The sequence below is a fragment of the Yinghuangia soli genome (assembly GCF_021502675.1).
Classification (GTDB): Bacteria; Actinomycetota; Actinomycetes; order Streptomycetales; family Streptomycetaceae; genus Yinghuangia; species Yinghuangia soli.
Map to the genome: position 1 here is coordinate 1 of NZ_JAKFHA010000009.1, position 56840 is coordinate 56840.

The window sequence follows — 56840 nt, forward strand, 5'->3', positions numbered from 1 at the left end:
CCCCCCCCCGCTCGCCGGCACCGATGGTGGTGATGCCGTGCTCGCGTGCTCACTGGTGCTCGGGTCGTACAGGTTGTACCGGTGCTCGAGTGGACCCGGCCGCGCGGCGGGTGGGTGCCCACGTGCCGGATCCACCATCCACGACACCCCCTCGCGTGGGTGGTGATCCACGTGGCGGACCCTGGCGAACCCTGGCGAATCAGGAGCGCCCCGGGCCTGCCGCACTAGCCTCGAAGCACCGAGCAGCCTGGGGGCTCGACGTGGACAGCTACTCGAAGGGACGGGCCGAGATGCGGCGCGAGCGCAACACCAAACTGGTGGACCTCTTTGCGCTGACCGGTTGGTCCAAAGGCGAGTTGGCCCGCCTGGTCAACCGGCGGGCGGCCGGCATGGGGCATCCGCAACTGGCCACCGACACCTCGCGGGTGCGGCGCTGGCTGGAGGACGGGGAATGCCCGCGCGACCCCGTTCCCCGGGTGCTCGCGGCGCTGTTCACCGAGCGACTCGGACGTGTCGTCACCTCCGAGGATCTTGGCCTCACCGGGCGCCCGAGGCACCACGTACCAGCCGTTCCCGAGGAACTGCCGTGGAGCACCAAGCGCACCGTGGACGCCTTGACCGAGTTCACGGGAATGGACCTCATGCTCAATCGGCGCGGCTTCGTCGGCACCGGATTCGCCTTGGTGGCGGGTCCGGTGCTCGTCACCAACTTCGACCGCTGGCTCGGCGCGGGCAAGTCCGCGCCGACCGGCCCCGCAGCAGCTCCGCCGCCGCGCGCCGGCACGTTCGGCACACGCGCGGTGTACGCCCCGATCGACTCCGGCCCGGTCGGCGCCGAGGAAGTGGCCGCGCTGGAGCACGCCGTCACGGTGTTCCGGGCCTGGGACGCGAACCGCGGCGGCGGCCTGCAGCGCAAGGCCGTGGTCGGCCAGCTCAACGAGGTCGGCAACCTGCTGACCGCGGAGAACCCCGCCCAGGTCCGCAGGCGGCTGTGGGCGGTGGCCGCGAACCTCTCCGTGCTGGCCGGCTGGATGTCGCACGACGTCGGCCTCGACCCGACCGCGCAGAACTACTTCGTGATCGGCGCGCACGCCGCCCGGGAGGCCGGCGATCTGCCGCGCGCCGCCGAGGCGCTGTCGCGGGCCGCACGCCAGATGGTGCACCTGGGCCGGCCGCGCGACGCGCTCGCGCTCATCGACCTCGCGCAGCGCACCGCGGGGGACCGGGCCACGCCGACCACGCGCGCGATGTTCCACACCGTGGAGGCCTGGGCGCAGGCCGCCCTCGGGCAGGCCGCGGAATGCCGGCGCACCCTCGGGCTGGCCGAGCGCGCGTTCACCGGCTCGCAGCCGCAGGACGACCCGGACTGGATCGGCTTCTTCGACAGCGCGGACCTGCACGGGATGCAGGCGCTGGTCTACCGCACGCTTGCCGACTCCGACCCGTCGGCGGTCCGGCCCGCGCAGGAACACGCCCAGAAGGCCATGGAGTTGCGGGCGCTCGGACATCAGCGCTCGCAGACGTTCGATCTCATCTCGCTGGCTTCGGCGTACCTGCTGGACGGGCAGCCGGACGCGGGTGCGCAGTACGCCCGCATGGCCATCCGGTCCACCCGCGAGGTCTCCTCGCACCGCACCTGGGACCGCCTCGGCGAGATGCAGAAGCTCACCGGCCGGTACAAGGACGTCCCCGAAGTGCGAAGCCTGCACGAGGAGATCGCGGACGGCGGCGGACTGCAGGGGCCGGCGGCACCGGCCTGAGGCCTGCGCCGGGGCCGAGTGGGTCCAGTGGGTCCAGTGGGCCCGGGACCGAGAGATCTCTGCGCCGGGCCGCGCCCGGTGCCCGGCCCGCGGGTCAGGACACCCGGACCGCCATCACGCAGGCGTCGTCCTCGTAGTCGGTGCTGCCCAGCCGGCTGACCACCAGGTCCACGCAGGACCGCGCATCCCCGGTCGCCAGCATCGGCCCGAGGCCCAGCAGGACGGCGATCGCGTCGTCGATGTCGCGCCCGCGGCGCTCCACCAGGCCGTCGGTGAACAGCAGCAGCAGGTCGCCCGGCCGGAGTTCGAGTTCGGCGTCCTCGTACGACGGCTCGTCGTGCACGCCGAGCACCACCCCGGACGGCGGCTCCAGGACGCTGCCGCGCCCGCCGCGGAACAGCAGCGGCGCCGGGTGCCCGGCCCGCGACCAGGTCAGGACGCGGCGCTCCGGCTCGTACCGGCCGCACAGCGCGGTCGCGATGGCCTCCGCCGGCATCGTGTGCAGCAGCAGCCGGTTGAGCCAGTACAGCATCTCGCCCGGCGTGGCGCCGGTCACCGCGAAGCCCTGCAGCGCGCTGCGCAGCGTCGTCATGCCGGCCGCGGCGGCCAGACCGTGCCCGGCCATGTCGCCCAGGGTCAGCAGGACCGTGCCGTCCGCCATCGCCATGCCGTCGTACCAGTCGCCGCCCACCCGCGCCGGTGCGTCGGCGGGGAAGTAGCAGGTGGCGAGGTCCAGTCCGGGGAGCTTCACGGCGCGGGTCCAGCGCGGCATGACCGCACGCTGCAGCTCCGCGGCCATCCGGTGCTCGTCGCGGGCAAGTTGGCGCTGCACCAGCAGCTGCGCCCGAGCCTCGGACAGCGCCGCCTGGGTCCAGCGCAGCTCGGTCACGTCCCGCATGATCACCCAGACGCTGCGCGGATGGCCGTCCCCGTCGAGCACCGGCTCGCCGACCAGGTGGACCGATCGCACCGTGGCATCCGGCCGCAGGATGCGGAACTCGCCCTCGGTAGGCAGGAGTTCATTGAGCAGCGCGTCGATCATCGCGGCCACCGCGGCGAGGTCGCCGGGCAGCACGTGGTACGGCAGGTCGTCGAGCCGCAGCGGGCCGTGCACGGGATCGCGGTCGAAGATCTGGTACATCTCGTCGGACCAGCGGATCTCGTCGGTGTCCAGATGCCACTCGGCGCTGGCCAGCAGCCCGGCCCGGGCGCGGGGCGGCGGAACCGCGAGTTCCTGGTGGCCGCGGCCGCGCACCGGCTCGTCCGGTGGCAGCGAGAGGTCGCGCGGTGCGTGCGGGCGGCCCGGGAGCAGCGTGTCGCCGACGACGGTGTCGACCAGCCGGGGCCGCAGATAGCGCGCCGAGCGGAACAGGTCCGCGACGCTGCCCGCCGATACCGCGGCAGTGCCCGCGCGGCCGTGCGAACCACGGGTTCCGGACGAGCCGTTCACCGCTTCATGGGCGGCCGGCTCCTCGCGTATGGGGGAGCAGAGCCGGGCCAGGTGGTCGAGCGACTGCTCCAGGCTCGCCGACAGCAGTTCGCATAAGTGCGCCTGCCGGGAGGACTCTTGCGACAGGTACGCCGCCAAGAGGTCGTCGACCTGCGAGCGGAGCCGGGCCACCCTGGTCATCATCGCTGTCAGATCCGCCGCGTCGAACTCCGGCCGCTCGTGCATTTACCCGCCTACGCCCGTCCCCTGCCGCCAGATCCCGACTCTGGCACACATCCGGGGCAGGTGGGGATGATTTCACCACATTGGTGGGGCTGGCGGATGTAGCGAGCAGGGTGACCGGATTCGACCGCAGTGCCCGGCAGTGCCTGGCTGTGCCCGGGAGTGCCCGAACCCGCCGATTCCGCACCTGCTGTGGGCCGTATGGCCGCCCGCCTACGGTGTGTCGTCACCCGACCGGCCCAGTAGACGCGCGTACCGGTCCCGGATCGGCACACGATGGAGCCTGATCCGCAGTCCCCTGCAAGGTTCAGGCAGATTCCCGCTGAGCATTGCCTCGGACGAATCGGAGGATGCTGTGGGAGTCGATCCTGCCGCCTTGCGGCGTTGCCATGTGGCCGTGGACCTTGGGGCGTCCCGGACCCGTATCTACCTCAAGAACCAAGGCCTCGTCGTCGACGAGCCGAGTCTGGCCGCGGTCGACACCCGCACCGGCGGCCTCGTCGCCGTGGGCTCGGTCGCGGCGCGCATGGTCGGGAGGTCGCCGGACCATATCCGGGTGGCCCGGCCGATATCGAGCGGCACGGTGGTGGACACCGAACTGGCCCAGTCGATGCTGCGGCAACTGGCCGACGGCCGGGTGGCACCGCTGTGGCGCCGCGCGGGCGGCGTGCGCGCCGTCGTCGGAGTACCGCACGACAGCGGCCCGCTGACCCGCAAGGCTGCGGTGCTGGCGCTGTCCGGACTGGGCGTGCGGCGCGTCGAGCTGGTCGACATCCCGGTCGCCGCGGCGATCGGCTGCCAGCTCCCGGTGGACCTGCCGGAGGCGGCCATGGTGGTGGTCTGCGGTACGGCCACCACGCAGATCGCGGTGCTGTCGCTGGGCGCGGTGGTGGCCGCGACCGCGGTGCCGGTCGGCGGCGACGCCATAGAGCACGCCATCGCCGAGCACCTGCGCAGCAAGCACGGTGTGGTGGTCCCGGCCGGCGCGATTCGGGAGATCTACCAGCGGCTCGACGCCGACGAGTACATCCCGGTCCTCGGCAAGGACGTGGGCAGCGGCCTGGCCCGGCAGCTGAGCATCGAGTCGGCCGGGATCCGCGACCTCATCGGCACACCGCTGACCGCCCTGCTCGACGGCATCGCCGGCGTCCTGCGCCGGTCGCCGCCGGACCTGGTGGTGGACCTCGCCGACCGCGGCATCACGCTGGCCGGCGGCGGTGCGCACATCCCCGGACTGGACACGATGGTGCGCAACGCGACCGGCATGCCGGTGCACGTGGCGCCGGATCCGCAGACCCGGGTGATCGACGGCCTGGCCCGGCTGATGGACGGCCGCCCCGTCCAGCCCGCCGCGCACGAGCCGATGCCCGCGGAGACGCCTGCGGAAGAAGAGGCGGCCACGGACCCGGAGGCCTTCGCGCCGGTGGCGTGACCCCCGGGCGGAGCCGAGGTACCGAGATCCCCCGGCACGCCCTTGGACCCGGTGCCGTGACCGGAGAGTGCAGCCCTCGGCTGCGCCTCCCGGTCACGGCGCCGGGTTCAGCCGTTTTCCCAGCGCTCGTCCGCGGCGTCTTCCTCGCGGGTGTGCTCGGCCGCGGTCTCGAGGGCGTGCTCGGCCGCCGCCTTGGTCGGGTACGGGCCGAGCCGGTCGAGCGCCCGGCAGCCGGCGCCCTGCTCGGCGGTGCCGTGCTTGAGGCAGTAGTACCACTCGATGTCGTCGTCGCTCATGGCTCGATGCTCGCATGGAATATGACCGATTTACGGAGATTGCCCGGTGTGTCAGGTCGGCCGGGTTACAGTCGGCAGATGGACATGACGCCGGAGGGCGAACCGCCCGGCTGCCCGTTGGCGGGGGTGGTGTCCGCGTACCTGCCCCGGCTCGCCGAACTCGCCCGCGAGCCGGGCCTGGTCGCGGCCGTCGACCAGCATGCGGCAGCGGTCTGCGATGCACTCGCGGCCGCCTCCGGCGCCGCCGCCGCGAATCCCGCCGCCGCCGATGCGGACCTGCCCGGCACGCGCGTACCCGACCGCCGGCTCCTGGCCGACTACGTCCTCGGCTTCACCGATGCGCTGGCGGAGTCCGGATGGCGCGAGCCGGCCGCGCCGGACTTTGCCGTGCTGCGCCTTGCCGCGGTGTGCCGGCTGACCCGCGAGCATCGGCTGCTGGCCCGCTGACCTGCATATTCGTCGCTGCGCCGGGTGCTGCTCACCGTGCAAGAGGAAACCGGACGGTTTTCCCGGTGTTGGAACCTGTTCTATTGTTCTCCAGGGGCGTCGGCCCGCTACGGGGGTGCGGGCAGGCGCGGAACATCGGAGTGCCCCCGGGCCGGTCGTGAACCGGCCCGGGGGCACTCCGATGTCGTCTGCGGTCTGCGGTCTGCGTCTGCGGTCTGCGGTCTGCGGTCTGCGTGTGCGGTGCGTGGTCCGAAGTCCGCGGTCAGCGCGGCGCCGTGGCGCGCTCCTGCTGCAGCCACGCGTCGTGCGTCTGCCAGGCGACCAGCTTCCTGCCGTCCACGTACCCGCTGTACGTCCCGCACTTGACCTTCGCCTTGCGGGTCACGCCCTTGGGGAACCAGTCCGCGGTCATCTTCGGGCGGTGGTGCCCGACCGCCGGGGCGCACTCCGCAGGAAGCCTGCCGTCCGGCAGCTGCGCCACCAGCAGGCGGTCCCCGCCGGTGGTCTTCATCTTGTAGCGGACCTGCGTCGTGCCGTCCGGCAGCCAGCCGGGCATCGAGGCCCGGTCCGCCTTCGCGTCCCGGCCGGTGTCGTAGCGCGACTCCTGCTGGTGCCGGCCGTCCAGCCACTCCTGCGCCATCGGGATTCCGACCACGGCGCCGATGCCCACCACGGCGACCGCGGAACCGGCGATGATCAGACCTGCCTTCAGCATGGAGAAGCCTCTCTCGGGATATGCGGTACCCCCTCATGATCACCGCGAAGGGCGCGGAATCGCGTCAGCTCGAAGGCTGGCGTTCGGGTGCGCCGTGAGGACTAGGGGATGTCCAGGAGGGGGTCGGAGGGGGGTCGGGAGCGGGTCCGCCAAAAGGTCTAGACGAATTTGGTCTGTACCATTCCCGAAGCCGGGCGCGGCTGGATAAGGTGCCCCGCATGGCGATTCCGGTTCATGGAAGTCCGCACGCCGCACCGCCCCCGCACCCCGACCGCCCGCGCGGCCGACGTGCTTCGCCGCGCCCTCGGGGCGGTGTCCTCAAGCCCATGTTGTGGACACTCGCCGTCCTCGCCGTCGCGGCATACCCGGTCTACCGGTTCGCGATCCCGCACGACGAGGCGGACGCCGGCTCGGAGGGCAAGGCCACGTGCCTCGCCGCCTTCGAAGGGTCCCTGGTCGGTGCGACGCGCCCGGCCGACCTGGACTGCGCGTCGCCCGAGGCCCGGTGGCGCGTCACCGCGGTCGTCAAGCCCGGCTCGGACCCGACACCGTGCCGGTCGCTGCCGGCCGACAAGGGCTACGAGACCGGCATGGAATGGCGCGGCCCGGACGGCACGGTGCTGTGCCTGACGGTCACCGCGTCCACCACGTTCGACGACTACGAGGCCGTCGGCACCATGCCGTACGCCTTCAACCAGGCGGACTTCGCCGAGATGAAGAAGCGCCTCCTGGCCGCCACCGGCCAGGGCTGAGGACCCGGCGGGGGACGCACGGGGGCAACGGGGGTCCGCCGCGGCCATGGGAGCCGGCCGCGGCGGATGTCTCAGGCCAGCCGGGTGAGTTCCACGACCACCCTCGGGGGCTCACCCGGCGGGCCCTGGTACACCCCCTTGAACGGCGGCACGTCCGCGTAGTCGCGGCCGCGTCCCACCACCACGTGCCGTACGCCCACCTCGACCATGTTCGTCGGGTCCAGGGCCACCCACGCACCTGCCCGGTACTCCACCCACGCATGGCTCTGCCCGGCGACCGTCTCGCCCGGCTCCGCCTCCGGGACCGGATGGAAATAGCCGGACACGTACCGCGCCGGCAGCCCCGCCGACCGCAGCATCGCCACGGTCAGCTGCGCGATGTCCTGGCACACGCCCTCGCGCTGGTCGTACGCCTGCTGCGCGCCGGTGCCCACCCCGGTCGAGCCGGGGACGTACGCGACCTGGCCGTGCACCCACGCCGCGATCGCCGCGGCCGCCTCGTGCGGCCCGAGCCCGCCGGCGAGCCGCCGCGCCTCGGCCGCGACGGCCTCGTCGACGCGGGTGAGCTCGGTGGCCGCGGAGTACTCCGACTCCGGACCCCGCGCCGCGGTGTCGCGCAGCACCTCCCAGGACGGCGCGGCCGGCAGCGGCGGTGCGGGCGAAGTCTCCACCGTGGCCCGGGCGGTGAGCCGCAAGCGCTCGTGCGGCTCAGGGATGTCCACGGCGACAACCTGCGTCCCCCAGTAGTCCCAATACGTCCAGGCGTGTGCGGGCGGGCTGATCTCGACACGCGACTCGAGCGCGGTCTGCGTCGGCAGGGTCAGGGGCGCCATGCGCACCTCGTTGAAGGAGGAGCGCGCCGATCCGGTGTACGCGACCTCGGTCACGTGCCGGATCCCCAGGCGCCAGCCGGTGGCGGTCGAGGTCAACGTCCCTCCCAGCGGGCCAGCGGGGCGTCCGGGAAGAAGCGCCGCGCGACGGCGTCCGTGGCCTGCGCGCATGCCGCGCCCAAATCCCCCAGGAGTGTGGGTAGTTCGCGGGCGAAGGCGGAGACGTCGGCGTACTCCAGGCGGGTCCGGAGCCGGCCCACCGGCCGCCGCGCCTCGTCCGCCACACCGGTGCGCTCCGCGGCCGCGGGGCCGAGCGCGAGGAGGCACTCTTCCGCGGTGCTCAGCGCATGCAGCACGGACCGCGGGAACAGCCGGTCCAGGAGCAGGAATTCCACCGCCCGGTCGGTGCCCGCCGCGCCGCCGTACGTGCGCAGGAACGACTCCTCGGCGCCGGCCGCGCGCAGCAGCGTGGTCCGGTCCGGCATCGGACCGTCGCCGGTGAGGAAGACCGAGAGCAGGCGCGCGGTCATGTCGGCGCGTTCGAGGGAGCGGCCCAGGACGAGGAAGCGCCAGCCTTCGTCCCGGGACAGCGTCGCGTCGGCGAGCCCGGAGAAGAGCGCGGCGCGTTCGCGCACGTGGGTCAGGAACGCCGCGGGCCCGAGCTGCTCGGCGGAGCGGCGGCTCGCGGCGAGGCCGTGCCGGGTGACGTTGAGGCACTCCCAGATCTCGCTGGAGACCACTTCGCGGACCCCGCGGGCGTTCTCGCGGGCGAGGAGGAGCGCTCCCGTGATCGAGCTGGGGGAGTCCTCGTCGAAGGCGATGCGGCGGATGGTGGCCTGGGTGTCGAGGGGCGGGCCGAACGGCGCCGTCGGGCCGGGCGGCGCATCGGACAGGCCGAGGACGCCGAGGAGCGAGCGGCAGGCGGCCGGTTCGTCGGTCCACGGGTCCTCGACCATGCGGTGCACGAACGCGTCGAGGAGCCGCGCGGTGTCGTCCGCGCGTTCGACGTAGCGGCCCATCCAGAACAGCGATTCGGCGACCCGGCTCAGCAGGCTCGGCGGGGCGTCGGGACGCCGTGCTCCGGGTGGCTCGCTGCCGGCCCCCGGCTCGGGGCGCGCCGGGAGCGGGATGTCGGACGGGCGGCCGCCGTGGCCGTACCCGTACCCGTCCCACGCATCGTCGCGCATGGCCGCGGCTCCCGCGGCGGCTCCTCGTGGTGGCACCGGCCGTCCCCCTCCTGTCGCGGCGTCCCGTGGGGCGCCCGGTCGCCGCGGCCCGGCCGTCCCGGCTGCGGGTGTGCACAAGCGGCTGGTCACTGCTGCATCTGCTGCGCGGCGCCGGCCGCCGACTCGTCGCCGAACGGCGAGGGCTGCTGGTCGCGGCTCTGCGGCATGGCCGCGACGGCGACCAGCTTGCGCGCGCCGGTCCCGTCCCGGCTGCCGTCGGCCAGCACCCAGGTGTCCTTGGAACCGCCGCCCTGGCTGGAGTTGACCACCAACTGCCCTTCGGGAAGCGCGACGCGGGTGAGGCCGCCGGGCAGCAGCCAGATGTCGGTCCCGTCGTTGATCGCGAACGGCCGCAGGTCCACGTGCCGGGGTTCGAGCCGGTCGCCGATCAGCGTGGGCGCCGTGGACAGGGCGACGGGGCGCTGCGCGATCCAGCCGCGCGGATCCGCCGCCACCGCGGCGCGCAGCACGGCCAGTTCCGCTTCCTCGGCATGCGGACCGATCACGATGCCCTTGCCGCCCGACCCGTCGACCGGCTTGAGCACCAGCTCGTGCGCGTGCTCGAGCACCCACGCCACGCGGTCCGGGCTGTCGAGCCGGTACGTCTCGACGTTGTCCAGCGCCGGCTCTTCGGCGAGGTAGTAGCGGATCAGGTCGGGCACGTACGTGTACAGGAGCTTGTCGTCCGCGACGCCGTTGCCGACCGCATTGGCCAGCGTGACGTTGCCGGCGCGCGCGGCGTTCAGCAGACCCGGCGTCCCGAGCAGCGAGTCGCCGCGGAAGTGCAGCGGGTCCAGGAAGTCGTCGTCGACCCGCCGGTAGATCACATGGACCGGGCGGCGGCCGCGCGTGGTGCGCATGTAGACGTGGTTGCGGTGGCATTCGAGATCCCGCCCCTCGACCAGCGGGATGCCCATCAGCCGGGCCAGCAGGGTGTGTTCGAAGTACGCGGCGTTGTACCGGCCGGGCGTGAGGACCACGGCGGTCGGGTCCGCCACCCCCTCCGGGGCGGTGGCGCGGAGCGAGGCCAGCAGCCTGGCCGGGTACGCGTCCACGGCGCGGACCCGGTGCTCGGCGAAGATCCCCGGGAACAGCCGCGTCCCGGCTCGCCGGTTCTCGATGACGTAGCTGACCCCGCTGGGGATGCGGACGTTGTCCTCCAGGACCCGGAAGCGCCCTTCCTCGTCGCGGACCAGGTCGATACCGCCCACGTGCACCCGCACTCCGCCCGGCGGTTCGATCCCGGCCGCGGCGCGGTGGAAGTGCGGCGAGGACAGGACGAGGGCGCGCGGCACCACCCCGTCCTCGAGCACGCGCCCGCGGCCGTACACGTCGGCGAGGAAAGCCTCCAGCGCCCGGATGCGCTGGGCGACGCCGCGGGTGACCTCGTCCCATTCCTGCGCCGCGAGGACGCGGGGGATCTGGTCGAGCGGGAACGGCTGCTCGTCGCCGGCGAACGCGAACGTCACGCCCCGGTCGGTGAACAGCCGGGCCACCTGGTCCGCCCGGTACCGCAGGTCGTTCGCGCCCAGCCGCTGCAGCGCGGCGAATACCGCGAGGTACGGCGTGCGGGGTACGCCGGGCGCGGCGAACATCTCGTCCCACGCCCGAGCCGGCCGATATGCGTCGAAGATGTCCGCCATGACCGGAGCGTAGGAAGCGCCTGTTTCCGCGGCGTTTCACGGGAGTTCTCCCCCTGTCACAGGCCGTCTCGGCGCTGCTCGGCCCCGCTTGGCGCCGCGCCGCGCCGGTCGGTGGTGTGCGGCCGACCCGGGTGTGTCGGGGGGCCGTGATAGGTGTGCGGCCTGTGTCCGCGTCAGCGTCGACGCGGCCGTTCGGGAGGATGAGTTGGCGATCTTCAGGGAGTCCGACGACCTTCGGGGCTCGACGTTCACCGGGACGGATCTGAGCGGATCCCGGTTCACCGAGGCGGACCTGGGCGGGTGCCGGTTCAGCGAGGCGAATCTGTCGGGTGTCGTCATGCGCGGCGTCGAGGTCCGCGACGCCGACATCGACGCGCCCTGGCTTGCCGACGGCGGCGCCACGTTCCACATCAACGGCATCGACGTGGCGGGTTATGTGGAGGCGGAGCTGGACCGCCGGTTCCCCGGCCGGGCGCAGCGGCGCGCCGCGGATCCGGAGGGCCTGCGCGCGGCCTGGAGCCTGCTGCAGCAGACCTGGGCCGCCACGATGGCGCGCGCCGAGGCGATGTCGGACGGCCCGGCGGACATCTCGGCGGAAATCTCGGGAGGAAACTCGGGGGACGCCTTGGTGGACGTCTCGGTGCACGGGGAATGGTCGTTCGCCCAGACGCTGCGGCACCTGGTCTTCGCCACCGACCTCTGGCTGGGCCGGTCGGTGCTCGGACGCGAGCTGCCTTTCCATCCGCTGGGCCTGGTCGGCGGCGGGCCGGAGCAACTGGGCCTGGACCCGTCCTTGTTCGCGGACCGGACGCCTGCGTACGCCGAGGTCGTCGAAGCCCGCGCGGACCGCGTCGCGATGGTCGGCGACTTCCTCGCCGCGGCCACCGCGGAGGAACTGGCCGCAGTACGGCGGAACCCCTGGCACGGCCGTGCCGAGACGACGCTGTCCTGCCTGCACGTGATCCTGAGAGAGGAGTGGGACCACCACCGCTTCGCGGCCCGGGACCTCGACGTGCTCCAAGCGAAGGCCGGCTGAGCGGCGGCCCGTGCGCGTCAGGGCAGGTCGCTGTTGCCGCCCACGTTGTCGACCATGCGGCGCAGGACGTCGAGCGCGGCGAGGTACTCGTCGCGCGAGATCCCCTCGTGGAGCTGCCGGTTCGCCTTGGCGACGCGTTCGCGCGCGCGAAGCAGGCCGGCCTCCCCGTCGGGGGTGAGCGCGAGCGTGCCGCCGGTTTCGGCCAGCCAGCCGCGCGAGCTCAGGCCTGCGAAGGCCGGGGTGAAGTCCAGGCCCGGGTCGCCGAATACCGACAGCCGCTCGGCGAGGGACTGCCGCGTCCAGGTGCCGGGCGCGTCGCCGACGTGGTTGAGCGTCCACCACTGCGGCTGGGTCAGCTGCTCCTTGGCGAGCGTGCCGCGGATGAAGCCGACCACGTCGCGGTGCACGACGCCGCTCCAGTAGCCGATGGGCTGACGGGCGAGCTGGGCCTCGGGGTAGGTCTGCACGGCCATGGGGTACGCCCCTTCTGCCTTCTTCGGCTGTCTTCGGCTTGCTTCTGCTTCTTCTGTTTCCTCTGCTTACGCGTGTTTCCTCTGCTTACGCGCTCCGGCGTCGTTTGCATGATCAACATAGGAGTTGAAGTGGAGTTGAGGTCAAGGGGCCGCGGAAGCGCACGAATGGCCGGGCGGTGTCACGCTTTCGGGGTGGCGCGGGCCGGAAGTGGCGGAGGCGCGTCGCGCGGGGCCTAGCGTGGTCCCATGCCCGTCCGACTGCTGTGGTTCCGCCGCGACCTGCGGCTCGCCGACAATCCTGCGCTGCACGCCGCGGCCGGCACGGGAGTGCCGGGGACGGGGGACGGTTCCGGCCCTGCGTCGGTGCTGCCGGTCTTCGTGGTCGATCCGGTGCTGTGGGAGCCCGCGGGGCCTTCGCGGCGGGCGTACCTGGTCCGTTCGCTGCATGCCCTGGACGCGGCCCTGCGCGAGCGCGGCTCCGGCGGGCTGGTCGTACGAAGGGGCGAACCCGTCGCCGAGCTCGGCCGGTTGGTTGCCGAAACGGGCGCAGACGAAGTGCACGCGGCCGCCGACTTCGGACCGTACGGCCGTGCCCGGGACGAGGAAGTCGAGCAGGCCCTCGGCGAGCAAGGCGTCGCGCTCGTGCGTACCGGGTCGCCGTACGCGGTCGCCCCGGGGCGGGTCCGCAAGCAGGACGACACGCCCTACCGCGTCTTCACGCCGTTCCTGCGGGCCTGGGCCGACCACGGCTGGCGGGCGCCGCTGCCCGAGCCGAAGGACGTGGTGTGGGCCGACGGCGTCAAGTCGTCCGGCATCCCGGCGGAGCCGCGCAGCGGGGTTCCCGCCCTGCCGACCGCGGGCGAGGCGGCCGCGCGGGCCGTGTGGTCGGCGTACCGCAAGAAGGGCCTGCAGCGTTACGCGGAAACGCGCGACCGCGCCGACCTGCCCGGCACCTCGCATCTGTCCGTCCACCTGCGCTTCGGGGAGGTCCACCCGCGCACCCTGCTGGCCGAGGTGGGACCGGACGCGAGCACGTTCCGCGCCGAGCTGGCCTGGCGCGAGTTCTACGCCGACGTCCTTCATCACCACCCGGAGAGCGCCCGGGAGTACCTGAACCCGCAGCTCGCCGGGATGCAGTACGACACCGGCCAGGACGCGGACGCACTGTTCGCGGCCTGGCAGGCGGGCCGGACCGGCTATCCGTTCGTCGACGCCGGCATGCGCCAGCTCGCGGCCGAAGGCTGGATGCACAACCGGGTCCGCATGGTGGTGGCGTCCTTCCTGGTCAAGGACCTGCACCAGGAATGGACGCGCGGCGCCCGGCACTTCATGAACCTGCTGGCCGACGGCGACCTGGCCTCCAACAGCCACGGCTGGCAGTGGGTCGCCGGATGCGGCACGGACGCGGCGCCGTACTTCCGCATCTTCAACCCGGTCGCCCAGGGCCGGAAGTTCGACCCGGACGGCGACTACGTGCGCCGCTACATCCCCGAGTTGCAGGGCGTCGCCGGCGCGGCCGTGCACGAACCGTGGAAGCTCCCGGGCGGCCCGCCGAAGGGCTACCCCAAGCCGATCGTCGACCACGCCGAGGAGCGAGCGGTGTCCTTGGCCCGCTACAAGGCGGTACGGGAGGGCTGAGGGAAGGGGAAGCGTACGCCGGTCAGTTCCTCGGAGAGGGTCCAGAGGCGGCGGCCTGTGGCGGGGTCGGCTGCGGCCGGGGCGAGTGGCACGAATGCGGGGGCGCCGCGCACTTCGCCGCGGCCGCCCGGGCCGACGAACCGGCCGCCGGCGACGTCCGGGGCGGTCGCGGCGTGCAGTTGCGGCAGCGCACCTTGCTCCGGTGACTGGGCCAGCGGGATCAGGAGGCGGCCGAAGAGCAGTTTGACCAGGCCGGACGGGGCGCTGGTCTGGAGGTTGGTGGCGGCGTACCCGGGGTGGGCGAGGATGCTGCGGACGGGGCTGCCGGCGGCGTCGAGCCTGCGGTGGAGTTCGGTGCCGAAGACGGCGTTGGCGAACTTCGCCTGGTTGTAGAAGCCCATGGGGGAGTAGGAGCGCTCGCCCGACAGGTCGTCGAAGTCCAGTCGGCCCTTGCGGTGGTTGGTCGAACTCACCGTGACCACCCGCGGGTCGGTCCCGGCCGCCAGCAGGTCGAGGAGCAGGCCGGTCAGCGCGAAGTGCCCGAGGTGGTTGGCGGCGAACTGGAGCTCGTGCCCCTGCGCGCTGAGGGTGCGGGGCGGTGCCATGACTCCCGCGTTGTTGACGAGCACGTCGAGGCGGGTGCGGTCGGCGCGCAGGCCGGCGGCGAAGGCGCGGACCGAGTCGAGGTCGGCCAGGTCCAGGCGGCGCACTTCCAGGCGCGCGTGCAGGTCTTCGTCCGCGCGTGCATCAGGGCGTTCGTGGCGTCGTCCGCGACCGGCGCGCGAAGCGTCGGTGCGGATCGCGGCGGTGATGCGCGCCGCAGCCTGGTGCCCGCGTTCCTCGTTGCGGACCGCGAGGACCACATGGGCGCCGCGGCGGGCGAGCGCGGCGGTCGTCGCCAGGCCGAGGCCGCTGTTGGCACCGGTGACCACGAAGGTCCGGCCGGTCTGGTCGGGGATCTGCTCGGCGTTCCACGGCTTCGGGTTCTTGATCATGTGTCGCATGCTGCCAAGTGTGTCACTCGGTGTCAATGTGTGCGTTTGATGTCATGAATGGCATGCGGATACGATGGCCGGGTGAGCTCCCCTTCCGACATCCCCATGGCCCAGCGCAAGCGGCAGCTGGTCGCGAACGAACTGACCGAGGCCGCCCTGCAGCTCCTGGCGCAGCGCGGGTTCGACGCGGTGACCGTCGACGAGATCGCGGCCGTCGCCGGGGTGTCGAAGCGGACTTTCTTCCGCTACTTCGCGTCCAAGGAGGACGTCGTCGTCCGGTTCCTGGCCGACATGGGCAACGGCATGCGTGCCGAACTGGCGGCGCGGCCGGCTGCCGAGCCGCCGTCCGTGGCGCTGCGGCACACGGTCGCGGTCCCGCTCGCCGCGTGCGGCGACCATGCGGAGCGGGCACTGCCCGTGGTCCGGCTGATCATGCGTACTCCGGCCCTGCGTGCCCGGTTCCTCGAACGCCAGGCGCAGTGGCGGGACGACCTGAGCGTCGAACTGGCGGCACGGCTCGGCCTTGAGGCGCGCGACGGTGCCGAGGCAGCCGCGCCGGCCGGGCTCTATCCGGGACTGGCCGCCGGGATGGCTCTGGTCGCGTTCGATGCGGTGCTGCAGCAGTGGTCCGACGGGGACGGCACCGCGGACCCGGCCGGTCTCACCGACAGCGCGTTCGCCGTGCTTGCCGCCAGCCTGGATGCGGTTCCGGAGCGAGTGGTCGTCCCGGGGGCGGCGGATCAGGGACGGGCGGCGAACCGGACGGCCTAGCAGGCGGGTTCGCCTACGGCGGTCGGGGCGCTCGGTGCTGCGGACGTGGTGGTTGCTGCGGTGGACGCGGTCGCGCCCGGGTCAGTCCCGGGTGCCGCGGGCAGCCTGGATGAAGGCGGTGATCAGGGCCGGGTCCTTGACGCCGCGGCTTTGCTCGACGCCGCTGGAGACGTCCACGCCCCACGGGCGGGCCGCTTCCACGGCCGCGCGTACGTTCGCCGGGGTCAGGCCCCCGGCCAGCAGCCACTTCTCGCCTTCGAGGGCCGGGACCGCGGACCAGTCCCAGGCCACACCCGCGCCCGGCACCGGGGCGTCCAGCAGCAGCATGTCCTCGCCCATGTCCCCGAAGCGCAGCCCGGGGTCGTCGTACGCGGCGGCCCGCAGCAGGGTCCAGCTGCCGCCGGCGAGCGCGTCGAAGTAGGCGCGGTCTTCGCTTCCGTGCAGCTGGATGGCCTGCACGCCGGAGTCCTGGGCCCACGCCCGGGTGTCCTCCAGGGCCTCGTTGCGGAACACGCCGACCGTCAGGACACCCTCAGGCACGCGCGCGCACAGCTTCGCGGCCGTCTCGACGTCGATCCGACGCGGGCTCTTCGAGAAGACGAAGCCGACGGCGTCGGCACCCGAGGCCACGGCCACGTCGACGTCGTGGCCGGTCTTGAGGCCGCAGATCTTCACGAAGAGCGAGTGGTCCATGCCTTCGACCCTATCCGCTCGGCTCGGAAAGGCTCCCGCCCCCGTTCTCGCTCGCGCCCCCGCCTCAGCCCACGCTCCCCTCGCGCTGGACCATGCTCGCGGCCTCTCCCGTGCTGCGCTGCCTTCCTCGCCACCACCCGACGGGGCTTGAGCGAGAGCAGGCTGGGGCGGGCGTGAGCGAGAGCGCGGGGCGGTGGGGTGGGGGAGGGCGTGGGCGAGAGCAGGGTGGGAGAGGGGTGGGGGAGGGCGGGGTGGGGGGAAGACGTGAGCGGAATGGGAGCGGAGCCGGGGAGGGCGTGAGCGGAGCGGGGGAGGGCGCGAGCGGAGACGAGACGTGAGCGGAGGCGAGACGTGAGCGGGGCGGGGCCGCGTCCTGCTGCTCGGCCCCGCCGTGGTGCGGCCGGGTGCCGGTCGGGTCAGACCTCGCGGTCGTCGTGGGTCACGATCTCCGTGGCCGGCTTGCCGCCCGCTTCGAGCCAGGCGCCGATGGCGGCGGGCGCGTCGCGGGCCGGGTTGTAGCAGTCCTCCTCGGAGGAGAAGAGGCCATCGCCCGCGTACACGAGGCGGGTCCAGTTCGCGAAGCCGAACTCCACGCCCGGCTCGGTCGGATGCGGCAGTACGTTGCGGACGCCGAGCACGATGGCGCCGTTCTCCTCGTCGTACGCGATCCAGTCCTGCGGGAAGCGCATCATCGGGAAGGGCGCCATGACCTGCCCGATCCATGCCCGGACCGCCTCGCGGCCGGTGAACACGCCGTACGCGTGCTCGGTGTAGACGACGTCTTCGGTGAACAGGTCGGCGAACGCGTTCCAGTCGCCCGACTCGACACACGTCGCGACGACGGAGTCGTAGTGCGCGAGCGCCTCTTGCAGTTCCTCGCGGGTGAAGCGGCCCATGCGTGATACCTCCGGGAGGGGAGGGTCCGGGTGCGACCCAAGGACGGATGCCCCCGGTGCTATCAGAGCGGCCTTGCGATATCCATGGCCGCCGGCCGGGGCGCGACGCCGCGGCGCGGTGCCGCGGCGGAGGGGGCGGCGAAGGGGTTGCGTGGATCGGACGTTGCCGCGGCACGGGAGTGCGCGATGGTCTTGGATATTCGGCAGGCCCGGCCGATCTCCGGCCGGACCGTTCGAGTCGCAAATCGGGGGCGTCATGGAGCCGTTGGGTCCGGGGGATCCGCAACACGTGGGAAAGTTCCGCCTGGTCGGGCTGCTGGGTGCCGGCGGGATGGGCCGGGTGTTCCTCGGCCGGGCACCGGACGGCGTCGCGGCAGCCGTCAAAGTGGTCCACCCGTATCTCCTCAACGGCGACGAGACCGAGTTCCGGCGCAGGTTCGTCCGCGAGGTGGGGGCGGCGCGGAGAGTCGGCAGCGGGTTCACCGCAGCAGTGCTGGATGCCGATCCGGATGCGGCGGTCCCTTGGCTGGCGACCGAGTTCGTTCCGGGGATCACCCTCGGCGATGCGGTGGCGCGCTTCGGGCCGCTGCCCGAGGAGTCGCTGACCGCCCTGGCGTCCGGTCTGTTCACCGCGTTGTCCGGAGTGCACGGCGCCGGCTTGGTGCATCGGGACATCAAGCCGTCCAACGTCATGCTCGACGTCGACGGCCCGAAGGTCATCGACTTCGGGATCGCGCGGGTCGCCGAGGCGACCGGGCTGACGCGGACCGGGCAGACCGTCGGGACGCTCGGCTTCATGTCGCCCGAGCAGTTCGAACGCTCCGACGTCGGGCCGGAGAGCGATGTCTTCTCGGTGGGCGCGGTTCTGGCCTATGCGGCCACCGGGCGGCCGCCGTTCCCCGGCGACACACTGCCGGTGCTGTTCGCCAACTTGACCACCCGCCCGCCCGACCTCGACGGCCTGCCGGCTGCTCTCGCACCCCTGGTCGAGGCGGCGCTCGCGAAGTCCCCGGCGGCGCGTCCGACCGCCGAGGCGGCCCGGGCGATGATCCCGGCGCCGCCGACGCACGTCCGGGCCGACCATGGCTGGCTGCCGCCCGCGGCCACCACCGCCATCCTGCGCGCGGCGTCCGCGGCACTGCGTACCCCGGGGCCGGCGACCTTCGCAGACGCGAAGACCACAGCGGACGTGAGGGCCCCTGCGGCCGAGAGCCGGAGGCCCGGCGGCGATGCCTCGCCTCGGGTGCATCCGGTGGCTCCACGTGCGTCGGTGATCTCGGAGGCGAGTCCGGCACCGGCTGCAGCGTCCCGGCGCGAGGCTTGGGAGCGCTTCGGCCTGCCTGCGCTGGTGTTCGCGCTCATTATGGTGTCGTCCGACTTCTGGGTGGCCGACACGGAGATGTGGGAGCACTGGGCCGCTGCCATCCTGATCGTCCGCTTCTGCATGGTGGGGCTTCTCGTCTGCACCATGACGGTGAATCCGGGCTCGTCAGGATTTCTGCGCGGCGTGGGCTACGTGTTCGCGGCGACCAATGCCGTCGGTTTCTACCTGGGGGTGATGTTCGGTGCCGGCCCGACGCTGGCCCACTCGATGCCGGTGTTCAATACCGCGATTGCGCTGAGCGTCGTCGCGTATGCCTACCGCGAGGTCCGAACCCGCCGCATGCGGTTGGCGGCAGCCTGAGGCCCGCCGCCGCGGGGCCGTCGCGGTGCCGCTTCCGGGAGTGTCCGTCGTGCCGCATAGGCTGATCGGGTCTTGCGCCGGGGGAGGCGTGCCACTGGTGTCTTTGCGGGGAGCGGCGTTCCAAGGTGAGCAGATTCGACAATTCGGTGGCGCTGCGCGCTGCTGTATATGCCGCGTACCGGCTGGCTCCTGCGCCGACGGCCGCCAAGCTCGCCGAGCGGCTCAAGCCCGAGACGCTCAAGGCGCTTCAGGCGCACTACGTGGCACCGCCGCGGCAGGTCGCCGAGGCCGTTCTGGCGTCGGGGGACCGTGACCTGCTGGTCGCGTACGCCCGCAACGAGCACATGGGCGAGGACACAGCGTTGGCGCTTGCCAGGCAAGGCGACCCGGTCGTAGGCCATGCGCTGGCGACGTCCGGAAACCGGAGTGAGCGCGTACGCGACGCCGTGTGGGAGGCCGCGGACGCGGCGGATCCGCGGTGGCGCACGGCGCTCATCGAGCCGTTGCTGAGCGACCGGACGCCGTGGCGGCTGCGCGGTGCGTTGGACTCGCGGTTCCCGGAGCTGGTGCGGCATGCGGTGGCCGAGCTCGGCCGTTCGCTGCCGCCCGGCGTCGTCATGGACTGCGTGCTGCGGAACCTCGCGGATACCGAACCCGGCGGGGTACGTACCGAACTGCTCCTGTTCGCCGAGGTCTTCGAGGGCGAGGAGGACGGCCTCGGCCACCCCGGCATGGGCGCGGCGTTCCGTGCGGCGGCCGACTCCGCCGATCCGCCGACCGCACTGCGGGCCGCCCGGGTGCGGTTCAGCGGCGATCCCGAGCCGCGTCCCGAGCACGATGCCTGGCTGACCGCGCTGCGGTACGGAGGGCCGGACGACACGCCGCCGGGCGGCGTCGACTGGGCGGCGGTGCACCGTGAGGAGGTCCGCCAGCCGTTCAGCCAGCGGACCCGGATCCGGCTGACGCGGCATCAGGGCTGCCCGCCGGAGCTGCTGTTCGACGCGGTGCGGGCGGGATTGGGCTCGTACCACGCGGACGGCTTCGGGCCGCTGCCGCTTGCCGCGGCTCTGCCGCCCGAGGCGCCGGACGGGATGCAGCTGGTCGAACTGCTGACCCGCGGGCTGCGCGCCGGCTGGTTCGGGATCGACGACGTGCTGGCCCGGGTCGGTCCGGCAAGTGCGGTGCTGGAGGCGCTGCACCGCATGTCGCCCCGGCGTGCGGACGGCGCCGGCGTGGCAGACGGTGGCGTCGGAGTGGATGACACCCCCGACGTCGTCGACGATGAGGACGCGGACGACCCCGCGTACAACGGCTCCGCCCGCTACCGCGGCCACCTGCCCGCGGCGCTCGCCCAGGCCGTCGTGCAGCTCATTGCGCCGCTGGGCGACGACCCCGAGACGTGGATCGCGCTGTACAAGACGCTTGCCCGATTCCCGGGTAGCTGCCAGGAGTTGGTTGCCGCGGCAGTCGAGCAGGTGGCCGTCGCACGCGAACGGGGCACCCCGGTGGTGTGGACGCGCGGGCTGGAGCCGCGCTTCCCGGCCGAGGCCCCCGAAGGCTCTCGCAAGCAGCTGTATGCGCTCCTCGCCGCGGCGCCGGACCACGTGCAGCGTGCGGTGATCCCGGCCTTGGACGCACGTGCCGTCCAGCACCTCACGATCTACTACCCGCTGTCCGCGGCGGTCCGCACGCACATCTACGCGGTGTGCGGCATGCCGGCCGCGGTGGCGAACGCCGCACACTGGGAGATGCCGCAGGACGTCATCGACGGCCTACTGGATCTCGACGATCCGGAAGTCAACGCTGCCCTCTACGACTTCGGGGCGATATCCCAGGACGAACGGGTGCGCATCTGCGCCGGTCGGCCGCGCCGCGGCGGGGACCGGGTCGTACCGGTCAGCCCCGCGCTCGGCGAGCTGTTCGCCCGTACCAGCCCGGCCAGCCGTCGCAACTGGCTGCTCGCCGCGCTCGATTCGGGCGATCCGCTGCTCGTCCGGGCGATGCTCGGGCGGACGCGCCTGCAGACCGACCCGGGGCGGCTGCGCGTCGCCATCGGCCTGTGGGAGCGCCACGGGCCCGACGCGGTCGCGGCGTTGCTGGACGAGACGGAGTTTCCCGGGCGGCGGCCGAGCACCAAGCATCCGTTCCCGCCCGCGATGCACAACCAACTGCGGGCTGCGATCGGTGCCGACACCCCGGAGGAGGGCCTGCGTGCGCTCCAGGAGGCACTTGCTGCGGCCCGCAGTGCGGACAGCGTCGCGCAGTTCCTGCTGCGGCGCACCGGAAAGGCCGACGAGCGGCTTGAGCATTTCGAGGCCGAGTACGGCATCCCGCTGCCGTGGGCGCATCTGACCGCGCTGGCCGAGGAACAGGCCTTTGCGGACGGGCCGTCGGCGGCTCTGGCGAGCCACCGGGACTGCCCGCGGCAGCTCTTGGTCGCGTACCTGGCTGCCGTGCCGCTGGCGATGCGGGTGCACGACCGGGACTGGCTGGACACGGCACTGGCCGATGGCCGCCTCTTGCCCGGTGACTTGCTGGCTCTGGCTTCGCCTGCGGGTGTTGTCGTGGAGTGCCTGACGCAGATGTCCGAAAATGGTTGGGCCGGTCGGTCCGGTTCGGCTCGTTCGGTCGGCCCGGTCGGCCCGGTCGGCCTGGACGGTGCGGACGATCCGGATGCCCCGGTGTCGCCGCGCGCCGCGGCCCTGAGTCTCATGGCCGCCGCCGGATTCGACCCGGCCGACCCCGAGCACTGGGCGGTCGGAGTCCGCCTGATCGGCGACTTCGCCGGCACGATCCCGGAACTCCTGGCCACCGCGGCGGCCATCGCCGACTGAGGAGGAGGCAGGGCGCCGCCCATTTGTACTCGCCGGCTGGTCGATCTTGATTGCATGATGATCGAATGACCGACGATGCTCTCCGCACGCCGCCGTGGTTCGCGCCCTCCGACGCCCGTGCGTGGCGGTGCGACCCGGCGCCGGGCGAGGTCCGGGACTTTCACGCCTCGCTGCCCGGGTACGTGCCCACGCCGCTGACCGAAATCCCTGCGCTGGCCGCCGAGTTGAAGGTCGGTCGAGTGTTCGCCAAGGACGAGTCGCAGCGGCTGGGGCTGCCCGCGTTCAAGGCACTGGGGGCATCCTGGGCCGCGCATCGCATCCTGGCCGAGCGGGCGGCGAAGGACCCGACGGCCGGTCCGGTCACGCTCGTCACCGCCACCGACGGCAACCACGGACGCGCCGTCGCCCGCACCGCACGCCTGCTCGGGCAGCGGGCCCACGTGTTCGTCCCGCACGGCGTCCACCCCGAGGCCGTCGCGGCGATCGCCGCCGAGCGGGCCGAGGTCACCGAGGTCGCCGGGCCGTACGACGACGCGGTGCGCGCCGCCGCCGAGGCTGCGGAAGCCGCGGACACCGTCCTGATCCAGGACACCGCGTGGCCGGGGTACGAGGAGATCCCGGGGTGGATCGTCGAGGGCTACTCGACGCTGTGCGCCGAGATCGACGAGCAACTGGCGGCCGCGGGTGCAGGCGGCGGACCGGATATCGTCTGCGTGCCGGCCGGGGTGGGGTCGCTGGCGCAGGCCGTGGTCACGCACTACCGCAGCCGTCCGCCGGGGCGCGCCGCGGCGCTTCTGTGCGTCGAGCCGGAGGCCGCCGCGTGCGTCCTGGAGAGCCTCCGGCGCGGCGAACTCACCAGTGTCGACACCGGTGAGACCACGATGGCCGGGCTGAACTGCGGCACTCCGTCCAGCATCGCCTGGCCGTTCCTGCGGAACGGGCTGGACGGCGCGGTCGCAGTGTCCGATGCGGCCGGTGCCCGCGCGGCCGCGGACCTAGCCGCCGCCGGGGTCTCGTCCGGCCCGTGCGGCGCGGCGGCCCTCGCCGGACTGCGGGCCGCGCTGACCGGGGCCGACGCCGACGCACATCGCGCGGCGTTGGGACTCGACGCGACGTCGGTGGTCGTACTGCTCAGCACCGAGGGCACCGCGGCCAACCCGCAATAGCCGTACGACCGAGCCCCGGATACCCACCTTTTAGTGGGTACTTGTCGCCGGCCTCGCGCTCGACGAGGGTTGTCGTCAGGACGCCGAGCGGGACTCGGCGAGGAAGTCCAGACGCCGGTGGCCCCATTCGGACAGCGGGGCCAGCGCGTCGGCGAGATCCCGGCCGAACGGGGTCAGGGAGTACTCGGTCCGCAGGCGCACGTCCTCGTGGACCCGGCGGTGCACGATGCCGTCGTCCTCCATCTCGCGCAGGGCTTGCGTCAGGACCTTCTCGGTGAGACCCGGGAGGCTCCGGCGCAGCTCGCCCGGGCGGCGCGGCCCCTGCTCCAGGTGCCACAGCAGCACGGTCTTCCACTTGCCGTCGATGACGGCGATGGCGGCGGTCACCCCGCACACTTCGGTGTCCTGGGCTCGACTGCGCGTCATGGGCGTCCTTTTGTCATCAATTGATCGGCTATGTGTACGGGAGTTCGGCATGAGCGGCATCGACAGCGGCATCGGCGTTGCGGGCAAGGCGGACAGCAGGACTGCAGTGACGGTCATCGGCCTGGGGCCGATGGGGCGGGCGTTGGCCGGGGCGTTCCTCGACGCCGGCGTGCGGACCACGGTGTGGAACCGGACGCCGGGACGAGACCTCTCCCTGCTGGAACGCGGCGCACTGCGCGCGGATTCCGCGGCCGAGGCGGCCGCGGCCAGTCCGCTGACCGTCGTGTGCGTGGTCAACTACGACGCGTCGGACGCCGTCCTCCGGAACGACGCGGTGGCCGCCGCGCTCAAGGGCCGCACGCTGGTCAACCTGACCGCCGACACCCCCGCGCGCTCGCGGGACACCGGCGCGTGGGCCGAGGCGCACGGGATCCGGTACCTGGACGGCGCGATCATGACCCCGACCACGACCATCGGCACGCCGCACGCGGTCCTCCTGCACAGCGGCCCCGAGGCCGTCTACCGCGAAAACGCCCCGGTGCTCGACGCATTGGGCGGTACGCACACGTTCCTCGGCGAGGACATCGGCCGGGCCGCCGCGTACGACATCGCCCTGCTCGACATCTTCTGGACCGCGATGGCCGGCTACGCGCACGCCCTGGCGGTCGCCAAGGCCGAGGGCATCACCGCCGGCGAACTGGCGCCTTTCGCCCAGGGGATCGGGGCGATCCTGCCGCCGATCTTCGCGGAGACCGCGGAGAGCGTGGACGCGGGGACGTTCACCGGCGAGGACAACCCGCTCACGTCGGCCGCGTCCTCGATGGCCCACATCGTGCACGCCTCCGAGGAACACGGCATCGACGCCGCGGTGATGCGCGCCGCGGAGGGCTGGGCCCGCCGCACGATCGGGCTGGGACACGGCGAGGACGGCTTCACCCGGATCGCCGAGGTGCTCGGGCGGCGCTGACCCAGGCCGCGGTCGTCAGGCCGCGACGCGGTACCGCAGCAGCCACTTCAACCGCGGCACGCCGAACGCCGCGTGCAGCACATTGACCGCGGCGAACACACCGGCCGCCACGTACGCCCCTTGCGAGGCAAGCGCGACGACCGCACCGCCGAACACCGCATACTCCACGGCCAACCGCACCGCCCCCGATACCGGAACCGGCGCCTTCCCACTCCGACTCGGATCCCCGGGCACCGCGAATGTCCCCCACAGCACCATCGCCGCCAACGGCAGCACGGTAGCCAGCAGAACCCCGCCCACCCCACCGCCACCCATCTGCCATCCCGCCCACCCGAGCGCCGCGAACGACCCGAGTTCGAGCACCAGCCGAACCCCGAGATTCCATCCCGGCATCGCCGCTTCATGGCTGCTCACGTGCGCAACTCTCTTTCGTTCCGGCGGGGTCGGGTCACTCGTAGGCGGTGGCGGCATCGAGCGCCCGGGCCAGGAACGTCCAGTCCCCGCCGGGCGGAAGCTCCTTGCCGGTGTTCCGGTACCAGCCCTCGGAATCCTGGATCCAGGCGGCGAGCGCCTGGAGGAAGCGCTCCAGCGTGTCGTTTTCCCAGTGTTGGCCGCGCCGGAGGTAGTCCTGATGCAGGGCCCGGACGAACGCAGCCAGTTTCGCACGGTCGTGGATCTCGGTGTCCGGATCGAGTGTCATGGGCGCAACCGTAGCGCCACCAAGATCACGGCGTCGGGGCGCCCGTCCTTCCGAGGGCGGGCGCGTGGAAAAAGGTGTGGGGGGGGGGGGGGGGGGGGGGGGGGGGCCGCCCCCCCCGCCGGGGGGGGGCGCGTGCAAAATGGGGGGGGGCGCCCGGGCGGTGGCGGGCCCCCCCCACACCAATTTCGTTGTGCGTCAGCCGAGTTCGTTGCCCAGGATGGAGATGAAGGAGACCATCTCGCCCGGGTAGCCGCCCAGGTTGTGGGTCAGGGCGAGCTTGCGGTCGGTCTCGGGGATGCGGCGGTCGGCGGGGGCTTCGCCGCGGAGTTGGAGCCAGGCCTCGAACATCATGCGGAGGCCGGAGGCGCCGACCGGGTGGCCGAAGGACTTGAGGCCGCCGTCCGGGTTGACCGGGAGGCGTCCGTCGAGGTTGAAGGCCCCGGCGAGGACCTCCTTCCAAGCGGTGCCGCGGTCGGCGAACTGGAGGTCCTCCATGAGGACCAGCTCGGTCGGGGTGAAGCAGTCGTGCACCTCGGCCATGGCGATCTCGTTGCGCGGGTCGGTGACGCCCGCCTGGGCGTACGCGTCCTTGGCGCAGGCGGCGATCTCCCAGAAGGTCGTGTAGTCGTACTCCGGGTCGATGACCCCGGAGCCGTTGCCCGCGACCATCGACAGGGCCTTGATGAAGAGCGGCTTGTCGGTGTACTTGTACGCGTCCTCGGCCCGCACGACGATCGCGGCGGCGGCGCCGTCGGCGACGCCTGCGCAGTCGAACACGCCGAGCTGGCCCGCGAGTTTCGGCATCGCCGAGATCTTCTCGGGGGCGATCTCCTTGCGGAACTGCGCGCGGGGGTTGCGGGCGCCGTTGTAGTGGTTCTTCGAGGCGATGTGCGAGAGCACGGCGCGCATTTCCTCTTCGGAGACGCCGTACTTGTGGCCGTACGCCGGGGCCACCATCGAGAACATCGCCGCGGCGGTGAGGGTGCGCGCGGTGCCGTCGCCGGGGACCGGGAAGGCGTTGAGGCCCTGGAAGCCGCCGTCCTTGACCTTCTCGACGCCGACCGCCATCGCGACGTCGTAGGCGCCGGAGGCGACCGCGTACGCCGCCTGGCGCAGCGCCTCGGAGCCGGTCGCGCACATGTTCTCGACGCGCGTGACGGGCTTGTTCTGGAGCTGCAGCGGCTTGGACAGGACCATGCCGCTCATGCCGGTCTGCGCGGTGCCCAGCCAGAAGGCGTCGACGTCGTCCTTGGCGATGCCGGCCGACGCGAAGGTCTCCTGCGCGGCGTCGATCAGCAGGTCGTCGGTGCCCTTCTCCCAGGCCTCGACGAAGGGCGTGCAGCCCATGCCGACGATCGCGACGCGGTCCTTGATGCCGTGGGATCCCATGCTCAGGCCTCCTGCGCCGACTCGGAGGAAGCGGTCCGCACGGGGCGGGCCTTCCAGAAGTAGTTGTGGATGCCGTCGGCGGTGCCGATGCGGCGGAAGGTCAGCTCGACGCGGTCGCCGATCTTGACCTGGTCGGCGTCCATGTCGGTCAGCTCGATGGGGAGCCGGCCGCCGCCGTCGAAGTCCACGACGGCGAACACGACCGGGGGAGACGGCGAGTAGGCCATGCGGTCGATGGTGAAGGTCTTCACCGTGCCGACCGACTCGGCCATCGGGATCGGCTCCATGTCGTCCACCGTGCCACCGCGCATCGACACGCGGGCGGGCGGCAGGTGCACCGCGCCGGAGGAGCGGTCCTGGGTGCCGACGAAGCCGAACTTCCAGTCCGTGGACCGCACCGCGGCCGTGGACGAGGTACGGGCCGGCTCCGGGCGGCGCGGCGGCTCGACCTGCAGTGTGCCGCGCCAGGCCAGGAACTTGCCGTACGCGATCGGCGCACCGCCCGCGGCCTGCTCGGCGACCGTGCGCGACGGGGTGTACGAGCCGAGTGCCTCGGTGGTGCGGAACAGGAACACCTCGGCGCCGTCGGACAGGACGACCACGGCGACGACCTTGCCGGCCGCGGCTTCGCTGCCCGCGAGGGCGTCGAGGACCGAGGCCAGCAGGACGCCCGCGTGCGCCGCGCCGGTGGTGCCCACGGTCGCGGCGAGGTCGTCCGCGAGCACCCCCTCGCGCACGCCGAGCTTGCGGCCCAGGCCCGCGACCGCGCGGGCGTGCAGGCCGGTGACCACGGCGTGGTCGACCTGGTCGGCGGTCAGGCCGGTGGACTTGAGGGCGTCGGTCCAGGCCTGGCGTCCGGCGGCGAGGTACTGGTTCTCGCCGAACTTCTCCTCCCACAGCTTCGAGCGGGTGTCGCCCGGAGTGCGCCACCGGTCCACGAACTCCGCGGTGGCCGACGCGCCGCCGAGGTACTCGGCGAGCACCGGGCCGTCCGTGTCCGAGCCGACGAGCAGGGCGGACGCGCCGTCGCCGCCGGCCGACTCGTCGCCGCTGCCGGGCAGGCCGCCGCGGATGTCGGAACCGACCACGAGTGCGGACGAGCCGCCCTCGAGGGCCAGGCGCAGCAGGCCGGCCGCGGAGCGCACCGAACCGGTCGCGTCGATCGCGGGCACGCCGCCGTCCAGCCGCAGCGCGGCGTGGATCGCGGTCGCGTTGGTGCGGTCCGCGTACGCGGGCGCCACCGTCGCGAACAGCAGCGCACGCGGCGCGGCACCGGGCGTCGCACGCAGCGCGTTGCGCGCCGCCTCGACGCCGAGGGTGGTGGTGTCCTCGTCGAACGACGCGACGGTGCGGGTGCCCCGCCCGCCGCCGGTGCCCGCGACCGGGGCGATGCCCTTGCGGTCGAGGCGGCGGTACGGCAGGTACGCGCCGTAGCCCAGGATGCCGCGCACGGCTCCTCCGTTGCTCGGTGTGGTCATCGTGGTTGGTACCGTCACTTCCTGTTTCGTCGGCGCTCGGCGGCCGAGTCGTCGCAAGCCGGCAGTTCGGGCGGTTCTTCAGGCGGTGCTGCGGGTGATGCCGGGGGTGGTGCTTCGGGGCGCCGCGGTGCCACGCGCGGCGCCCGGGGTCAGCCGGTCGCGCCGGACTCGACGATGCGGGTGATCTCCTCGTCCGACAGCCCCAGTTCGTCCCGCAGGATTTCCGCGGTGTGCTCGCCCAGCCACGGCACCCGGGTCTCGGGGCCCTCGGCCATCTTGGAGAGCTTCACCGGGTTTCCGGGGGACAGGACCGGGTCCGGCACGCCGTCGGTGCGGTCCATCGAGACGACCATGTTGCGGTTCTTGACGTGCTCGTCCTCGATGACGTCGCCGGGGTTGTAGACCGGGCCGGACGCCACGCCCACCGCGCTGAGCGCGGCGCACGCCTCCAGGCGCGTCTTGTCCGCGGCCCAGGCCTCGATGCCGGGGCGGATGATGTCCTCGACGTGGTTGAACCAGTCCTGCGGGCCGGTCAGGCGCGGGTCCCCGACCCACTCCGGGTGGCCGATCAGCTCGGCGAGGCCCTTGAACATGTGCGGGCGGCCGCACTGGATGATCAGGTAGCCGTCGAAGGCCTTGAAGGAGTGGTTGATCAGCGGCGCGAGGCCGGGGTCCTTCAGGCCCATCGACCAGTAGCTGATGCCCGCGTCGTTGAGCGCGACCATCGCGTCGTACATCGAGATGTCGACGTACTGGCCCTCGCCGGTGGCGTCGCGGTGCCGCAGTGCGGCCAGCACGCCGATGATCGCGAACAGCGCCGAGCCGGTGTCGCCGAGCGCGCCGAGCGGCGAGACGACCGGGGCCACGCCCGGGGTGCGCTTGAACTCGTACAGGCCGGCCATGCCCTCGGCGACCGGGGCGTACGCGGGCCAGCCGGCGTACGGGGTCTCGGTGGTGTTGCCGAAGCCGGAGACCGAGAGGTAGACCGCGCGCGGGTTGATCTTCGCGACGTCCTCGTAGCCCAAGCCCAGGCGCCCGGCGACGCCCGCCTTGAAGTTCTCGCAGACGATGTCGGCCTTGGCGGCCAGCTTGCGGACGATCTCCAGGCCCTCGGGGTTCTTGAGGTCCACGGTGATGCTGCGCTTGCCCATGTTGTTGCGCAGGAACGTGACGCCGACCTTGCGGCCCTCGGGGTCGTTCATCGACGGCAGCGAGCCGCGCCCCGAATCACCGAGACCGGGCGACTCGACCTTGATCACCTCGGCGCCGAGCCGGGCGAGCATCTGGGTCGCGTACGGCAGTGCCTGCATCTGCTCGATGGCGAGCACCCGGATCCCGTCCAGGGGCTTGCCGAACCGCTGCAGGTCGGCGCCTGCGACCTCTCCGACGCGCATTGTTTCTCCGTCCATGGTGGTGCCCGTTCCGCCCGGGTGCCCGTCCGACCGGGCACTTCCGATCTGCTCGAAGCTCCTGGCCAGAGGTTTCCACCCTGCCTTGCCACCATAGCTGACGGAGAGTCAGATAAGCAGAGGGCGGCAGCGTGACGGACGGCACCCGGAGGGGCGGGTGGGGATGGGCCGATGGGGAAAGGGCAGGTGGGCGAGGGCGGGCGAGGGCGGCCCCGGTGGGGAGCGGGCCGGCGGCTCCGCCGCGCGATCAGCTCAGCAGTTCGCGGGTGAGCGGCGCGGCGAACTTGATCCGGAGCCGCCGGTCCGCCAGCCAGGCTTCCAGCCGCGCCGCCTCCGCCGCGACCGCGGCCTCGGCCCCGGCGCCGCGGTCCGCGAGCATCCGCCAGACCACCTCGCCGCTGTCGCGCTGCGCCCAGGTGCCGACGATCTCGCCGTCCCACCACACGGTCGGACCGCCGTTACCCGCGGTGTCGAACAGCAGTGGACGCAGCTCCGGGGCCATGTACCAGTCGCGGTGCTTCCAGCCCATCGTGGCCGGGTCGAGGCTGGGGAGCAGGGCGGCCCACGGCTCGACGTCCCCGGTCTCGGCTTCGTCGCCGGGCAGCACCCAGCCCGGGCCCTCGTCCAGCTCGACCGCGACCGCGCCCACCTCGGCGAGCGCCTTCCGCGCGGCGCCGAGTGTCCAGCCCGTCCACCACTTCACGTCCTCGGTCGCCGCCGGGCCGTAGCAGGCCAGCCAGCGCCGCACGATCTCCGCCTGCGCCGCGGCCGGATCGGCGTCCCGCAGCGGCGGAGCGATCTCGTACGTGAACTGCCCCGACGTCCAGCCGCCCACCGGCCGGGCGCGGCGCACCCGCCCGTCCATCGCCAGCAGCCGCAGCACGTGCCCGCCCACCCGGCTGACCGCCTCGTACGGCTTGCCCGGCGACATGGTGACGGTCTCCTGCAGCACGGGGACCTCGGCGGTGATCTCGCTCGCCGCCGCGGTGCCGAGCCGGGCGAGCACCTTGAGCGCGGCATCCTCCGCCTCGGCCAGCCACGCCTCGTCCCGATGCGGCCCGGTCGCGGCCAGCAGCTTCAGCACCGAGGCCCGCTCCCGGGCGGACACCACCCGCGTCGTGGAGGCCTGCAGGTCGGCGGCCAACTCGTCGGGCACCACGAACAACGTGCGCCGCATGCAGTGCATCCGCAGCAGCGAGCGCTGCTCGTACAACGCAGCGTCCAAGGCCGCCACGACCCCGTCCGGCTCCGCCGAACGGGCCCACGCCGACAGCACGACACTCGCCGGATCCGTGGCATGCAACCCCACCAACCGCGAAGCGATCTCCGTGACATCGCCGACCCGCGCCGACGGCGCCAACATGTGCCGAACCCCGACCCGCCTGCGCCGCTCCGCCGCACTGATCCGCATCTGCGCAGCGTAGTTGCTGCCCAGGGCACGCCCGGCCGGATCGGGCGTCAGCGGGCCACGGCGTCGTCGGCGTCGAGGAGTTGGAGGAGGGCGAGTTCGTCGCGGCGGGGGAGGCCTTCCCAGTCGCCCTGGACGGTCACCGCGAAGGCGCCTGCCGCGGCGGCGGTGGCGAGGCGGGTGTGGACATCGGCGCCGGCGAGGTATTCGGCCAGGTAGCCGGCTGCGAAGGCGTCGCCCGCGCCGACCGGGTCGACGGCGTCCACGTGGTGGACGGGGGCGTCGTACGGGATGCCGTCCACGATGGCGATCGCGCCGCGGGCGCCGCGCTTGAGGAGGATCTGGGCCGGGGCGCCGGGCAGGGCGGCGAGGGCGCGGGCCAGGTCGAGGGGGGATGCGACGCGGGGGTCGTCGAGGATCAGGCGCGCCTCGGCCTCGGTCGCGAAGAGGATGTCGCAGCGGGTGAAGAGGTCGCGCAGGACGGGGGCGGCCTCGGCGGGGGACCACAGGGCCTGGCGGTAGTTGACGTCCAGCGAGACCGGGGTGGCGGGGCCGGCCAGGGAGATCGCGGCGTCCACGGCTTTGCGGGCCGATGCGGACAGGGCCGGGGTGATGCCGGTGATGTGCAGCAGGCGGGCGCCGCGCAGGAGGTCGGAGGGGACGTCGTCCGGGCAGAGCCGCGAACCGGCGCTGCCTGCGCGGTAGTAGTTGACCTCGGTGGACGCGCTGGTACGCCGGGCCTTGACCATCAGGCCGGTGGGGGCCCCGGTGTCGGTCACCGCGGAGACGTCGATGCCCTCGCCCGCCAGGGTGTTGCGGACCAGGCGGCCGAACTCGTCGTCGCCCACCCGGCCCAGCCAGCCGACCCGGAGGCCCAGCCGGGTCAGGCCGACCGCGACGTTGGACTCCGCGCCGCCGATCGCCACGTCCAGGCTGCGCGCGTGTCTGAGCGGGCCGATGCTCGGCGCGCTCAGCAGGACCATCGTCTCGCCGAGCGTCACCACGTCCGGCGCGCCGCGGTGGCTGTCCATTACGTCCCCGTCTCTCGAAACCGCTGTGCGAAGCACGTGTGCAAGTACCAGTTGCCAGTTGCCAGTTGCCAGTTGCCAGTTGTCGGAAGGAGTCAGAAGTAGGTGCGGAGGACGTCGACGACGCGGTGGTCGTCGTCGACCACCGGGACGACCCGCCACTTGTCGAAGGCCGTGCACGGGTGCGAGATGCCCAGCCGGACGAGTTCGCCCGGGACGAGCGCGGTGTCGCCGGTCTCGACGTACGCGTGCTGGTCGTCCAGCTTCGCCACCTTCGCGCCGCCCGCCGGACGCAGGACGCCGTCCGTGCCGCGCACCTGCAGCGGCGTCGGGAGGTCGAGGTCGAACGGCACGTCGCGGCGGCCCGCGCCGAGCACCGCCAGGCCGGGCTCGGGGGCGGAAAGCACCTGCGCCCACACTTCGAGCGCGCCCGCGAGGCTGCCCTCGTCGGGGTGCCGCACGAACGGCGTCATGCGGCTGTAGAAGCCGTCGTCGTGCGAGACGTACGCGCCGCTGCGCAGCACCACCGTGCGGTCGCCGGCCACCGGGCCCAGTACGTCGACGACGGTGTCGAACCACGCACTGCCGCCGGCCGACACGATCGGCGGCCCGGAGATCAGGTCCGCGACGCGGTCGCCCGCCTCCAAGAGGGAGCCGAGCCACTCGGTGATCGCATCGGCGTCGGGCAGGCCGCCCTCGTACCCGGAGACACCGGCCAGGGACAGACCGGCCTTGGGCAGCTCGGGGGCGAGGGCGAGGGCCTCGTCGACGCTGCGGAAGCCGGTGCGGCCGCCGGGGCGGCCGAGCTCCAGAAGGACATTGAGGCGTCCGCCGGGGACCGCGTCCACGGCCCGGGCCGCAGCCGCGACACCTTCCGGAGAGTCGACGTAGAAGTAGAACTCCCAGCCGTCCCGGGTCTGTTCGGCGGCCCATCGCAGGGCACGCCCGTCCAGCAGCTCGTTGGCCAGCACCACGCGGGGCACGCCGAAGCGGTGCGCGGCCAGGGCCTGGTTCGCGGTGGCGACCGTGATGCCCCACGCGCCCGCGGCCAACTGCGCCGCGAACAGCTTCGGGGACATCGACGTCTTGCCGTGCGGCGCGAACAGCACGCCGTGCCGCTCGGTGTACCCGGCCATCGTCGCGATGTTCGCGTCCAGCGCGGACTGCCGCGCCACCATCACCGGGTACGTGAACGGCCCGTCGAACAAGCAGGGGCCGCCCGCCACGAGGTCCGCCTCGGACAGCGGGCCGTCGGGCAGCCACAGGCCCTTGTCGTAGCCGTCGTAGTACTCCTGGATCTCGTACAGGCCGGCCGCCGCGGGGACGTTGTCAAAGGTCATCGGGTCGCTCCCAGGATCTTCGAGACGCGCTGCGCGGCGGCGGCGACGGACGGGCCCAGCTCGCGTACCCGGGCCGCGGTCACCCGCGAGGTCAGGCCGGACACGGACAGCGCGCCCGTGACGGCATTGTCGTGGTCGAAGATCGGCGCGGCCACGCAGCGCACCTCCGGTTCGTTCTCGCGGTCGTCGACGGAGTACCCCCGCGCCCGGATGCGAGCCAACTCGGCACGCAGCGACTCGGGTTCGGTCAGCGTACGGGCCGTGATGGGCGGCAGCCCGGCGGCCACCACGAGCCCGACCACGTCCTCGGGCAGCCAGGCCAGCATCGCCTTCCCGACCGCCGTGCAGTACATCGGCGCGCGCGAGCCGATCCGCGAGGCCATCCGCACCTGTGTCTCGTTCTCGACCTTGTCGATGTAGACGACGTGCGGCGCGTCCGGCACGCACAGGTGGACGGTGCCGCCCCACTCGCGCATCAGGCGGTGCGCCTCGTCGGACGCCACCGTGCGCAGGTCGAGGCTGGCCAGGTACGCCTGGCCCAGCGCGAGCGCCCCCGGGCCGAGCCGGAAGTGCCCGGACTCGCGGTCGCGGGCCAGCAGCTGGGTGTCCAGGAGCGGGGTGGCCAGGCGCAGCACGGTGCTCTTGGAGAGGCCGAGCGCGTCCGCGATCTGGGTGAGCGTGAGGCCGTACGGCCCGGCCGCGTGGTCGCGCACGTACTCCAGGACCAGCAGTGCGCGCCGCAGCGACGCGGACTGGTTGCGGTCGGAGCCGGCCGCGGTCGCGGCGCTCGCCCCTGCGGCCCCGGCCGACGCTCCGCCGAAGGTCCCTGCGGCCCCGCTCGTGGTGCCGGCGCCGGCACCTGGATGCCCGTTGCTCATCGGCCCGCCTCCAGGAGCGTCCGCGGCCGCAGCGGCCTCCCGGGCGTCTGCCCGGTCAGCTCGCCGCCGGCCAGCACCGGTACGCCCGACACCAGCACGTCGCCGATGCCGTCCGCGACCTGCCGGGCCGCGCCGTAGTCGGCCCGGTCCGCGACCGCATGCGGGTCGATCACCGCCAGGTCGGCGGCCATCCCGGCGCGGATCAGCCCCCGGTCGGCCAGCCCGAACCGGCGCGCCGGATGCGCGGCCAGGTGCACCGCGGCCTGCTCCCACGTCCAGTCGCCGAGCTCGACCACGTGCCGGGCCAGCAGCCGCGCGAACGCACCCCAGCCGCGCGGGTGCGGGCTGCCGCCGATGTAGATGCCGTCCGAACCGCCGATGTGCGCGGGGTGCCGCAGCAGCGCCCGCACCGACTCGTCCGAGTTCGTCGGCGGCTGGTCGAAGACCGCGCCGGCCTGCAGGTTCGTGGCGATCAGCAGCTCCGCGCAGAACGCCGCCGGGCTCGCACCCGCGGTCTTGGCGGCGTCCACCAGGCGCATCCCCTCGGCCCAGCCGAAGTCCGCGGACGGCACGTGCGCCAGGGTGATGCGCGGCCACAGCTCCGGATCGGTCTCCGCGGCCAGCCGGGCCCGCACCTTCGCATCGGTCAGCGCGTCCCGCGTGCGGTCCAGGTCCGGGTCGTCCAGGTCGCGCGGCAGCGCCACCATCGCCAGGATGCTGCAGCCGCGCAGGTAGGGGTACGCGTCGAAGGTCAGGTCGACGCCCGAGGCGCGGGCGTCGTCGACCATGCCGATCAGCTCGGCGGCCGGCCCGTGGTAGTGCGAGACGTGCGTGGCGACGCCGGATGCCCGGGCCACCGCAAGGAGTTCGGTCATCGCGCCGCCCGCGGCCGCCTCGTACCCGCGCATGTGCGAGACGTGCGGCAGGCCGCGGCGGGCGGCGGCCTTGGTGAGGGCGGCGAGCTCCGCGGTGTCCGCGTACCGGCCCGGGATGTACTCCAGGCCGGTCGAGATCCCGCAGGCCCCCTCGTCCAGGGCCTGCTCGACCATGCGCGTCATCTCGGCGAGGTCGGCGGGGTCCGCGGCGCGCGCGGTCGGGCCCATCACGCTGTGCCGCACCGTCCCGTGCGGGACCAGGTACGCGGTGTTGAGCGCGGTCGTCCCGGTGTAGGTGGCCAGCAGCTCGGCGACCGTGACCGGGCCGTCGCCCAGCCCCGGGTGGGTGCCGTTGATCGCCGCGAAGTAGCGGGTGCTGAAGGTGAGCGCCGCGGCGGTGGCGGGGGCGTACGACAGGCCGTCCTGGCCGAGCACGAAGGTGGTCACGCCCTGGCGCAGAGCGGCCAGCTGGACCGCGGGGTCCAGGACCAGCGCGTCGCCGTGCACATGCGCGTCCACGAAGCCGGGGGAGACGTAGCGGCCGGTCGCGTCGATCTCGCGCGCGGCGCTTGCGCCGGCCAGCGCGCCGACCGCGGCGATCCGGCCGTGGTCGACCGCGACGTCGGCACGGAACGCGGGCGCACCGGTGCCGTCGAGCACCCAGCCGCCGCGCAGCAGCACGTCGTACACGCACATCCTCCGAGGTCTCCGAGAAGTTTCCGAGGGACAGCCGAGAAAGGCCCGAGTGACGGCCCGTGCGACGGCCCGTGATGGCCCGTGTGATGGCCGAGTTGCCGCCGAGTCATCGCCGAGCCGACCGACTGGTCTGGACCATGGTGCCGCACCGGGGCGATGACCAGGGACGTTACGGCCAAGAAAGTGCCCGGTGCCAGTTTCGCAGCATCGTGTTTTGCATTGCACAACGTTCCCCGAACGGTCTTGTCGCCGCTTTCGGACCTTCCATAACGTCCCGCAGCACCCGGCACCGGACTGCCCCCGGCTTCAGCCCGGCTTCAGCCCCGGCCACACGGCCACAGGAGGAACCCTCGTGAAGATCCGCAGACTGACCGTCCTCGCCCTCTCGGGCGCGGTACTGGCCGCCGCCTCGGCGTGCGCGCCCGGCACGGCGTCGAAGTCCGAGTCCAAGGACACGCAGACCGGCACGGTCAAGGTCTGGCTGTACGACGAAGCCAACCGCGCGCCCAAGGAGAAGGTCGTCGCGGACGCCATCGCCGAGTTCACCGCGAACAAGCCGAAGGTCAAGGTCGAGGTCTCCTACATCCCCACCGACGCGGGACCGCGCGCGGAGAAGATGAAGGGCGCCTTCAACGACCCGAACAGCGCCCCCGACGTCGTCGAATTCGGCAACACCGACCTCTTCGGCTACGTCGCGGCCGGCGGCCTGGCGGACATCACCAAGGACCTCGAGGGCTGGACGGAAGCCGGGGGCATCCCGAAGGACCTCAAGGACACCACCATGGTCAAGGGCGCCCAGTACGGCGTGCCGTGGTGGATCGGCCTGCGCTCGCTCTACTACCGCACCGACGTCTTCACCGAGCTGGGCCTCAAGGCGCCGACCACCTACGACGAGCTGGTCGCGGCCGCCAAGCAGGTCCGGGCCGCCAAGCCCGACATGTTCGGCATCGCGGTCGGCGGCAAGTACACCTTCGGTGCGCTGCCCTTCGTGTGGTCCGCGGGCGGCGACCTGGCCACCGAGCAGAACGGCGCCTACCAGGCCGCCATCGACTCGCCGCAGTCGCAGGCCGGCGTCAAGGCGTACACCGACCTGTTCACCAAGGAGATATGCCCGGCCGAGCAGTGCGCGGACCTGACCGGCGGCAAGACCGTCGAGGCGTTCGCGGCCGGCAAGGCCGGCATGGCGATCCTGCCGAACTCCTCGCGCAGCGCGGTCGAGGCGGGCGCCGCCAAGGGCAAGTACGCGGTCGTCCCGCTGCCCGGCAAGACCGCCGGCTCGATCGCCCCGGCCTTCTCCGGCGGCAACGACCTCGGCGTCATGAAGTCCTCGCAGCACCGCACGCTCGCCGTCGAGTTCATGACCCTGCTGGCGAGCAGCAAGTACCAGGTCGCCATGTTCGACGCGATGGGCAACCTGCCGACGCACGCCGCCGCGCGCGAGCAGGTCGTCGCCAAGGACCCGTTCCTCAAGCCGTTCATGGACACCCTGAACGCGGGCACCAAGTTCGTCCCCAAGGACGCCGCCTGGGCCAAGATCGACGCGCAGACCGTGGTCCCGACCATGCTGCAGAAGGTCATCACCGGCAAGGCCGACGTGGCCGGCGCCACCAAGGACGCGGCGTCCGCGATGAACGACGCCTTCGGCGGGAAGTAGCGGACCGCACTGTGCCCGCCACCACCTCGAGCCCCGCGCGGGCGGACCGGGACGACACCCCCGACCCCCCCCGCGGCGCGGCCGCCACCCCCCCCCCCACCGGGCCCCCCCCCCCCCCCCCCCCCCCGGGGGGGGGCCCGGGCCCCCCCCCCCCCCCCCCCCCCGCGGCGCGGCCGCCTCCGCCACCGCCTCCGGGCCCGCGCGCCGCCGCAAACGGCGCCTCCCCGTACCGCTCATCCTGCTGCTGCCGACCGCGGTCATCCTGATCCCGCTGTTCGGCTACCCGCTCTACCAGCTCGGCCTGCTCTCCTTCATGGAGTTCGGCCAAGAGCAGGCCTCCGGCGGCGTGCCCGCCCGCTTCATCGGATTCGACAACTACACGAAGCTGTTCGGCGACGAGCAGTTCCGCGACGTGCTGCTCCAGACCGTCCTGTTCGCGGCCGGCTGCGTGGTCGGCACGCTGGTCGTCGGGGCCGGTCTGGCCGTCCTGCTGACCCGGGTCGGCAAGTGGCCGCGGCTCATCCTGATGTTCGCCGCGCTCGGCGCCTGGGCCGCGCCCGCGATGACCGGCGCCACGGTGTGGATGTTCCTCTTCGACACCAACCTCGGCCTGGTCAACGAAGTGCTCGGCATGGACGGGCACAACTGGATGTACGACAAGTGGCCCGCGTTCGCGCTGGTCGGCGCGGTCGTGGTCTGGCACTCGTTCCCGTTCGTCATGATCACGCTGTACGCCGGGATCCAGGCCATCCCCGGCTCGGTCCTGGAGGCCGCGCGCCTCGACGGGGCGAGCACCTGGCAGACGTTCCGCCTGGTCATGCTCCCGATGCTGCGGCCGATCCTGACCATCGTGGTCATCCAGTCGGTCATCTGGGACTTCAAGGTCTTCACCCAGATCTACGTGATGACCCAGGGCGGCGGCATCGCGGGCCAGAACCTGACCCTCAACGTCTACGCCTACCAGCAGGCCTTCGCCGCCGACGACTACAGCCTCGGCGCCGCCATCGGCGTCGTCATGACGCTGATCCTGCTCGTGGTCACGGCCTTCTACATCCGCGCGCTGCGCCGCTCCGGGGAGGAACTTTGAGTACGGCAAGCACCCCGGCCCGGGGCCGCAGCGGCCGTCGTGGCCGCGGCGACCGCAGGGCCGGCCGCCGGATCGCCAACGCCGTGGCCATCGCCGCGGCCGTCGTCGCCGCGTTCCCGCTCTACTGGATGGTCCTGTCGGCCCTCAAGCCGGACGGCGAACTCAACTCGGCGAACCCCCGCCCGTGGACCTGGGCGCCGACCCTGGACAACTTCCGGGACGCTCTCGGGGTCAGCGGCTTCGGCCGCTACTTCCTCAACAGCCTGCTGGTCGCGAGCGTCGTCGTGGTGCTCTCCGCGGGCGTGGCGTTCCTGGCCGCGGTCGCGCTCACCCGGTTCAATTTCAAGTTCCGCACCACCATCCTGGTGATGTTCCTGGTCGCCCAGATGGTCCCGGTCGAGGCCCTGACCATCCCGCTGTTCTTCCTGGTCCGCGACATGGGCGAGGTCGCCCCGCAGGTCGGCCTCAGCACGCTCGGCTCGCTGATGCTCGTGCACCTGGCGTTCTCGCTGCCGTTCGCGATCTGGATGCTGCGCGGCTTCGTGCGCGCGGTGCCCGACTCGCTGGAGGAAGCCGCGCGGCTGGACGGCGCCAGCCGGTTCACCATCCTGTGGCGCATCCTGTTCCCGCTGGTCGCCCCGGGTCTGGCGGCGGTCAGCGTGTTCTCCTTCATCACCGCGTGGAACGACTTCGTCTTCGCCAAGACGTTCATCATCGGCAACCCGGACAACCAGACGCTGCCGTCCGCCCTGGTGGTGTTCTTCAAGCCGGACGAGAACGACTGGGGCGGCATCATGGCCGCGTCCACGCTCATGACCATCCCGGTGCTCGTCTTCTTCGTGCTCGTGCAGCGCCACCTGGTTTCCGGACTCGGCGGCGCGGTGAAGGACTGATCTCGTGACTGCTCCCGTGGCCGCCCGGGCCTCCTCCGCTTCCGACGCCGCCGACGCTGCTGACGCCGCCGACGCTGCTGACGCCGCCGAACGCCGCCTGCCGGTACCCCTGCCCGCTGTGCTGCAGTGGGGCGACGGGGCGTTCCTGCTGCTCCCGGAAACGGCATTGGACGCTCCGACCGAACTCGCGGGCGAGGCCGCATGGCTGCGGGCCGCCCTCGGACCGGCCACGGGGGCGTGGCTGCCGGACGCCTCAGGGGCGGACACCGCTGCCGGGCCGGACACCGGTGTCGGGCCGGACACCTCCACCGCGGCACCCCCGCCCGCCCCCCGCATCACCCTCCGGCTCGACTCCGCGCTCGGGGCGGAGTCGTACCGGCTCGACGCCGACCCGTCCGGGATCCGCATCGAGGGCGGCGACCCGGCCGGCGTCTTCCACGGACTCCAGACACTCCGGCAGCTCCTCCCACCCGCCGCGCTGCGCCGCGCAGACACCGGGGCCGAGCCCTGGGCGGTGCCCGCGGTCCGCATCGAGGACCGGCCCCGGCACCGTTGGCGCGGCGTACTCCTCGACGTGGTGCGGCACTTCCTGCCCAAGGCGGACGTCCTGCGGTTCGTCGACCTGATGGCCGTGCACCACCTGAACGTCCTGCACCTGCACCTCACCGACGACCAGGGCTGGCGCTTCGAGGTGCCCGGATGGCCGCGGCTCACCGAGGTGGGGGCGTGGCGTACCGAGAGCATGGTCGGCACCCGGCACACACCGCGGCACGACGGGCGGCCGCACGGCGGCTACTACACACGCGAGGACCTGCGCGAGATCGTCGCGTACGCCGCAGCCCGACACATCACTGTCGTCCCCGAGGTCGACGTCCCGGGCCACGCGCAGGCCGTCCTCGCCGCGTACCCCGAACTGGCCGCGGGGGAGCCCCCGTCCGGCGTCCGCACCGGCTGGGGCATCTCGGACGCGGTGCTGTCCGCGTCCGACGAATCCCTCGCGTTCTGCCGCGACGTCATCGCCGAGATCTGCGCGATCTTCCCGTCTCGCTACTTCTGCGTCGGCGGCGACGAAGTCCCGCGCGGCCCCTGGCGCGACGACCCCGCGTCGATCGCCCGCGCCCGCTCCCTCGGCCTCCCGGACACCGACGGCCTGCAGCGCTGGTTCACCGCACGCCTCGCCGAGATGCTCGCCGCCCACGACCGCACGCTCTTCGGCTGGGACGAGATCCTGGAGGACGGCGCCCCCGCCGGCGCCCTCATCGGCGGCTGGCGCGGCGACCACGGCGCCCGCGCAGCAGCCGAGGCCGGCCACGACGTCGTGGCCAGCCCCGACACGTCCGTCTACCTCGACTACCGCCAGGCCGAAGGCCCGGACGAGCCGCTCCCCATCGGCACCCTGATCACCGTCGAGGACATCCACGGCTTCGACCCGGTGCCCGCAGGCCTGGAGGCCGACGCCGCCGCGCACGTCCTCGGCGGCCAGGCCGCCCTCTGGGCCGAAATGCTCGACTCCGTCCGCGCCCTCGACTACGCCGCCTTCCCGCGCCTGTGCGCGTTCGCCGAGGCCCTGTGGACCGAAGGCCCGCGCGACACCGCGGCCTTCATGTCCCGCCTCGCGACCGACCACCTCCCGCGCCTCGCCGCCCTCGGCGTCGAGTACCGCCCGTTGGCCGGTCCGCACCCCTGGCAATCCCGTCCGGATGCCCCGGGCCACCCGCGGGCGCGCGCCGACCGCGAGGCCGAACTCGTGGAGATGACCGCGCGGTTGCGAGAGCCCCGGGAAGCCTGAGCACCCCTGCGACGCCGGGAACACATGAATACTGGGGAACGCGGGGAACGCCGGGACCCTCAGTAGTACTTCCGCAGCTTCGGCCACAGCGTCGACCAAGGCTCCACCGGCCCGCCGCACAAGAGCACCGCCGCGTGCTGCTCCTCGTTCGCGAGGCCGTAGCCGTTGTCGACGCGGCCGACCTGTCGGCAATCCCTGAAGTATGTGCGCTGCTCGTCGGCCTTGCTCTTCTTGACGAGCACCAGCACCGGGCCGGTCGCGTCGGCCGGCGGGCGGTTCCACGAGTAGAAGCCGACATGGCCGGAGTACGGGTACGGCAGGCCCAGACCCGGCCCGTACAGGGCGAGCGCGCTTGCCTCGCCGTAGTTGAACGCGAACAGCACAGCCTGCGGCCGTTGTTCCGGTGGGATCAGCGCCCAGCCGTCCGCCACCGTGCGGGCCAGGACCGGCCAGCCGATCTGGTCGCCCTGCTCGATGTTCACCACGTTCGGGATGTCCAGATGCTGCGGCGGCAGCAGTGGCAGAGCGAGCACCGCGTTCGCCGTGATCATCGCGGTCGCGAGTGCCAGGACGCGCTTCCCGCGCCGGCTCCGCCAGGCCCCGCACCAGGCCAGCACCGGTCCGCAGCCGGCCGCGGTCACCACGAGCAGGAGCGACAGCGCGTAGTACGCCTTGCCGCCCACGGCGAACACGACGACGCACGTCACGCCGTACGCCACCACCACCGCGCGGGCCCAGCGCACCGCCGGATCCCGCCACAGCCGTACGAAGCCCGCAATCCAAACCGGGACCAACAACGGTGACAGGAAGAGGAGTTGCTGCGGGACGAACATCGTCCGGTTCATCGCGCCGTCGGCCTCGCTGATGCCGCGCGCGACGGTCAGCTGAGGCCACCCGTGGCTTGCCTGCCACCACACGTTCGGCAGCACGATCAGCAAGGCGATCACCGACGCACCGAGCAGCCACCACGTACGCAGCACCTCGCGCGGGCCGGCCAGCAGCACGCCGAGCAGCAGCGACCCGACCAGCAGCACGATCAGGTCCTTGTTCTGCCCTGCCACCCCGACCGCGACCCCGAGCGCGGGCCACCAGCGCCGATCGCCGGTACGCAGCAGCCGCATCACGATCCAGGTGACGAGCAGCCACATCGGCACGTCGAACGTCACGGTCGTCACCATGTGCCCGATCGCGAGCACCAGCCCCGCACCTGCCGTGCACACCGCTGCGAAGGTCTGCTCCCTTGCCCCGCCTCCGAGTTCGCGCGCGATGAGGGCACCGAGCACGACGATCAGCATCCCGGCAAGCGTGGCCACCACGCGCAATCCCTGCGGCGTCTCCCCGAACAGCTCGGTGGACACCCGGGCGAGGAGGGGAGTGAGCGGCGGCTGGTCGTCGTAGCCCCAGTCGAGGTGGTGACCGGCTGCGACGAAGTACAGCTCGTCGCGGTGAAAGCCGTAGCGTCCGGACAGGGCGGTGAGGATCGCGCCGAGCGTCCCGACGACGGCAAGGACGGGACGCAGGGCGAAGGGCGGGAGCGGCGCCGGCTGATCCGACGACGAGACCCGGGCACCCGGCTCCGAGCCCGACCCCGGCTCCGCCTCCGGCTTCGGGCCCGGTCCCTCCTCCACCGCCACGACCACCGACTCGCGGACACCGCCGTCATCGCCGCCATCGCCGGAGAGATCAGCGGACGCGGCTGAACCGGCTGCCTCGGTCGTTCCTCGGCCTTCCGGTACCTCTGCGCTCGATCTCACGACTGCCCCCGTGTCGTCGGACGAACGATTCGGCGCTGTCCGGCCCGGCCAGACGATCAGCCGTGATCAGTGCCGACGCACATCCTGGCGCCCCGCTGCCCCGCAGCGTGCGCCGATTTCCGGCCAAGGTGACTGGCCGGTAGGGCGGATCGCGGCGCGCGGCGCAGCGCGAACCTCAGGCGACCGCGTAGAACCGGATCACGACCTCGGAGTCGTCGCCTCGTGCGTAGCCGACGAACACCGTGCGGGCGAGCCAGAGATGCGCCGGGGCGTCGGTACGGAAGACGGGCGACGTCCGGTAGTAGATGCCCGGCTCGGCGACCTCGAGGTCTCCGTCGTGCCGAGCCGGGCTCGCCGGGTCTTCCTCGTGGTAGTAGCCGCGGTTGGTGATGTCGATGACCGCGCCGTCGTCCGCTTCCAGCAGGTAGCGGGCGTCGAGCTGGTAGACCTCGCCGCGCTTGTCGCACCAGTCTCCGCCGCCGGGCAGGACTTTGCCGCGCAGGCGAGGACCGTCGACCGTGCCGCCGGTGATCGGCACGAACTCGGTGACTTCCCCCGCCCCGTGCCCGATGTGGCGGGCGGCGGCGAGGAGGACCCGGACCTCGAACGCGAACTCCAGCGCAGGCTGCGTCAGGGCAGCGGACATCGGTGACTCCTCGGGTGATCCGGCCAGGCCCGCGGCGGACTCACCGAGGCGACCCTGGGACGGTACGAGTCGGAGGCCTCCCGAGTCAACGCCGTTGACAGCTCCGTTCGCGCAGCTTTACTGAGCGTGGACCGCGCAGGTGGCTGGGCCGGACGAGGGGTGCGCCTGCGATCCAGGGCGTGTTTGCGGCAGGGAGCAGCGTCGGCGTGACCAAGGTCGATGAATGCATACTTCTATCCGAATTTCCCTGCCCCTTGCCCTTGTCGCCTCGACGTTCGCCGTCGGCAGCCCGTCCGCCGGGGCTGCGTCGGCGGCATCCGCGGCCTCGGCAGCGGGGATCGAGACGATCGCGCCCGGCGTGGCGTACCGCACGTTCACCTTCGACACGCCGCGCGGCGACGCCCGTATCCACGAAGTCGCGGTCGGCATGCGCGCCGGCGGTCCGCGCGTCGGACTGCTGTATCCCGGCACGGTGGCCGCCCGCGACACCGTGAGCCGCATGACGGGCCGTCAGGGGGCCGTGGCCGGCATCAACGGGGACTTCTTCCACATGGACGAGTCCCAGCACGCCGGCGTACCGGTGACCGGAGCCCCGAGCGGCCCCGCCGTCGACGGCGGCAATCCGCTGAAGGGGCCCGTGCCCCTGGCTCAGCGGTACGGGCCACGCCCACCGCAAGGTGAAGGCCCCGAGCACGTTTTCGGCGTCGATACCGGCGGCACAGCCCGACTCGACCGCCTCACCGTACGCGGCACCATCGGCACCCCGAACGGCCCGCTGGACGTGAGCGGGCTCAATCAGTACGCGCTTCCGGTCGGCTCGGTCGGCGTGTTCACCTCGCAGTGGGGCACCCCGTCCCGAGCCCGCGCGGTCTGCGGCTCGGACAGCAGCCGCGCCGCTGCGTGTGCCGCCGACGTCGCCGAGGTGACGGTGCGCGACGGCAAGGTCCAGGGAGTCGCTGCGGAACCCGGCGACGGGGCTATCCCCACCGGCACCACCGTCCTGCTCGGCCGCGACGCAGGCGCCCACGCGCTGCGCGGACTTGCGCCCGGTACGCCGGTCGACGTGGCGTACGACCTCGCCTCGGCGAGCGGGGCCCGGTACGCGTTCGCCTTGGGCGCGTACCCGCTGATCCGCGGCGGCAGCCCGGTGGCCGGCCTGGAACCGGGCGGCCCCGCACCGCGGTCCGCCGTGTGCATCAGGTCCAACGGCCACGGCCTCAAGCTGCTGGCCACGGACGGCCGCGGCGGCAAATCGCCCGGCCTGACGCTGCCCGAACTGGCCGCTGCACTCAAGCCGTTGGGCTGCACTGATGCGGCGTACCTGGACGGCGGAGGATCCGTGACCCTGGCGGCCCGTGGCAGCGACAAGGGCCGCATCGCCGTCCGCAACACCCTCGACGGCGGCAAGGAGCGCCCTGTCGCCAACGGAATCGCGGTCTTCGGCTGACCCGCGAACCGGCGAACCGGCGAACCGGCGAGCCGGCAAGCTGGGTGGGGGCGCTGTGGCTCTGACGCCCCCACCCGGCCGCCTACGACGTCAGGGCACGCTCCCGACCCCGCGCATGGACAAGCTGATCCGGCGGCGCTCGAGATCCATGTCGATGATCCGAACCCGCACCGCATCGCCGACCGAGACCACGTCCTCGGGATCCCCGATCGGCTGGGGATCCAACTCGCTTACGTGGACGAGACCTTCGATACCGGACGCCACCCTGGTGAAGGCGCCGAAGGGCACGATCTTGGTCACGATGCCGTCGAGGACCTCGCCGATTGTGTGCTCGTCGGCAAACGCCTGCCAAGGGTCTGGCCGGCGGGCCTTCAGGGACAGCGACACCCGCTGGCGGTACACGTCGATGTCCAACACTTCTACGTCGACCACCTCACCCACCGAAGCGACTTCGCAGGGATGGTCGATGTGCGTCCAGGAAAGTTCGGCGACGCTTACCAGGCCGTCCACGCCCCCGATATCGACGAAGACGCCGAAGTTGACGATCGAGGAGACGACCCCTGTACGTACCTCGCCCTTCCGCAGGGCGGCCAGCGCCGCAATGCGCCGGGATTCCGTGAATTCGCCCGTCATCTACCAGGCTCGCAGGGATTCATGCGTCCGACCCTAGGCCGCGCCCGTCGACGCGGCAACCACCGCGTCGACGTCGGCGGGCCTCCGGGGCCAGGCGTCGGCAGAAGACGGAAGGCCGCCGCCCGGCGTGAATTCGCGACGGGCGACGGCCTCCGGGTCCACCGGTCGGTGGGTCAGGTCAGGGACAGCGTCAGCGTCCCCGTGTAGGCACCCGCCGCGGCGAACTCGGGGGTGGTGAGGGTGAGTTGCGCATCGGCGGTGAACTTGCCGCCCGTGGCCTTGGTGCTGTCCGGTGCCTGGCTGCACAGCGTCGCCGCCGTGCTGCCGAGCGGACCGGCGGTGCCGGTGGCCACCGGCGACAGGCTGCCCGGGGCCGCCGCACAGGCCGGGGCCCAGGCGATGTTCCCGGCCGGGATCTTGTCGACGCCGTTGGCCGCGACGAGATCGGTCATCATGCCGGTCAGCGACCAGCCCAGGCCGCCGCCGCGCGCGTCGACGACGGTCACCTGGTTCAGCGGCGCATTCAGCTGCTGCGCGGTGCCGTTCATGGTGGCCGAGCCGAAGTCGATGCCGGCCCCGGCCTGACTCATCGTCAGCTGACCGGGGGCGAGCGTCACCGACACGCCCTGCGTCTCGGTCTGCCCGCCGGTCGTCACCGTGAACGGGATGAGGGTGGGTTCGACGTCCGCCCCGCTCTGCCGGAGGCGGATGTGGGTGACCTGGTCGCTGTCCACCGTCCAGGTGGCCACGAACGTGCCGTCCGGGCCCGCCGTGACGAGTACCGGGTCGCTCGGCGAGCCCACGCCCGTGATGATGACCCGCCGGTTGGGCAGCCATTCGGTGCCGTGGATGGTGACCACCGTGCCGACCGGGCCGCTGGCGCGGTCGACGGTCGCGTTGCGCTCGGTCGTCACCTTCGCCTTGGTCGCCAGCGCGCCGGTGGCTTCCTTGGCGCCGTCGCCCACCTTGATGAGGTGCGCGCCGTCCGCGATCCCGGTGGCGGCGAGGGTCACGGTGCCGCTCAGGTTGCCCTGCGCGTCCACCGCCAGGGTGCTCGCCGTGAACGCGGACGCCGAGCACGCCGAGCCGTCCGCGTCGCACAGCGACGCGGTGACCGCCGCGTTCGGCGTCCACTTGGTGCCCGTCACCGCGACCTGGGAGCCGAGCAGGTGCACGCCCTCGGCGGCGGCGACCGTGGGCTGCTCGCCGGTCGAGCCGCCGACGTCCACGGACGCCACGACGGCGTCGCCGCCCGAGACGATGTCGCAGGTGGTCGAGAAGGTCTGCCCGATCACCTTCGTGTACGTGACCATTTTGGCCACGGTGAACTCGACGGTCCCGTTTGCCGCCGACGCGGGGACGGTGAATGTTCCCTCGTACGGCGGGATCGGCACCGGCTTGCCCTGCTCGACGCTGATCGGCACCTCGGGACCGGTGATGGTGACGGTCCCGGTCGCCGCGCCCTTCATCGCGAGGTCGATGGTCGGCGTGGTCGGGATGTCGGCCATGGTCACGGTGCTCTTGGCAGGGGACTCCCCGAGCGTGACCTTGCCCTTGATCAGTCCGCCCGGCTCCACCGCCGTCTTGTCCAGTTCGACCGTGACGCTCTGCGGGCCGGTCGCTTCCCCCTGCCCCATCGGCAGGACGCAGTGCACGGTCGGCGCGACCGTGCCCGCGCCCGCCGACGGGGCGACCGCCGCGGCGAGGCCCGCAAACGCCAGCGCGCTTGCGGCCATTGCGGAGGTGCTCCGCCGCAGCGTGAATTTCTGCAACACCGGATCGTGCTCCTTTCCGGGGGCAAGGCATGTCGCATGCCTGCCGGTGAAGAGCGCAATCTGCACGGTCGGCGCAGTGCTTTCAAGACCATCCGGAGGGCCCTCGGCAATCGGCACGTGTCACCACGTCGGCAATTTCGATCACACCCTCTGACCTGGGCCAATACGCGCAGAACTTGTCATCTTCTCTTGACATCTACCGCTGAACAGCGCCTGATGAAAGGCTCCGCCGACCGGCCCCGGAGGCATGAGAAGGCCGCCGAGCCACCGCAATTTCGCGGCGCTCGGCGGCCTTTTCATGCCTTCGGACCGGAAGGCGCTGCAGCCGGGTGTCCCGCCGCGCGAAGTCACACGGGGGAGTGCACCGGGGTCCGGGCCATCTCGGCCAGCACCACCTCGAGTCCGGTCGGTCGCACGCCGAACGCGGCCACGGTCTCGGAGGCGTCCAGGAACAGCGGTTCGTCGCCTAGGTACCGCATCTCGGCGACCTCGGCCATGAGGTCGTCCGCGGCGGCGAGTGCCGCCAACTCCGCATCGGACATGCTCGCCACCCGCGCAGGCGGGGCGCCGGCCGCGGCGGCGAGGCGGTCGGCCAAGCCGCGCAGCGGCAGTTCGGACACCGACGGGACGTGCCACGCACGGCCCCACACCTCCGGTCGGGTGCTCGTACCGACCGCCACCAGCGTGCGGGCGACGTCCCCGGTGTACGACCAGCTGTGCGGGACGTCGGGATCCGCCGGGACGACGGCCACCTCGCCGGCCCGGATCGCGGGTGCGGCCATGAGTGTGAACAGGGACAGGGCGTCCGCCCCCAGGTAGTCGCTGGCACGCACCTCGGCCACCCGGATCCGCCCGGCGCGGTGCGCGGCGAGTGCGTCCTCCCACATCGCCGCCCGTACCCGCCCCTTCGCGGTGGTCGGGGCCATGGGCAGGTCAGGGGTGAGCGGACCGTCGAACGGGCCGTAGCCGTAGACGTTGCCGAGCATCACGTAGTCCGCGCCCGTGCGTTCGGCGGCGGTGAGCAGCGCCGCAGCCAGCGGCGGGAAGGCCGTACGCCAGTCCTGGTACGCCGGTGCCGCGCAGTTGTAGAGCGTTCGGGCACCTTCGACGAGCGCGGTGAGTGCGTCGGGGTCGGAGGCGTCCGCGGCGACGCGCTCGACGAGCGGGTGCTCCGGGCCGCCGCCGCTGCGCGTGACGATGCGTACATGCTCGCCGGCTTCGGCGAGGAGGAGGGCGGTTGCGCTGCCGGTCGCGCCGGCGCCGGTGATGACGTGGAGGGCCACGGTAGTTCTCCCGAGCAGATCGATGTCCATGTGCTCCCGCGGCAGGCGGGATCACACATCGACTCTCGTCGGGTGTACGTGCCTAAAGTAGTGGCCGGAATGCCAGATATCCCGAAGTTCGGGCCACGACCGATCAGGGGCACTGAAGTGACCGAACGTCAGGAACCGCACCGCATCGCGGTGATTGCCGTACCGCCGGTGACCTCCTTCGACCTGTCCATCCCCGAACTGGTCTTCGGCGCCACCCTCATCGAGGGCCTGCCCGGCTACGACGTCACCATCTGCACCGCCGACCCCGGCGTGGTCGCGGCCTCCGGCAGCCTGGACGTCGTCGTCTCCCGCGGCCTGGACGCGGTCGCCGCGGCGGACACGGTGATCGTGACCGGCACCGGCGCCCGGGTCGACGCCGACCCGCGCGTACTCGACGCGCTGCGGGCCGCAGCCGCCGCCGGACGCCGCATCGCGTCCATCTGCACCGGAGCGTTCGTCCTCGCCCAGGCCGGCCTCCTGGACGGGCACCGCGCGACGACCTTCTGGCTCATGTCGGGCGAGTTCGCACGCCGCTTTCCGCAGGTCGAGCTGCGGCCGGACGTGCTGTTCGTGGAGGACCGGCAGATGCTGACCTCCGCCGGGCTCTCCGCGGGCATCGACCTGTGCCTTCACATGGTCCGCAGCGACTACGGCGCCGCGGTGGCCAACAACGTCGCCCGCCTGGTCGTCGCCGCACCCGTACGCCCGGGCGGGCAGGCGCAGTTCATCGAGACCCCGCTCCCGCCCGAACGCGGCTCGGAACTGGCGGCGACCCGCGCATGGGCCCTGGAACGCCTGCACGAGCCGCTCACCCTGGCCGACCTCGCCGCCCACGGCCGCACCAGCGTGCGGACCCTCACCCGCAGATTCCAGGCCGAGACCGGCGCGAGCCCGCTTCAGTGGCTGCTCCACCAACGCATCGACCGGGCCCGCGAGATCCTCGAGACCACCGACCTCCCCCTGGAGCAGGTGGCCCGTACCAGCGGCCTCGGCACAGCCGACTCCCTCCGCCGCCACATGCTGCGCCGCATCGGTCTCCCCCCGAGCGCCTACCGCGCCGCCTTCACCCGCTCCCCGTACGGGGATTGAGAGCGTGGTCCGCTCGCCACACCGCGACCAGGCAGGACGGCGACCCGGACTGGCCGCGCTGCGCCATCGACTCCGTCAGCGTACGTACGCTCAAGAGAGGACCGGACCGAACCGGACCGAACCGGATACGACCGCCCGCGGCAAGAAGGGCCCGAGGATCCATCGGACCGTCGACCGCAACGGAACCCCGTCGTCGGTCAGGATCGGCGCGCGGCTTGAGCGAGATCTTCGCGGGGGGTGCGGCGGGTCCACCCGCACGATCCGGTGCCGGACTAATACGAACGCACGGTCGGCAACGGCACGTTCGAGTCCGGGTGGAGTTCGAGGAGGGCGGGGAAGGTGCCCACCGCGTCGAGGGCCATGGCGAGTTCGGCGGCGATTTTGGGGTCGTTCAGCGGGCCGCGCAGGTACTCCTCCAGACGGTGCATGCGATACCGGACGGTGTTCTGGTGGCAATGCAGCGCACGTGCGGCGTCGGCGGCCGAGCCGTGCGCCTCGATCCAGGCGCGGGCGGTGGCGAGGAGCGTGCCGCGGTCGGCTTCGGGCAGGGAGAGGACGCCGCCGAGGATGCGGTTCACCGCACGGCGGGTGGTCTCCAGGTTGTTCATCACCATCTCGGTCAGCGGCGTGTCGTCCAACTGCCTTATGGCGCATGCCCCTTCGGGGAGGGACTCGAGCGCGACCTGGGCGTAGCGCAGGGCCCGCGGGGTCTGGTCGAGGCGTTCGTATACCGGGCTCACGCCCACCCGCCCGGACACCGCGGCACCGAGCACGTCGAGCGCCCCGGCGGCGGACTTCCGGTTCGGACAGGACAGCACACCGAGTTCGTGCCCCGGCTGCGCACGCCAAGCTGAATCGACTTCCATCTCACGCAATTTCGCGTCCAACCCGGGCAGCGGCGTGTCGGCGACGGAGACGGTCTCGGCGCTCACCAGCAGGAAGGTTCCGGTGTACGGGAAGCCGAGCATGTGCGCCACCTCCCACACCGTGTCGCTGCTCGGCGGCGGCCCGTCGACCAGTGCGGCGACCAGCGCCGAGCGCCGCCGATCGGTTTCGAGCATCCGCTCGGCGAGCGCGTCCCGGTAGGCGGAGGTGGCGGCGACCGAGATGGTGTCCGACATCTCCCAGACGTGTTGGGCCGAGAACAGCAGCGCCTCCTCCGCCTCTCGACCGGATCGGTTCGCCTCCTGCAGGAGCTGCTCCCAGACGACGATGAACGCGAGCCGGTAGGCCCGGATCACCTCGGTCAGCGCGATGCCCTGCTTCGCCCGCAGACGGGCGGTCTCGGCCGGCCCGGTCATGTCGAACACCTCGCCTCCCGCCAGGTGTTCGAGAATCGCACAGGTGTTGACGCGCGACTTGGTGAGCACGTCGTCCGGACGCACATCGTGGTCACGGTAAGCGTCGATCTCGCGCATGATCGTCTCGGCCATCACCGTGGCGACCGATTCGACGCGGCCGAGGAGGGTTTCGGCGAGACCCGTGACCACCGGGTGCACTTTCGACCCACCGCCCTCCGCGCCATACCTGGTCATGGGTTCCGCTCTCTCGACACTCGACCCTGCCGGGGTGAGCAACTCTGGCACAGCAGTCATTTCATCGATCCCGTCCGGCCGCGCGTCACCCTCCCACAGCACCGCCCCGGGCAATATCCCACGGCACATCGCCGATCACGGCCAAGCACTCCGCCGCCGAACCGCCTCGGCTGACATGGGGTTTTGTCGCGGGCAACAACGATCCGCGGGCAAAGTCTGTCGGCGTGGACATCGTCATCGGCGCACATCCACGATCAGGATCAAGCCGACGAAATCCCCGCGTCGGAGGAAACTTTGAAAAGCCGCGCCCCCGGGTCCCAGTACGGCCGAGGCAACGATCAGACCCGCACCGGACCAGGACGGGACGGCACCCAGCGTCCGGGCGGCCGCGACCCGCAGCGCCCGCCCGGGCATCCACCCGCGGTGACCGCGGCTTAAGGCCGCGTTTTGGTCGGTGTTGCGGCGGGCCATCCGGTCCGGTCCCCTCTTTGGGCGTTCGTACGCTGACGGAGTCGATGGCGCAGCGCGACCAGTCCGGGTCGCCGGCCTCACGGAGGCGGATACGGCTGCGCGACATGTCAGCAGGCGCCTCGTCGAGGCCGCCTGCAGCCGCCTCTGGCTTCGGGAGCCGGTCCCCTTCGCCACCCACTTCTCTCTCGACTTCAGCCGCTGCACCGAGTACCCGTACACGTTCGACATCCCGGCGATCGAACCGACGCGCAGCGGGTTGTACTGCGTCGTGTGGTGTCGAGAGCCACGGTCGCCGGAATGGGCGCCTGCGGAGACTGCGGATCCTTACGAGGCGGCGGATGTGGTCGTCGCCCATCTTGCTGACGACATCGGGCCCGCCGTGCCCGGTACGGCCTACGACCTTGGCGCGCGGGTACGTCACTAGCCCGAATGGATGGCGTTTCTGCGCGTCGTCGCACATCGGTGCGAAAAGAGCGATGGGCCGATCGATAGTCGGTCTATCCGACTGACAGGCAGTCGGACGAACGCCGGGAGTCGCCTCGTGGCTGTCGTCTCCGTCCGTGTGGGGACCGCGTGCATCGTGGTCCTGGCGGTCGGTGCGGCCGTGCCGGAGACGGCGGTCGCGTCCGCCGAGCCCGGGGCCGGCGAGATGCGGGTGCATGCGACGACCACGGCCTTCGGCGACACCCGCGACCACGCGAAGGTCTGCCGGTTCTACGTGGATGCGACCGGCTTCCCTGCGGGACGCAAGGTGCCATGGGCTGTCGTCCCGCAGCCCGGCACCGCGCTGATCGCGGGGAACGTCGAGGCCGCCGGAAGCGCGCGCACCACCGCGCGCGTCGGCGGCGAATCGGGCGCGGCGCTGTCGGGGCTGGTGGCGACCGCGGCCGACGGGGCCGGGCATTCGGGTCCGCTGGTCGTGGCCAACGGCGAGTACCGGCTGACGTGGCACGGCGAAGGGAAGTCCGGACAGGCGAAGCACAAGACATTCACCGTGTCGTGCGCGGCACTCGGCAGCCCGCCCGGCGGAAGCGGCGGAGGCATGGCTCGCTCGGTGGCCATGGTCCGCGACGTATTCGGCAACCTGGTCCCGGCCGACGAATTCGGCACCGGGGCCGACAAAGACACAGCGCCCGACCCGGCGACGACCGCGACGGGGATCGCGGTCGCGCTGGGCGCGCTGTTCATCGGCATCAGACTCCTGCGGCACGGCGGCGCCAAGCGCTCCGCCGACCGCTGACATGGGCGTACGGCGGTGATTCGGGAATCCGCCGTCGCCGGCGGCGGGCGGCCGGTCTCGGGGAGACCGTGCCCAGGGGGGGCTTGGGGGGGGGGGGGGGTCGCCGGGGGCGGGGGGGGGGGGGGCGGGGGGGGGGGCCCCCCGCCCCCCCCGCGGCGGTATCGGCATGCGGAGGAGGCGAACGTGCCGGCGCGCCCGGCAGGTTCGGCGGTCTTGGCGCCCTCGGTGCTCTTGGCGCGTCTGGCGCCTGCGGTGCGTACGGATTCGAGAAAGGGCGGACGGCGTGGCCGACAGCGGACGTAGGGCTCCGGCGCGCAAGGCCGCCCCGCCCGAATCCCGGGGCGTACGGCGCCGGGAAGCCGACGCGGAGGCGCGGTCGCCGGGATCGCGCGAGCGGCGCCGAGAGGAACCGCCCCGCTCCACGAGTCCGACGCGATCGGCACGTCCGGCAGGGTCTGCACGTTCGGTAGGTCCGGCGCGTACGGACGGCGCCGAGTCCGGGCGGCGGGCGTCTTCGTCATCGGAGAGGGCGCGATCCAAGGCCCCTGCGTCGCCCTCGTCGTCCAGACGGTCTGCCGAGGGCAGAAGACCGGATCCCGAGCGGCGTTCGCGTCCCCCATCGGCAGCGAAGCCCGCCCCGCGACGCAGCGCCGCGAAGCAGGGACCCAACACGGCCACCCGGATGCGACTGGAAGGCACCCGTGCGCGCGGCTCCGCATCGGAGCGCCGACGCCCCAGCGTCCGCCCGGTCGAATCGTCCAAGTCGCGGCATACCGCGCGCGTCAAGATCGACCCCCGCCGCGCCGGATCGCCGGACGCGGGCCGGGCCCGGACCGCGGTACGCAAGCGCACCACCGGAGGCCCGCCGGCACGTCCGCGTCCGAGACCCCGTCCCTCTGCCCGTACGAATCCCGCGGGCGCGCAGCCCAGGCAACTGACGAGACGCGGCCGCCTGTTCACCGTCTTCGCGGTGCTCACCACCATCCTCACCGGGATCGCGATCATGCAGGAAGGGCTCGACTCCTCCTCACGCGACGCCGGCCGCCCCGCAGCCGCGACGAGCCCGGCCCCGTCCGCCAACTCGTCGCCTGCACCGACAGCGCAGGCCCCGGTCGCACCGGGACCGCCGGCAAAGTCGGCCGCCCCGGCACCCGCGCCACCAGCTTCACCAGCGGCGCCCGCTGCCGCCCCGGCCGCAGCCGCCGCGCCCGCAGCCGCCCCCGCCGGTGCAGTCGCCGTCCCGGTCGCCGCCCCCATCCCGTCCCCGACGGTCACCGCGCCGCCCCCGATGCCCCCGTCGCCGCCCCTCCTCATCGAGATCGCATCCATCGGCGTGCAGGCGAAGCTCGTACGCGTCGGCCTCACCGACAAGGGCTGGATCGACGCCCCGACCGACAAAGAGCGCAACCTGGCGGCCTGGTACGACGGTTCGTCCACGCCCGGCGCCGAGGGCACCTCGGTGATCGTCGGCCACGTCGACGTCCCGACCGGCCCGGCCGTCTTCTACGACCTGGCCACGGTCCGCAAGGGCGCCGTCATCCGCGTCCCACGTGAAGACGGCAGCACCGCGGTATTCACCGTCTACGCCGTCCAGGTCTTCGGCAAGAAGGACTTCCCTGCGGAACGCGTATACGGCGGGACCGGCGTCCCCGAACTGAGAATCGTGACCGTCGGCGGCTCGTACGACAAACAAAACGGCTACACCGGCAACCTCGTCACCTTCGCCCGCCTCAGCGCCGTCGAATAGCCGGGCCGCGTCAGCCGGATCAAGTCACCGCGGCACGGGTGTGCAGCCCGATGCAGGCGCCATGCGGCACCGAGTGGGCGGGGGCGAAGCGAAGTCGCGGGTATGGGAAAGGGGCGGCGCACCCTCGGTGGCGCCGCCCCTTTCGGATTCTGGTGGGGAAGTGGCCTGCTAGAGCTGGCCGTCGGCCTCCAGGAGGGCCGAGCGGCGGCGGGTGCGGTACCAGAGGGCGCCGCTGCCGGCCATCAGGGCGGCGCCGAGGGAGCCGACCAGGCGCGGGTCGCTGAGGGCGCCGGTCTTTGCGGGGCCGCCGCCACCGCCGTGCGATCCGCCGGAGCTTCCGTCAGTGGAGCCGCCCGAGTCTCCGCCTGAGCCGCCCGTGTCACCGCCGGGTGCGGTGGTGGTCGGGGACGCCGTGGTCGGGCCGGTGGTCGGCGGGTCCGTCGTGGGTGGCGGTGTGGTGGGGGGAGGCGTGGTGGGTGGGGGAGTGGTCGGAGGCGGGGTCGTGGGCGGGGTCGTCGGGGTGCCGGTGACGATGATCGGCTGGCTGGCCGCCGCCTGTGACGTCTTGCCCTTCACGTAGACCGTGTGCGGGCCCGCGGTCAGGGTCGAGGGCAGGGCCGCGGACTGTGTGGCGCTGCCGTCTGCCCCTGCAGTAAGCGTCTTCCAGGGTTTGGGAGTTCCGTCCGTGCCGGCGATCGTCAGGTCGATCTCCTCCTGGGCCTGGAAGCCGGTGAGCGTGACGGCGATCGGGTCACCCGGCTTCGCGCTGAGCGGGTCGAGGGCGACTGCGAAGTTCGCGGCCACGATGGTGGCCGTGGTCTGGACGGACGCCGCCGACTGGGCTCCCGTCACCACGATCCGGTACCGGCCGGTGGTCCAGGCAGCGGGTGGGGTGGCCGTGCCGATGATCTGGCCGCCGGAGTTGGTGGTCAGCGTGCCGAATACGACTGGTGGGGCGGTCGCGTCGGCCTCTGGGCGGGCAGCGACCGTGATCTGCTCGCCGGGCTTGAACCCTGTTACGTCGATCGTGGCTTCGGCGCCCGCCTTGATCTGCACCAGGTCGGCGCGGAATGCCGGGTGGTACACCGGCGGTTGGGTGATCTCCTCGGCCGTCCATGTCGTCCCGTTGATGCGCAGGTTGACGGCGGCCAGCGGCTGCGTCGCGCCCGCCGCGTCCAGGCATTGCACGCGCAGCTGCCAGACCGTCCCGGACGCCGGGTATACGCCCACGTAGTCGAAGAAGGGGATCTCCCCGTACGCCTCGCCCGGGTTCGGGATCCGGTCGGCGGGCAGCGGGTCGTCAGCGATGAGTGTGGGCAGCCCCTCGGGGCTCACCACCTCGTATCTCGCCGCTGCTGCATGCGATTCCGGGCACGGCGTATCGGAGCGCCACTTCGCACCCGTGCCCTCGACCGCGGGAGGACCGAGCTGCGGGATCGACCCGGTGGTCGGCTCCAGGATCAACTTCGGTGCGGGCGGCTCGGGTTCGGCGTGCGCGGAGAGCGCCGGGGTGACCGCGGCCACCACGAGCACCGCCCCGGCGGCACCCAAGGCCCGGGTGGGCCAAGAGGATCTGGTCGGCAAGGCGGTCACCACCAGATCCGCGTGGTGTCGACGGTGACCGCGGTCTCGCCGGTCGCCTGCGACTGCGCACCGGTCAGGACCAGCGTGTACGAGCCGTCCGCGACCGCCGCCGGGATCTGCAGCAGCGCGGCGCCGCGGCCGGCCGAGTCGGTGCCCTGCGGCTGCACGGTGACCGGCGTCGTGGTGCCGTCCGCCGCCCGCAGGACGCCGGAGACCTGCTCACCGCCCGCGAAGCCGGTGTACGCGACCAGCGCGATGCGCAACTGGCCGACCTTGGCGGGCAGCGCGTACACGACCGGCTTGAGGGTGCTCCACACGCCGTTGTTCACCTTGACGTCGGCACCGGCCAGTGTGGTGACGTTCAGCGCCTCGTCGAGGCACTGCGCGCTCAGCCGGTACGTCTCGCCGGGCACCGGGACACTGTCCGCGTCGAACACCGGCTGGGCGCCGAACTGCGCGCTGTCCGGAATCCGGTCGGCGGGCAGCGGCGTGCCCAGGAAGTCGCTGCCGAAGACCGTGAAGACGTCCGGGCCGCTGACCGTGAAGCGGAACGCGGTGGCCCCGGCCGGGCACGGCACGTTGGCCTTCGCGATCGCCGTACCGCCGTTCACCGCAACGAAGTTCGGGGTG

At 72.6% G+C, this 56840-nt stretch carries 48 protein-coding genes and 2 pseudogenes (1 of these 50 running past the window's edge); 21 read left to right on the plus strand and 29 right to left on the minus strand.

Annotated features, from left to right (window positions below):
• Positions 1-290: 290 nt before the first annotated feature.
• Positions 291-1760, plus strand: a complete 1470-nt coding sequence (locus LZ495_RS17150) for a DNA-binding protein NsdB (protein WP_235053330.1) — start codon at positions 291-293, stop codon at positions 1758-1760.
• Between the two features lie 94 nt (positions 1761-1854).
• On the opposite strand, the gene LZ495_RS17155 is transcribed toward LZ495_RS17150, so the two are convergent.
• Complete coding sequence (locus LZ495_RS17155; RefSeq protein WP_235053105.1) at positions 1855-3435, minus strand: PP2C family protein-serine/threonine phosphatase; 1581 nt, start codon at positions 3433-3435, stop codon at positions 1855-1857.
• A 394-nt stretch (positions 3436-3829) separates the two neighbouring features.
• Between LZ495_RS17155 and LZ495_RS17160 the strand changes: the two genes are divergently transcribed.
• Positions 3830-4864: a rod shape-determining protein gene (locus LZ495_RS17160; protein ID WP_235053106.1), complete on the plus strand. Its 1035-nt coding sequence runs from the start codon at positions 3830-3832 to the stop codon at positions 4862-4864.
• 107 nt (positions 4865-4971) lie between these two features.
• Here the strand turns inward: LZ495_RS17160 and LZ495_RS17165 are convergent, their stop codons facing one another.
• Positions 4972-5160 carry a hypothetical protein gene (locus tag LZ495_RS17165; RefSeq protein ID WP_235053107.1) on the minus strand — a complete coding sequence of 63 codons (189 nt, stop codon included), beginning with the start codon at positions 5158-5160 and terminating at the stop codon, positions 4972-4974.
• Positions 5161-5238: 78 nt separating this feature from the next.
• Here LZ495_RS17165 and LZ495_RS17170 point away from each other — a divergent pair, with 78 nt between their 5' ends.
• A complete protein-coding gene (locus LZ495_RS17170; RefSeq protein ID WP_235053108.1) occupies positions 5239-5607 on the plus strand; it encodes a DUF6401 family natural product biosynthesis protein in 369 nt (122 codons plus the stop codon).
• A 262-nt stretch (positions 5608-5869) separates the two neighbouring features.
• Here LZ495_RS17170 and LZ495_RS17175 read toward each other — a convergent pair whose 3' ends face one another.
• The gene (locus LZ495_RS17175; RefSeq protein WP_235053109.1) at positions 5870-6322 is read right to left on the minus strand and encodes a hypothetical protein; all 453 of its coding nucleotides are present in this window, start codon (positions 6320-6322) and stop codon (positions 5870-5872) included.
• Positions 6323-6648: 326 nt separating this feature from the next.
• Between LZ495_RS17175 and LZ495_RS17180 the strand changes: the two genes are divergently transcribed.
• The gene (locus LZ495_RS17180; protein WP_235053110.1) at positions 6649-7074 is read left to right on the plus strand and encodes an LppU/SCO3897 family protein; all 426 of its coding nucleotides are present in this window, start codon (positions 6649-6651) and stop codon (positions 7072-7074) included.
• A 71-nt stretch (positions 7075-7145) separates the two neighbouring features.
• Here LZ495_RS17180 and LZ495_RS17185 read toward each other — a convergent pair whose 3' ends face one another.
• The 3 genes from LZ495_RS17185 to LZ495_RS17195 all read right to left on the minus strand — a co-directional run bounded on the left by LZ495_RS17185 (position 7146) and on the right by LZ495_RS17195 (position 10773).
• Positions 7146-8003, minus strand: coding sequence for a transglutaminase family protein (locus tag LZ495_RS17185; protein ID WP_235053111.1), 858 nt, complete (start codon positions 8001-8003; stop codon positions 7146-7148).
• Entirely contained in the window at positions 8000-9091 is a 1092-nt protein-coding gene (locus LZ495_RS17190; RefSeq protein WP_235053112.1) for an alpha-E domain-containing protein, read from the minus strand. The genes LZ495_RS17185 and LZ495_RS17190 overlap by 4 nt, the downstream gene beginning before the upstream one ends.
• 125 nt (positions 9092-9216) lie before the next feature.
• A complete protein-coding gene (locus tag LZ495_RS17195; protein WP_235053113.1) occupies positions 9217-10773 on the minus strand; it encodes a circularly permuted type 2 ATP-grasp protein in 1557 nt (518 codons plus the stop codon).
• A gap of 205 nt (positions 10774-10978) precedes the next feature.
• On the opposite strand from LZ495_RS17195, the gene LZ495_RS17200 reads away from it, so the two are divergent.
• Positions 10979-11809, plus strand: coding sequence for a DinB family protein (locus LZ495_RS17200; RefSeq protein WP_235053114.1), 831 nt, complete (start codon positions 10979-10981; stop codon positions 11807-11809).
• A 17-nt stretch (positions 11810-11826) separates the two neighbouring features.
• Here LZ495_RS17200 and LZ495_RS17205 read toward each other — a convergent pair whose 3' ends face one another.
• A complete protein-coding gene (locus LZ495_RS17205) occupies positions 11827-12282 on the minus strand; it encodes a MarR family winged helix-turn-helix transcriptional regulator (protein ID WP_235053115.1) in 456 nt (151 codons plus the stop codon).
• A gap of 246 nt (positions 12283-12528) precedes the next feature.
• On the opposite strand from LZ495_RS17205, the gene LZ495_RS17210 reads away from it, so the two are divergent.
• Positions 12529-13920, plus strand: coding sequence for a cryptochrome/photolyase family protein (locus tag LZ495_RS17210; RefSeq protein WP_235053116.1), 1392 nt, complete (start codon positions 12529-12531; stop codon positions 13918-13920).
• Here LZ495_RS17210 and LZ495_RS17215 read toward each other — a convergent pair.
• Complete coding sequence (locus LZ495_RS17215; protein ID WP_235053117.1) at positions 13896-14915, minus strand: oxidoreductase; 1020 nt, start codon at positions 14913-14915, stop codon at positions 13896-13898. The two genes, LZ495_RS17210 and LZ495_RS17215, sit on opposite strands and share 25 nt — an antisense overlap.
• A 57-nt stretch (positions 14916-14972) precedes the next feature.
• On the opposite strand from LZ495_RS17215, the gene LZ495_RS17220 reads away from it, so the two are divergent.
• Complete coding sequence (locus tag LZ495_RS17220) at positions 14973-15686, plus strand: TetR family transcriptional regulator (protein WP_268822949.1); 714 nt, start codon at positions 14973-14975, stop codon at positions 15684-15686.
• Positions 15687-15767: 81 nt separating this feature from the next.
• On the opposite strand, the gene LZ495_RS17225 is transcribed toward LZ495_RS17220, so the two are convergent.
• Both LZ495_RS17225 and LZ495_RS17230 read right to left on the minus strand, forming a co-directional pair.
• Positions 15768-16379 (minus strand): phosphoribosylanthranilate isomerase, encoded by a 612-nt coding sequence (locus tag LZ495_RS17225; RefSeq protein ID WP_235053119.1) that lies wholly within the window; start codon positions 16377-16379, stop codon positions 15768-15770.
• A gap of 416 nt (positions 16380-16795) precedes the next feature.
• Positions 16796-17275: a nuclear transport factor 2 family protein gene (locus LZ495_RS17230; RefSeq protein WP_235053120.1), complete on the minus strand. Its 480-nt coding sequence runs from the start codon at positions 17273-17275 to the stop codon at positions 16796-16798.
• 289 nt (positions 17276-17564) lie between these two features.
• Here LZ495_RS17230 and LZ495_RS17235 point away from each other — a divergent pair, with 289 nt between their 5' ends.
• The 3 genes from LZ495_RS17235 (at position 17565) to LZ495_RS17245 (ending at position 22959) form a co-directional block, all read left to right on the plus strand.
• On the plus strand, positions 17565-18959 hold the full coding sequence (locus LZ495_RS17235; RefSeq protein WP_235053121.1) for a serine/threonine-protein kinase: 1395 nt from the start codon (positions 17565-17567) through the stop codon (positions 18957-18959).
• A 125-nt stretch (positions 18960-19084) separates the two neighbouring features.
• Positions 19085-21793 (plus strand): hypothetical protein, encoded by a 2709-nt coding sequence (locus LZ495_RS17240; RefSeq protein ID WP_235053122.1) that lies wholly within the window; start codon positions 19085-19087, stop codon positions 21791-21793.
• Positions 21794-21858: 65 nt separating this feature from the next.
• Complete coding sequence (locus tag LZ495_RS17245; RefSeq protein ID WP_235053123.1) at positions 21859-22959, plus strand: diaminopropionate ammonia-lyase; 1101 nt, start codon at positions 21859-21861, stop codon at positions 22957-22959.
• A 75-nt stretch (positions 22960-23034) separates the two neighbouring features.
• Here LZ495_RS17245 and LZ495_RS17250 read toward each other — a convergent pair whose 3' ends face one another.
• Entirely contained in the window at positions 23035-23385 is a 351-nt protein-coding gene (locus LZ495_RS17250) for a winged helix-turn-helix transcriptional regulator (protein WP_235053124.1), read from the minus strand.
• 49 nt (positions 23386-23434) lie between these two features.
• Between LZ495_RS17250 and LZ495_RS17255 the strand changes: the two genes are divergently transcribed.
• Positions 23435-24352: an NAD(P)-dependent oxidoreductase gene (locus LZ495_RS17255; protein WP_235053125.1), complete on the plus strand. Its 918-nt coding sequence runs from the start codon at positions 23435-23437 to the stop codon at positions 24350-24352.
• 15 nt (positions 24353-24367) lie between these two features.
• Here LZ495_RS17255 and LZ495_RS17260 read toward each other — a convergent pair whose 3' ends face one another.
• From LZ495_RS17260 to LZ495_RS17285, 6 genes are all read right to left on the minus strand, one after another.
• On the minus strand, positions 24368-24766 hold the full coding sequence (locus tag LZ495_RS17260; protein WP_235053126.1) for a YrdB family protein: 399 nt from the start codon (positions 24764-24766) through the stop codon (positions 24368-24370).
• A 34-nt stretch (positions 24767-24800) separates the two neighbouring features.
• A complete protein-coding gene (locus tag LZ495_RS17265) occupies positions 24801-25052 on the minus strand; it encodes a DUF7660 family protein (RefSeq protein ID WP_235053127.1) in 252 nt (83 codons plus the stop codon).
• Between the two features lie 195 nt (positions 25053-25247).
• Positions 25248-26441 (minus strand): acetyl-CoA acetyltransferase, encoded by a 1194-nt coding sequence (locus LZ495_RS17270; RefSeq protein ID WP_235053128.1) that lies wholly within the window; start codon positions 26439-26441, stop codon positions 25248-25250.
• Between the two features lie 2 nt (positions 26442-26443).
• Positions 26444-27919, minus strand: a complete 1476-nt coding sequence (locus LZ495_RS17275; protein WP_235053129.1) for an OB-fold domain-containing protein — start codon at positions 27917-27919, stop codon at positions 26444-26446.
• 149 nt (positions 27920-28068) lie between these two features.
• Positions 28069-29313 carry a CaiB/BaiF CoA transferase family protein gene (locus tag LZ495_RS17280; protein WP_235053130.1) on the minus strand — a complete coding sequence of 415 codons (1245 nt, stop codon included), beginning with the start codon at positions 29311-29313 and terminating at the stop codon, positions 28069-28071.
• 262 nt (positions 29314-29575) lie between these two features.
• Complete coding sequence (locus LZ495_RS17285; RefSeq protein WP_308268319.1) at positions 29576-30604, minus strand: winged helix DNA-binding domain-containing protein; 1029 nt, start codon at positions 30602-30604, stop codon at positions 29576-29578.
• Here LZ495_RS17285 and LZ495_RS44885 point away from each other — a divergent pair.
• A complete protein-coding gene (locus LZ495_RS44885; protein ID WP_308268327.1) occupies positions 30504-30752 on the plus strand; it encodes a hypothetical protein in 249 nt (82 codons plus the stop codon). The genes LZ495_RS17285 and LZ495_RS44885 overlap by 101 nt on opposite strands.
• A gap of 34 nt (positions 30753-30786) precedes the next feature.
• Here the strand turns inward: LZ495_RS44885 and LZ495_RS17290 are convergent, their stop codons facing one another.
• The 4 genes from LZ495_RS17290 to LZ495_RS17305 form a co-directional block, all read right to left on the minus strand.
• Positions 30787-31767, minus strand: coding sequence for a sugar kinase (locus LZ495_RS17290; protein WP_235053132.1), 981 nt, complete (start codon positions 31765-31767; stop codon positions 30787-30789).
• Between the two features lie 92 nt (positions 31768-31859).
• Complete coding sequence (locus tag LZ495_RS17295; RefSeq protein WP_235053133.1) at positions 31860-33104, minus strand: alanine racemase; 1245 nt, start codon at positions 33102-33104, stop codon at positions 31860-31862.
• On the minus strand, positions 33101-33982 hold the full coding sequence (locus tag LZ495_RS17300) for an IclR family transcriptional regulator (protein ID WP_235053134.1): 882 nt from the start codon (positions 33980-33982) through the stop codon (positions 33101-33103). The genes LZ495_RS17295 and LZ495_RS17300 overlap by 4 nt, the downstream gene beginning before the upstream one ends.
• Complete coding sequence (locus LZ495_RS17305; protein WP_235053135.1) at positions 33979-35547, minus strand: N-acyl-D-amino-acid deacylase family protein; 1569 nt, start codon at positions 35545-35547, stop codon at positions 33979-33981. The genes LZ495_RS17300 and LZ495_RS17305 overlap by 4 nt, the downstream gene beginning before the upstream one ends.
• A gap of 358 nt (positions 35548-35905) precedes the next feature.
• Here LZ495_RS17305 and LZ495_RS17310 point away from each other — a divergent pair, with 358 nt between their 5' ends.
• The 4 genes and pseudogenes from LZ495_RS17310 to LZ495_RS17325 all read left to right on the plus strand — a co-directional run bounded on the left by LZ495_RS17310 (position 35906) and on the right by LZ495_RS17325 (position 40976).
• A complete protein-coding gene (locus LZ495_RS17310; protein ID WP_235053136.1) occupies positions 35906-37207 on the plus strand; it encodes an extracellular solute-binding protein in 1302 nt (433 codons plus the stop codon).
• Positions 37208-37352: 145 nt separating this feature from the next.
• Positions 37353-38294, plus strand: a pseudogene (locus tag LZ495_RS17315) (carbohydrate ABC transporter permease); the annotation flags it as partial.
• Positions 38291-39187 (plus strand): carbohydrate ABC transporter permease, encoded by an 897-nt coding sequence (locus tag LZ495_RS17320; RefSeq protein ID WP_235053137.1) that lies wholly within the window; start codon positions 38291-38293, stop codon positions 39185-39187. The pseudogene LZ495_RS17315 and the gene LZ495_RS17320, both read left to right, overlap by 4 nt.
• A gap of 97 nt (positions 39188-39284) precedes the next feature.
• On the plus strand, positions 39285-40976 hold the full coding sequence (locus LZ495_RS17325) for a beta-N-acetylhexosaminidase (protein WP_372498589.1): 1692 nt from the start codon (positions 39285-39287) through the stop codon (positions 40974-40976).
• 59 nt (positions 40977-41035) lie between these two features.
• Here LZ495_RS17325 and LZ495_RS17330 read toward each other — a convergent pair whose 3' ends face one another.
• Together LZ495_RS17330 and LZ495_RS17335 are read right to left on the minus strand one after the other, a co-directional pair.
• On the minus strand, positions 41036-42730 hold the full coding sequence (locus tag LZ495_RS17330; RefSeq protein ID WP_235053139.1) for a glycosyltransferase family 39 protein: 1695 nt from the start codon (positions 42728-42730) through the stop codon (positions 41036-41038).
• 175 nt (positions 42731-42905) lie between these two features.
• Entirely contained in the window at positions 42906-43376 is a 471-nt protein-coding gene (locus LZ495_RS17335; protein ID WP_235053140.1) for a DUF3237 domain-containing protein, read from the minus strand.
• Between the two features lie 223 nt (positions 43377-43599).
• On the opposite strand from LZ495_RS17335, the gene LZ495_RS17340 reads away from it, so the two are divergent.
• Positions 43600-44823 carry a phosphodiester glycosidase family protein gene (locus LZ495_RS17340; protein WP_235053141.1) on the plus strand — a complete coding sequence of 408 codons (1224 nt, stop codon included), beginning with the start codon at positions 43600-43602 and terminating at the stop codon, positions 44821-44823.
• A 111-nt stretch (positions 44824-44934) separates the two neighbouring features.
• Here LZ495_RS17340 and LZ495_RS17345 read toward each other — a convergent pair.
• The 3 genes and pseudogenes from LZ495_RS17345 to LZ495_RS17355 form a co-directional block, all read right to left on the minus strand.
• A pseudogene (locus LZ495_RS17345) lies at positions 44935-45447 on the minus strand (S1 RNA-binding domain-containing protein); the annotation flags it as partial.
• Between the two features lie 182 nt (positions 45448-45629).
• Positions 45630-47231, minus strand: coding sequence for a hypothetical protein (locus tag LZ495_RS17350; RefSeq protein WP_235053142.1), 1602 nt, complete (start codon positions 47229-47231; stop codon positions 45630-45632).
• A 347-nt stretch (positions 47232-47578) separates the two neighbouring features.
• Positions 47579-48544: an NAD-dependent epimerase/dehydratase family protein gene (locus LZ495_RS17355; RefSeq protein ID WP_235053143.1), complete on the minus strand. Its 966-nt coding sequence runs from the start codon at positions 48542-48544 to the stop codon at positions 47579-47581.
• A 117-nt stretch (positions 48545-48661) separates the two neighbouring features.
• On the opposite strand from LZ495_RS17355, the gene LZ495_RS17360 reads away from it, so the two are divergent.
• A complete protein-coding gene (locus LZ495_RS17360; RefSeq protein WP_235053144.1) occupies positions 48662-49633 on the plus strand; it encodes a GlxA family transcriptional regulator in 972 nt (323 codons plus the stop codon).
• Positions 49634-49905: 272 nt separating this feature from the next.
• Here LZ495_RS17360 and LZ495_RS17365 read toward each other — a convergent pair whose 3' ends face one another.
• Positions 49906-51168 (minus strand): PucR family transcriptional regulator, encoded by a 1263-nt coding sequence (locus tag LZ495_RS17365; protein ID WP_235053145.1) that lies wholly within the window; start codon positions 51166-51168, stop codon positions 49906-49908.
• Between the two features lie 454 nt (positions 51169-51622).
• Between LZ495_RS17365 and LZ495_RS45290 the strand changes: the two genes are divergently transcribed.
• From LZ495_RS45290 to LZ495_RS44890, 3 genes are all read left to right on the plus strand, one after another.
• The gene (locus tag LZ495_RS45290) at positions 51623-52063 is read left to right on the plus strand and encodes a DUF6193 family natural product biosynthesis protein (protein ID WP_372498584.1); all 441 of its coding nucleotides are present in this window, start codon (positions 51623-51625) and stop codon (positions 52061-52063) included.
• Between the two features lie 117 nt (positions 52064-52180).
• Positions 52181-52879: a hypothetical protein gene (locus tag LZ495_RS17370; RefSeq protein ID WP_235053146.1), complete on the plus strand. Its 699-nt coding sequence runs from the start codon at positions 52181-52183 to the stop codon at positions 52877-52879.
• Positions 52880-53849: 970 nt separating this feature from the next.
• On the plus strand, positions 53850-54626 hold the full coding sequence (locus LZ495_RS44890) for a class F sortase (protein WP_235053147.1): 777 nt from the start codon (positions 53850-53852) through the stop codon (positions 54624-54626).
• Positions 54627-54794: 168 nt separating this feature from the next.
• Here LZ495_RS44890 and LZ495_RS17380 read toward each other — a convergent pair whose 3' ends face one another.
• Positions 54795-56219, minus strand: coding sequence for a hypothetical protein (locus LZ495_RS17380; RefSeq protein WP_235053148.1), 1425 nt, complete (start codon positions 56217-56219; stop codon positions 54795-54797).
• Positions 56216-56840, minus strand: partial view of a hypothetical protein gene (locus tag LZ495_RS17385; RefSeq protein ID WP_235053149.1) — the 3' portion only. Its footprint extends 140 nt past the window's final position; only the last 625 of its 765 coding nucleotides appear in the window; the start codon falls outside the window, past its right edge — the gene reads right to left on this strand; its stop codon occupies positions 56216-56218. Before LZ495_RS17385 ends, LZ495_RS17380 begins: the two co-directional genes overlap by 4 nt.

Excerpts from the sequence above, each read along its gene's own strand:
- LZ495_RS17150 (WP_235053330.1), top strand. The coding sequence starts at position 291 with ATGCGGCGCGAGCGCAACACCAAACTGGTGGACCTCTTTGCGCTGACC.
- LZ495_RS17155 (WP_235053105.1), bottom strand. The coding sequence starts at position 3,435 with ATGCACGAGCGGCCGGAGTTCGACGCGGCGGATCTGACAGCGATGATG.
- LZ495_RS17165 (WP_235053107.1), bottom strand. The coding sequence starts at position 5,160 with ATGAGCGACGACGACATCGAGTGGTACTACTGCCTCAAGCACGGCACC.
- LZ495_RS17170 (WP_235053108.1), top strand. The coding sequence starts at position 5,239 with ATGGACATGACGCCGGAGGGCGAACCGCCCGGCTGCCCGTTGGCGGGG.
- LZ495_RS17175 (WP_235053109.1), bottom strand. The coding sequence starts at position 6,322 with ATGCTGAAGGCAGGTCTGATCATCGCCGGTTCCGCGGTCGCCGTGGTG.
- LZ495_RS17180 (WP_235053110.1), top strand. The coding sequence starts at position 6,649 with ATGTTGTGGACACTCGCCGTCCTCGCCGTCGCGGCATACCCGGTCTAC.
- LZ495_RS17190 (WP_235053112.1), bottom strand. The coding sequence starts at position 9,091 with ATGCGCGACGATGCGTGGGACGGGTACGGGTACGGCCACGGCGGCCGC.
- LZ495_RS17195 (WP_235053113.1), bottom strand. The coding sequence starts at position 10,773 with ATGGCGGACATCTTCGACGCATATCGGCCGGCTCGGGCGTGGGACGAG.
- LZ495_RS17205 (WP_235053115.1), bottom strand. The coding sequence starts at position 12,282 with ATGGCCGTGCAGACCTACCCCGAGGCCCAGCTCGCCCGTCAGCCCATC.
- LZ495_RS17210 (WP_235053116.1), top strand. The coding sequence starts at position 12,529 with ATGCCCGTCCGACTGCTGTGGTTCCGCCGCGACCTGCGGCTCGCCGAC.
- LZ495_RS17215 (WP_235053117.1), bottom strand. The coding sequence starts at position 14,915 with ATGATCAAGAACCCGAAGCCGTGGAACGCCGAGCAGATCCCCGACCAG.
- LZ495_RS17220 (WP_268822949.1), top strand. The coding sequence starts at position 14,973 with ATGGCATGCGGATACGATGGCCGGGTGAGCTCCCCTTCCGACATCCCC.
- LZ495_RS17225 (WP_235053119.1), bottom strand. The coding sequence starts at position 16,379 with ATGGACCACTCGCTCTTCGTGAAGATCTGCGGCCTCAAGACCGGCCAC.
- LZ495_RS17230 (WP_235053120.1), bottom strand. The coding sequence starts at position 17,275 with ATGGGCCGCTTCACCCGCGAGGAACTGCAAGAGGCGCTCGCGCACTAC.
- LZ495_RS17245 (WP_235053123.1), top strand. The coding sequence starts at position 21,859 with ATGACCGACGATGCTCTCCGCACGCCGCCGTGGTTCGCGCCCTCCGAC.
- LZ495_RS17250 (WP_235053124.1), bottom strand. The coding sequence starts at position 23,385 with ATGACGCGCAGTCGAGCCCAGGACACCGAAGTGTGCGGGGTGACCGCC.
- LZ495_RS17255 (WP_235053125.1), top strand. The coding sequence starts at position 23,435 with ATGAGCGGCATCGACAGCGGCATCGGCGTTGCGGGCAAGGCGGACAGC.
- LZ495_RS17265 (WP_235053127.1), bottom strand. The coding sequence starts at position 25,052 with ATGACACTCGATCCGGACACCGAGATCCACGACCGTGCGAAACTGGCT.
- LZ495_RS17270 (WP_235053128.1), bottom strand. The coding sequence starts at position 26,441 with ATGGGATCCCACGGCATCAAGGACCGCGTCGCGATCGTCGGCATGGGC.
- LZ495_RS17275 (WP_235053129.1), bottom strand. The coding sequence starts at position 27,919 with ATGACCACACCGAGCAACGGAGGAGCCGTGCGCGGCATCCTGGGCTAC.
- LZ495_RS17280 (WP_235053130.1), bottom strand. The coding sequence starts at position 29,313 with ATGCGCGTCGGAGAGGTCGCAGGCGCCGACCTGCAGCGGTTCGGCAAG.
- LZ495_RS44885 (WP_308268327.1), top strand. The coding sequence starts at position 30,504 with ATGCAGTGCATCCGCAGCAGCGAGCGCTGCTCGTACAACGCAGCGTCC.
- LZ495_RS17290 (WP_235053132.1), bottom strand. The coding sequence starts at position 31,767 with ATGGACAGCCACCGCGGCGCGCCGGACGTGGTGACGCTCGGCGAGACG.
- LZ495_RS17295 (WP_235053133.1), bottom strand. The coding sequence starts at position 33,104 with ATGACCTTTGACAACGTCCCCGCGGCGGCCGGCCTGTACGAGATCCAG.
- LZ495_RS17300 (WP_235053134.1), bottom strand. The coding sequence starts at position 33,982 with ATGAGCAACGGGCATCCAGGTGCCGGCGCCGGCACCACGAGCGGGGCC.
- LZ495_RS17335 (WP_235053140.1), bottom strand. The coding sequence starts at position 43,376 with ATGTCCGCTGCCCTGACGCAGCCTGCGCTGGAGTTCGCGTTCGAGGTC.
- LZ495_RS17340 (WP_235053141.1), top strand. The coding sequence starts at position 43,600 with ATGCATACTTCTATCCGAATTTCCCTGCCCCTTGCCCTTGTCGCCTCG.
- LZ495_RS17355 (WP_235053143.1), bottom strand. The coding sequence starts at position 48,544 with ATGGACATCGATCTGCTCGGGAGAACTACCGTGGCCCTCCACGTCATC.
- LZ495_RS17365 (WP_235053145.1), bottom strand. The coding sequence starts at position 51,168 with ATGACCAGGTATGGCGCGGAGGGCGGTGGGTCGAAAGTGCACCCGGTG.